At 68.9% G+C, this 57,671-nt stretch carries 46 protein-coding genes, 2 tRNA genes and 2 pseudogenes; 17 read left to right on the forward strand and 33 right to left on the reverse strand.

Annotation, left to right across the window (positions count from 1 at the left end):
* Nucleotides 1-161: 161 nt before the first annotated feature.
* Nucleotides 162-686: a TrmH family RNA methyltransferase gene (locus BI335_RS15745; protein ID WP_094355924.1), complete on the forward strand. Its 525-nt coding sequence runs from the start codon at nt 162-164 to the stop codon at nt 684-686.
* Between the two features lie 118 nt (nt 687-804).
* Here BI335_RS15745 and BI335_RS15750 read toward each other — a convergent pair whose 3' ends face one another.
* The 5 genes from BI335_RS15750 to BI335_RS15770 are packed head-to-tail and all read right to left on the reverse strand — an operon-like array spanning nt 805 to nt 5,675.
* Complete coding sequence (locus BI335_RS15750; protein WP_094428826.1) at nt 805-2,316, reverse strand: peptide MFS transporter; 1,512 nt, start codon at nt 2,314-2,316, stop codon at nt 805-807.
* A gap of 53 nt (nt 2,317-2,369) precedes the next feature.
* Nucleotides 2,370-3,440, reverse strand: a complete 1,071-nt coding sequence (locus BI335_RS15755; protein ID WP_094432048.1) for a CPBP family intramembrane glutamic endopeptidase — start codon at nt 3,438-3,440, stop codon at nt 2,370-2,372.
* Nucleotides 3,441-3,464: 24 nt separating this feature from the next.
* The gene (gene ndk / locus BI335_RS15760) at nt 3,465-3,893 is read right to left on the reverse strand and encodes a nucleoside-diphosphate kinase (RefSeq protein WP_094406993.1); all 429 of its coding nucleotides are present in this window, start codon (nt 3,891-3,893) and stop codon (nt 3,465-3,467) included.
* A 10-nt stretch (nt 3,894-3,903) separates the two neighbouring features.
* Nucleotides 3,904-4,254 carry a DUF4233 domain-containing protein gene (locus BI335_RS15765; RefSeq protein ID WP_208109318.1) on the reverse strand — a complete coding sequence of 117 codons (351 nt, stop codon included), beginning with the start codon at nt 4,252-4,254 and terminating at the stop codon, nt 3,904-3,906.
* Nucleotides 4,254-5,675 (reverse strand): bifunctional folylpolyglutamate synthase/dihydrofolate synthase, encoded by a 1,422-nt coding sequence (locus BI335_RS15770; RefSeq protein WP_229119637.1) that lies wholly within the window; start codon nt 5,673-5,675, stop codon nt 4,254-4,256. The genes BI335_RS15765 and BI335_RS15770 overlap by 1 nt, the downstream gene beginning before the upstream one ends.
* 62 nt (nt 5,676-5,737) lie before the next feature.
* On the opposite strand from BI335_RS15770, the gene BI335_RS15775 reads away from it, so the two are divergent.
* Genes BI335_RS15775 through BI335_RS15785 form a run of 3 tightly spaced genes read left to right on the forward strand, consistent with a single transcriptional unit; the run spans nt 5,738 to nt 7,909 of the window.
* Nucleotides 5,738-6,352 carry a MauE/DoxX family redox-associated membrane protein gene (locus tag BI335_RS15775; RefSeq protein WP_094355919.1) on the forward strand — a complete coding sequence of 205 codons (615 nt, stop codon included), beginning with the start codon at nt 5,738-5,740 and terminating at the stop codon, nt 6,350-6,352.
* Entirely contained in the window at nt 6,349-7,116 is a 768-nt protein-coding gene (locus BI335_RS15780) for a DsbA family protein (RefSeq protein WP_094355918.1), read from the forward strand. Before BI335_RS15775 ends, BI335_RS15780 begins: the two co-directional genes overlap by 4 nt.
* A 13-nt stretch (nt 7,117-7,129) precedes the next feature.
* Nucleotides 7,130-7,909 carry a DedA family protein gene (locus tag BI335_RS15785; protein ID WP_094432052.1) on the forward strand — a complete coding sequence of 260 codons (780 nt, stop codon included), beginning with the start codon at nt 7,130-7,132 and terminating at the stop codon, nt 7,907-7,909.
* A 91-nt stretch (nt 7,910-8,000) separates the two neighbouring features.
* Here the strand turns inward: BI335_RS15785 and BI335_RS15790 are convergent, their stop codons facing one another.
* Complete coding sequence (locus tag BI335_RS15790; protein WP_229119638.1) at nt 8,001-9,047, reverse strand: LacI family DNA-binding transcriptional regulator; 1,047 nt, start codon at nt 9,045-9,047, stop codon at nt 8,001-8,003.
* A gap of 104 nt (nt 9,048-9,151) precedes the next feature.
* On the reverse strand, nt 9,152-10,129 hold the full coding sequence (locus BI335_RS15795) for a hydroxyacid dehydrogenase (protein WP_172421923.1): 978 nt from the start codon (nt 10,127-10,129) through the stop codon (nt 9,152-9,154).
* A gap of 241 nt (nt 10,130-10,370) precedes the next feature.
* Between BI335_RS15795 and BI335_RS15800 the strand changes: the two genes are divergently transcribed.
* From BI335_RS15800 to BI335_RS15815, 4 genes are read left to right on the forward strand one after another with little or no spacing between them, the layout of a single operon-like run.
* On the forward strand, nt 10,371-11,399 hold the full coding sequence (locus BI335_RS15800) for an ABC transporter permease (RefSeq protein WP_229119639.1): 1,029 nt from the start codon (nt 10,371-10,373) through the stop codon (nt 11,397-11,399).
* The gene (locus BI335_RS15805) at nt 11,389-12,318 is read left to right on the forward strand and encodes a carbohydrate ABC transporter permease (RefSeq protein WP_229119640.1); all 930 of its coding nucleotides are present in this window, start codon (nt 11,389-11,391) and stop codon (nt 12,316-12,318) included. The genes BI335_RS15800 and BI335_RS15805 overlap by 11 nt, the downstream gene beginning before the upstream one ends.
* Before the next feature lie 28 nt (nt 12,319-12,346).
* Entirely contained in the window at nt 12,347-13,978 is a 1,632-nt protein-coding gene (locus BI335_RS15810) for an extracellular solute-binding protein (RefSeq protein ID WP_094406985.1), read from the forward strand.
* Between the two features lie 3 nt (nt 13,979-13,981).
* Nucleotides 13,982-15,922, forward strand: coding sequence for a DUF2264 domain-containing protein (locus BI335_RS15815; RefSeq protein WP_094432058.1), 1,941 nt, complete (start codon nt 13,982-13,984; stop codon nt 15,920-15,922).
* A 12-nt stretch (nt 15,923-15,934) separates the two neighbouring features.
* Here the strand turns inward: BI335_RS15815 and BI335_RS15820 are convergent, their stop codons facing one another.
* Entirely contained in the window at nt 15,935-17,332 is a 1,398-nt protein-coding gene (locus BI335_RS15820; protein ID WP_229119641.1) for an alpha-L-fucosidase, read from the reverse strand.
* Nucleotides 17,333-17,677: 345 nt separating this feature from the next.
* Between BI335_RS15820 and valS the strand changes: the two genes are divergently transcribed.
* Nucleotides 17,678-20,266 (forward strand): valine--tRNA ligase, encoded by a 2,589-nt coding sequence (gene valS / locus BI335_RS15825; protein ID WP_094432062.1) that lies wholly within the window; start codon nt 17,678-17,680, stop codon nt 20,264-20,266.
* 23 nt (nt 20,267-20,289) lie between these two features.
* Nucleotides 20,290-21,309: a zinc-dependent alcohol dehydrogenase family protein gene (locus BI335_RS15830; RefSeq protein WP_094432064.1), complete on the forward strand. Its 1,020-nt coding sequence runs from the start codon at nt 20,290-20,292 to the stop codon at nt 21,307-21,309.
* A gap of 48 nt (nt 21,310-21,357) precedes the next feature.
* On the opposite strand, the gene BI335_RS15835 is transcribed toward BI335_RS15830, so the two are convergent.
* The 8 genes from BI335_RS15835 to BI335_RS15870 form a co-directional block, all read right to left on the reverse strand.
* Complete coding sequence (locus BI335_RS15835; protein WP_094432066.1) at nt 21,358-22,677, reverse strand: MFS transporter; 1,320 nt, start codon at nt 22,675-22,677, stop codon at nt 21,358-21,360.
* Nucleotides 22,678-23,120: 443 nt separating this feature from the next.
* On the reverse strand, nt 23,121-24,413 hold the full coding sequence (gene clpX, locus BI335_RS15840) for an ATP-dependent Clp protease ATP-binding subunit ClpX (RefSeq protein WP_094432068.1): 1,293 nt from the start codon (nt 24,411-24,413) through the stop codon (nt 23,121-23,123).
* Between the two features lie 209 nt (nt 24,414-24,622).
* A complete protein-coding gene (locus BI335_RS15845; protein WP_172421931.1) occupies nt 24,623-25,300 on the reverse strand; it encodes an ATP-dependent Clp protease proteolytic subunit in 678 nt (225 codons plus the stop codon).
* A gap of 67 nt (nt 25,301-25,367) precedes the next feature.
* The gene (locus tag BI335_RS15850; RefSeq protein WP_094355907.1) at nt 25,368-25,940 is read right to left on the reverse strand and encodes an ATP-dependent Clp protease proteolytic subunit; all 573 of its coding nucleotides are present in this window, start codon (nt 25,938-25,940) and stop codon (nt 25,368-25,370) included.
* 154 nt (nt 25,941-26,094) lie between these two features.
* Nucleotides 26,095-26,892 (reverse strand): IclR family transcriptional regulator, encoded by a 798-nt coding sequence (locus BI335_RS15855; RefSeq protein ID WP_094432072.1) that lies wholly within the window; start codon nt 26,890-26,892, stop codon nt 26,095-26,097.
* Between the two features lie 54 nt (nt 26,893-26,946).
* Entirely contained in the window at nt 26,947-27,708 is a 762-nt protein-coding gene (locus tag BI335_RS15860; protein WP_094432074.1) for an SDR family NAD(P)-dependent oxidoreductase, read from the reverse strand.
* A gap of 184 nt (nt 27,709-27,892) precedes the next feature.
* A complete protein-coding gene (locus BI335_RS15865; RefSeq protein WP_229119642.1) occupies nt 27,893-29,104 on the reverse strand; it encodes an MFS transporter in 1,212 nt (403 codons plus the stop codon).
* 170 nt (nt 29,105-29,274) lie between these two features.
* Complete coding sequence (locus BI335_RS15870) at nt 29,275-30,144, reverse strand: LysR family transcriptional regulator (RefSeq protein ID WP_166646833.1); 870 nt, start codon at nt 30,142-30,144, stop codon at nt 29,275-29,277.
* Nucleotides 30,145-30,237: 93 nt separating this feature from the next.
* Here BI335_RS15870 and BI335_RS15875 point away from each other — a divergent pair, with 93 nt between their 5' ends.
* On the forward strand, nt 30,238-31,197 hold the full coding sequence (locus BI335_RS15875) for a DMT family transporter (RefSeq protein ID WP_208109323.1): 960 nt from the start codon (nt 30,238-30,240) through the stop codon (nt 31,195-31,197).
* 34 nt (nt 31,198-31,231) lie between these two features.
* Entirely contained in the window at nt 31,232-32,233 is a 1,002-nt protein-coding gene (gene fgd / locus BI335_RS15880; protein ID WP_094355904.1) for a glucose-6-phosphate dehydrogenase (coenzyme-F420), read from the forward strand.
* A gap of 85 nt (nt 32,234-32,318) precedes the next feature.
* Here the strand turns inward: fgd and BI335_RS15885 are convergent, their stop codons facing one another.
* From BI335_RS15885 to BI335_RS15905, 5 genes are all read right to left on the reverse strand, one after another.
* Nucleotides 32,319-32,852, reverse strand: a complete 534-nt coding sequence (locus BI335_RS15885) for a hypothetical protein (RefSeq protein WP_094432079.1) — start codon at nt 32,850-32,852, stop codon at nt 32,319-32,321.
* 218 nt (nt 32,853-33,070) lie between these two features.
* Entirely contained in the window at nt 33,071-34,525 is a 1,455-nt protein-coding gene (gene tig, locus BI335_RS15890) for a trigger factor (protein WP_094432081.1), read from the reverse strand.
* 154 nt (nt 34,526-34,679) lie between these two features.
* Nucleotides 34,680-34,752: transfer RNA gene (locus BI335_RS15895), tRNA-Pro, on the reverse strand.
* A gap of 66 nt (nt 34,753-34,818) precedes the next feature.
* Nucleotides 34,819-35,559 carry a class F sortase gene (locus BI335_RS15900; RefSeq protein ID WP_094403913.1) on the reverse strand — a complete coding sequence of 247 codons (741 nt, stop codon included), beginning with the start codon at nt 35,557-35,559 and terminating at the stop codon, nt 34,819-34,821.
* Between the two features lie 97 nt (nt 35,560-35,656).
* A tRNA-Gly gene (locus tag BI335_RS15905) sits at nt 35,657-35,730 on the reverse strand.
* 89 nt (nt 35,731-35,819) lie between these two features.
* Here BI335_RS15905 and BI335_RS15910 point away from each other — a divergent pair.
* From BI335_RS15910 to BI335_RS22135, 3 genes and pseudogenes are all read left to right on the forward strand, one after another.
* Nucleotides 35,820-36,197, forward strand: a complete 378-nt coding sequence (locus tag BI335_RS15910; protein ID WP_229118141.1) for a YidH family protein — start codon at nt 35,820-35,822, stop codon at nt 36,195-36,197.
* 10 nt (nt 36,198-36,207) lie between these two features.
* A complete protein-coding gene (locus tag BI335_RS15915) occupies nt 36,208-36,540 on the forward strand; it encodes a DUF202 domain-containing protein (RefSeq protein WP_094432083.1) in 333 nt (110 codons plus the stop codon).
* A 3-nt stretch (nt 36,541-36,543) separates the two neighbouring features.
* Nucleotides 36,544-37,380, forward strand: a pseudogene (locus BI335_RS22135) (phospholipase D-like domain-containing protein); the annotation flags it as partial.
* A gap of 644 nt (nt 37,381-38,024) precedes the next feature.
* Here the strand turns inward: BI335_RS22135 and BI335_RS15925 are convergent.
* The 11 genes from BI335_RS15925 to BI335_RS15975 form a co-directional block, all read right to left on the reverse strand.
* Nucleotides 38,025-39,329: a M24 family metallopeptidase gene (locus BI335_RS15925; protein WP_094432085.1), complete on the reverse strand. Its 1,305-nt coding sequence runs from the start codon at nt 39,327-39,329 to the stop codon at nt 38,025-38,027.
* A complete protein-coding gene (locus BI335_RS15930) occupies nt 39,326-40,261 on the reverse strand; it encodes an NAD(P)-dependent oxidoreductase (RefSeq protein WP_094432088.1) in 936 nt (311 codons plus the stop codon). The genes BI335_RS15925 and BI335_RS15930 overlap by 4 nt, the downstream gene beginning before the upstream one ends.
* 29 nt (nt 40,262-40,290) lie before the next feature.
* Nucleotides 40,291-41,025 (reverse strand): ABC transporter ATP-binding protein, encoded by a 735-nt coding sequence (locus tag BI335_RS15935; protein ID WP_094432090.1) that lies wholly within the window; start codon nt 41,023-41,025, stop codon nt 40,291-40,293.
* Nucleotides 41,022-42,938, reverse strand: a complete 1,917-nt coding sequence (locus tag BI335_RS15940; protein WP_094432093.1) for a branched-chain amino acid ABC transporter ATP-binding protein/permease — start codon at nt 42,936-42,938, stop codon at nt 41,022-41,024. Before BI335_RS15940 ends, BI335_RS15935 begins: the two co-directional genes overlap by 4 nt.
* The gene (locus BI335_RS15945; RefSeq protein ID WP_094355894.1) at nt 42,935-43,816 is read right to left on the reverse strand and encodes a branched-chain amino acid ABC transporter permease; all 882 of its coding nucleotides are present in this window, start codon (nt 43,814-43,816) and stop codon (nt 42,935-42,937) included. Before BI335_RS15945 ends, BI335_RS15940 begins: the two co-directional genes overlap by 4 nt.
* The gene (locus tag BI335_RS15950; protein WP_229119643.1) at nt 43,813-45,045 is read right to left on the reverse strand and encodes an amino acid ABC transporter substrate-binding protein; all 1,233 of its coding nucleotides are present in this window, start codon (nt 45,043-45,045) and stop codon (nt 43,813-43,815) included. The genes BI335_RS15945 and BI335_RS15950 overlap by 4 nt, the downstream gene beginning before the upstream one ends.
* Nucleotides 45,046-45,193: 148 nt before the next feature.
* Nucleotides 45,194-46,213, reverse strand: coding sequence for a LacI family DNA-binding transcriptional regulator (locus BI335_RS15955; RefSeq protein WP_094432099.1), 1,020 nt, complete (start codon nt 46,211-46,213; stop codon nt 45,194-45,196).
* Between the two features lie 48 nt (nt 46,214-46,261).
* Nucleotides 46,262-47,113 carry an alpha/beta fold hydrolase gene (locus BI335_RS15960; protein ID WP_094432102.1) on the reverse strand — a complete coding sequence of 284 codons (852 nt, stop codon included), beginning with the start codon at nt 47,111-47,113 and terminating at the stop codon, nt 46,262-46,264.
* Nucleotides 47,114-47,115: 2 nt separating this feature from the next.
* Nucleotides 47,116-50,373, reverse strand: a complete 3,258-nt coding sequence (lysX, locus tag BI335_RS15965) for a bifunctional lysylphosphatidylglycerol synthetase/lysine--tRNA ligase LysX (protein ID WP_094432104.1) — start codon at nt 50,371-50,373, stop codon at nt 47,116-47,118.
* 40 nt (nt 50,374-50,413) lie between these two features.
* On the reverse strand, nt 50,414-51,907 hold the full coding sequence (locus tag BI335_RS15970) for a hypothetical protein (protein ID WP_094432106.1): 1,494 nt from the start codon (nt 51,905-51,907) through the stop codon (nt 50,414-50,416).
* Entirely contained in the window at nt 51,880-52,686 is an 807-nt protein-coding gene (locus BI335_RS15975) for an Fpg/Nei family DNA glycosylase (protein ID WP_094432108.1), read from the reverse strand. The genes BI335_RS15970 and BI335_RS15975 overlap by 28 nt, the downstream gene beginning before the upstream one ends.
* A 70-nt stretch (nt 52,687-52,756) precedes the next feature.
* Between BI335_RS15975 and BI335_RS15980 the strand changes: the two genes are divergently transcribed.
* A complete protein-coding gene (locus tag BI335_RS15980; RefSeq protein ID WP_094432110.1) occupies nt 52,757-53,791 on the forward strand; it encodes an NAD(P)H-dependent flavin oxidoreductase in 1,035 nt (344 codons plus the stop codon).
* A gap of 265 nt (nt 53,792-54,056) precedes the next feature.
* Here the strand turns inward: BI335_RS15980 and BI335_RS15985 are convergent.
* Nucleotides 54,057-54,678: pseudogene (locus tag BI335_RS15985) on the reverse strand (mycothiol-dependent nitroreductase Rv2466c family protein).
* Nucleotides 54,679-54,839: 161 nt separating this feature from the next.
* Between BI335_RS15985 and pepN the strand changes: the two are divergent.
* Complete coding sequence (pepN, locus tag BI335_RS15990) at nt 54,840-57,425, forward strand: aminopeptidase N (RefSeq protein ID WP_094432113.1); 2,586 nt, start codon at nt 54,840-54,842, stop codon at nt 57,423-57,425.
* The last annotated feature ends 246 nt before the right edge of the window (nt 57,426-57,671 follow it).

Here is a 57,671-nt window from a genome sequence, read left to right on the forward strand (position 1 = left end):
CAGGACTCGTGGCACGCCGAACGCGGCTGGATCGACGGTTGCAGCTTTGCACTGCCTGCGCACGGAATGCAGGCAGCACGGACGCGCGACTGAGCGCCCGAAGGAGTTATTCTGGTGGACATGTCTCACACTCCGCACCGGAAGGATCTTCCGGCACTCACATGACCGGGCGGCGGCTGCACTATCGCAGCTCCGCAGAGATCAGGGGCAGCCGTCGACGGCGCCCGCACTCCTGTTGGGACCATCTGATCGCCGCACCCCTGTGGCCGAAGTACGGGGTGAATCTGGGCACCCTGCTCCGCACCTGTGACGCGGTCGGCGCCTGCCTCGCGGTCCCCCGACGCCCCTGGATCGCCGAGGCCCTGGCCCAGGGCAACACCCTCACCCACGGGGGATGCGTGCACTGGGTCGGCGCCGACGAGGTCGGCTGGCTGGACCAGCAACGCGCCGCGGGCAGCCGGGTGATCGGCGTCGAGCTGACCGACGAGTCGATCATGCTCGGCGATCTGCCAGCGGCCCGGCGCCGGACCGTGATGGTGCTCGGCCACGAACGCACCGGCATCCCACCGGCGGCCCTGGAGCTGCTCGACGACGCGGTGGAGATCCCGATGGTCGGTACGGGGTTGAGCCTGAACGTCACCGTCGCCGGATCGCTGGTGCTCTATCGGCTCGCCGGACTGACCTGACCCGACCACCCGAACCTACCGAGCGATCGAACAGCTGATGTGCACTCTCCATCACCAGGATCGACGACTGGATGCGGTCCGCGGACCGTCGTCGAAATCGAGGGTGCACATCAGTTGTTCAGTGCACGTCGATCATCTTCTTGGAGATCCACTTCGAGAGCACCGCCACCACGATGCCGACGGCGATCGAGGCGCCGCCGATGAGCAGGAAGTACGGCCGCTCGTTGGTCGGGTCGTAGTAGCCGCCCAGCGCACCGGCCCCGGCCGAACCGACGGCGATGGACAGGAAGAACAGCGCGATCATCTGGGTGTGGAAGGCCTTCGGCGCCAGCTTGGTCGCCAATGACTGGCCCACCGGGGAGAGGCACAGCTCGGCCACGGTGAACAGGAACAGGATCAGCACGATCGCGTACAGCGGCGTGCTGTTCGCGCCCCCGCCCGACCAGGGCAGGAAGGCCAGGAACGCGATCCCCATCATCACGGTGCCCATCGCGAACTTCAGCGGGCTGGACGGCTGCCGGGTCCCGAGCCGGGTCCAGATCGCGGCGAACACCCCGGCGAAGATGATCACGAACAGCGGGTTGATCGAGTTCACCAGCGAGGGCGGCAGCGTGAAGCCGAACACCTCGCGGTTCAGCCGCTGGTCGGCGTAGATCGCGACCACCCCGAACTGCTGCTGGAACAGCGACCAGAACACCGCGCTGGCGATGAACATCGGGATGAACGCCACCACCCGGCTGCGTTCGGTCTCGGTGATCCTGCTGCTGGTCAGGATCACCCCGAACAGCGCCACGGCGGCCAGCAGCGTGGCGGCGACGACGATCCCGGACAACCGCTCGGCGCGCAGCACCCCGGTGCCGGCGAGCACCGCGAGCAGCGCGGCACCGGCGAGTACGCCGATCAGCAGATAACCGCGGTGCTTCTTCGGCAGCGGGTTCGGGGCCGGCTTGCCGACATCGCTGATCGTGTGGCGGCGCATCAGCGCGTACTGGATCAGCCCGATCGCCATCCCGACCGCGGCCAGCCCGAAGCCCCAGTGGAAGCCGCGCCAGCCCCACAGCGCGCTGGTCAGCAGCGGACCGACCAGGGCGCCGAGGTTCACGCCCATGTAGTAGATCGAGAACGCCGCGTCGCGGGTCGGGTCGTTGTGGGCGTACATGTCGCCCAGCACCGAACTGGTGGTGGTCTTGAGCGTGCCCGAGCCGAGCGCGATCAGCACCAGGCCCACCCCGAGCCCGAGCAGGCCGGGCAGCACCGCGAGCGAGATGTGGCCGCACATGATCACGATGGAGGCGATCAGCACGGCCCGCTCTGCGCCGATCAGCCGGTCCGCGACCCAGGCGCCGATGATGGCGGAGAGATAGACGGTGCCGCCGTAGGCGCCGACGATCGAGGTGGCGGCCGCCTCGGGCAGACCGAGCCCGCCCTGCTGCACCGAGTAGTAGATGTAGAAGGCCAGGATGGCCTGCATGCCGTAGAAGCTGAAGCGCTCCCACATCTCCACCCCGGCCAGGTTGGCCAGCCCCCAGGGATGCCCGAAGAACCCCCGTTTCGATGCGGGAACCACGCTGTCGAGCGATTCCTCGTCGGTCGGTTGGTCGGTGCCCCGCGAGGGATGTAGGTCAGACATATCGATCTCTGTCTACTCCCCATCCCGTATCTCGGACAAGTCGGCGCCCGGCGTCAGCTCGTCGGCGGCGGGTACGCCGGCGGGTTCGGACCGGACGCCGGGGGCGGGCCGGACGCCGGGGGCGGGAGCATCGAGGGCAGCCCGGCGATCTGTTCCCGGCCCGGTGCCGTCGCGATCGGTAGGCCCCGGCGGGCCCGCCAGCTGTTCAGGATCAGCAGCACGATGATCCCGGCCAGCACCGGCAGCAGCATCTCCGGCCCGCCGGCGACATTGCCCATCTGCATCGGCCGATCGATCTCACCGGTCAATACCGCGGCATAGAAGGAGATCAGGTTGTTCACCGAGTGCATGGCGATCGCGGCCTCCAGCCCACCGGTCCGCCAGACCAGCAGGCAGGCGACCATCCCGAAGCCGAAGTAGAACGCGTTCGCCCAGATGTCGCTGGAACCGTGCAGAGAGGCGAACAGCCCCGAGGAGACGACCGCCCCGGCCACCAGGCCGACCCGGCGATTGCGGAAGAAGGAGGCGACCGACCGGTTCACCAGCCCGCGGAAGCCGTATTCCTCACCGGCACACTGCAGCGGTGTGGTCAACGTGATCACCACCAGATAGATCACCCATTGCCGCGACGGCCCACCTGTCTGTGCGCCCCCGGCGACCGCGTCACCGCCGAGCGCCAGCCCCTGCACCACGATGGTGCCGAGCCACAGCGGGATCACCGGGACCAGGCTGAGCAGCAGCCAGCGCCAACGGAACCGGCCCTGGACCGAATGCAGCCAGCGCGGCCGCTGGCGGAAGAACCAGACCTGGCAGGCGATCGCGATCGGGATCAGCGCCGCCAACGACAGGTTCGTCCCGAGCAGCACCCACGGGGTCATCAGGATCCGGCCGGCGGACAGCTCCGCCAGGTCCACCCGGCCCTGTGCCAGGTCGAGGATCAGCGGGATGCTGCCCAGCAGGGTGGCGACGAACCAGAGCCCGGCGCCGACCAGCAGCGCGACGATCGGCCGCCAGAAGGCGAACGCCGGGGTGCGATAGAACTGGTGGTACTCCGACTCCTCGACCGGCAGCGTGACCGGTTGCGGCGGCGGCTGGAACACCGGGTACGCCGGCTGAGCGGTCATCGCGCGCCTGCTCCCTCCCCGGACTCAGGCGGTCGGCTGCGGGTCCAGCCCCGGGAACCAGATGGCCATCTCGCGGGCGGCCGATTCGGCCGAATCGGAGCCGTGCACCAGGTTCTCCCGGTTGGACAGGGCCAGGTCACCGCGGATCGAACCGGCCTCGGCCTTCCGACCGTCGGTCCTGCCGTTCAGCAGCCGGACCACCTCGATCGCGCTGTCCCCCTCGAGCACCAGCGCGACCAGCGGCCCGGAGGTGATGAAGGCGCGCAGCGGCGGATAGAAATCCTTCTCGACGTGTTCGGCGTAGTGCTCGTCGGCCAGGTCGCCGTCGGCGGTGCGCTGCTCCAGCGCGACCAGGCTCAGCCCCTTGCGCTCGTAACGGGACAGGATCTCTCCGACCAGACCGCGGCGTACGCCATCGGGCTTGATCAGGACCAGGGTGCGCTCGTTGCTCATGGCGCACAGACTAGGGGGTTTGCGCCCGCTGTCCCGCATCGAGCCGGCGCCCCAGGACGAAGCAGACGACCCACAGCACCGCGAACATCGCACCCATCGCGAGCATGCCGACCGTCAACACGCCGAGTCCGAGGGCGGCGAGCTGGGCCAGCCAGCCCAGCGGGTAGCCGATGGCGGGTCGGCGCAGCAGCGCGGCGGCCAGGATGGCGAGCAGGGCGGCTCCCCCGCCGGCGATTCCGGCGGTCGCGCCCGGTACCTCGCTGACCATGATCATCACCGGGATCGCCAGGCCGATGGTGATCACCTCGAAGATCAGGATCGTCATCATCACCCGGCCCATCGGGTTCCCCTTGGCCAGCATCAGTCGGTGTCCCCCTCGTCCGGATCGGTGTCCGCGCCGAGTTCGTCCAGGGTGCCGCCGTGGTCGTCGGCGTCCCAGTCGACCTCCTCCCGCTCGGTCGCACCGGCGTCGCTGACCAGCAGTGCGCGGGCCTCGCCGGCGGCGATCACCGAACCGGTGACGAGCACGCCCGGGTTGCCCGAGTCCCCGCTCATCCGTTCCGGCACATCGGCCAGCGTGGTCGCCCACTCCAGCGCGTCGTCCAGCCGGGGCCGGACGTGCACCCGGTCGGCACCGAAGATGCCGGTGGCGATCTCGGCCAGTTCCTCGGCCGGCAACCCGCGCTCGGTCGAGGAGACCTGGCTGCAGACCACCGCCGCCATCAACGGCTCCCAGATCCGCAGGATCTGCTCGGCCTCCTTGTCCCGCATCATCGCCACCACGCCGACCAGCGGCTGGAAGGCGTACGCCTCGGCCATCGTCTCCGCGCTGGCCCGGGCGGCGTGTGGGTTGTGCGCACCGTCGAGCACGATCGGCGGGGACTGGCGCACGGTCTCCAGCCGGCCCGGCGCGGTGACCGCCTCGAAGCCCTCCCGGACCACCTCCGGGTCCATCGCGGTGAAGCCGAAGAACGCCTCGGCGGCGGCCAGCGCCACCCCGGCGTTGCGGGCCATGTGCACCCCGTGCAGCGGCAGGAAGATGTCATCGACCGGGCCACCGGCCCCGTTCAACCGGATCAGTTGGCCGTCGACGGCGAGCCGGCGGTCCAGCAACCCGAAGTCGATGCCCTCGCGGTGCGGCAGCGCCCCCACCTCGGCACAGCGGGCCAGCAGCACGTCGGCGGCCTCCCGGGACTGGCCGGCCAGGATCGCCTGCGCGCCGGGCTTGATGATGCCGGCCTTCTCGGCGGCGATCTCGGCGATCGTCTCACCGAGCAGGTGGGTGTGGTCCAGGTCGATGGGCATGATCACCCCCACCTGCGCGTCGGCGATGTTGGTGGCGTCCCAGGTGCCGCCCATCCCGGTCTCGATGATCGCCACATCGACCGGGGCGTCGGCGAAGGCGGCGTACGCCATCGCGGTGATCACCTCGAAGAAGGTCATCTTCACCCCGTCCAGGGCCTGCTCGTCGACGAGCGCCACATAGGGCTTGATGTCGGCCCACACCTCGGCGAAGCGTTCGGCGCTGATCGGCCGGCCGTCGAGGGCGATCCGCTCGGTGATGTCGACCAGGTGCGGGGAGGAGAATCGGCCGGTCCGCAGGCCGGCGGCCCGCAGCAGCGACTCGATCATGATCGCGGTCGAACCCTTGCCGTTGGTGCCGGCGACCTGGATCACCGGGTACGCCCGTTGCGGATCCCCCAGCAGTTCGGTGAGGGCCCGGATCCGCGCCAGGCTGGGCGCGACCCGGTGCTCGGGCCAGCGGGAGGTGAGTTCGCTCACCAGACGCTGATGATCGCTGGGAAGATCGGTAGGCATATTCAAAGACATCCTATGCTGAGGGCATGCACGACGCTGACGGCTCGGCGACCACCCGAGCGACCGCCCACCAGCCGAGCCCCGGGCGTACCGTCACCGGTTGGATCGGGCTGGCTGCCAGGCTGATCCTGGCGGTCGTCTGGATCTGGGCCAGTGTGGCGAAACTACCAAATCTGGAGGCGTCGGTGCTGGCCGTGCGCGGCTACCAGATCCTGCCCTACTCGGTGGCCGTGGTCGTCGGCTATCTGCTGCCGATGATCGAGCTGGTGGTCGGCCTGCTGCTGCTGCTCGGTCTGTTCACCCGCTGGGCCGGTCTGGTCAGCACGCTGCTGATGCTGGCGTTCGTGATCGGGATCTCCCAGGCCTGGGCCCGCGGCCTGTCGATCGACTGCGGCTGTTTCGGCGGCGGCGGGCAGATCGCGCTCGAAGAGGCGCAGAAGAAGTATCCTGTCGACCTGGCTCGGGACGCCGGGCTGATGCTGCTGAGCATCTGGCTCGTCTGGCGTCCGCGGACACCGTTCAGTCTCGATCAGAAACTGTTCGGCGAGGCGGCGTACGCCGATGACCCCGACGACCACCACGATGTCAGCGACGACGAACCCGCAGACGAGCGCACCCAGGAAGAGGAAAAGTCTCGATGAGCAAAGCCAAGGCCGCCAAGCCCGACAGCCGCCGTGCCCAGTTGCGCGCGGCCCAGATCGCGGAGGCGAAGCGCGCCAAGAACAAGCGGATCGCGATCATCGCGGTGAGCGCCATCGTCGCGCTGATCGTGGTGGTCACGTTGGTGCTGGTGGTCCAGCGCTACAACGCCGCCAAAACCGAGACCTATCCCCCGAACGCGACGGCCCAGCGCAACGGCATCGTCGCCAACCCGGGCAAGGGCCAGCAGGGCGCCCCGGTCGTCGAGCTGTACGCCGACTACCAGTGCCCGGCCTGCAAGAGCTTCGAGGACGCCTTCGGCACCCAGCTGAACCAGCTGGCGCAGAGCGGTGACATCCAGCTGCAGTACCACCTGATGACCTTCCTGGACACCAATCTCCGCAACGACGCGTCCTACCGGGCCGCGAACGCCGCCGCCTGCGCCGACCTGACCGGGCGCTACGCGCAGTACCACGACACGATCTACAAGAATCAGCCGGCCCAGGAGGGCACCGGCTACTCCGATGCCCAGCTGACCGGGGCCTTCGCCGAGCAGGCCGGGATCACCGGACCGGCACTGGACACCTTCAAGCAGTGCTACAGCGAGAAGAAGTACTCGGCCTTCGTGAAGAGCGTCGACAACGCCGCCGGTGAGGCCGGGGTGACCGCCACCCCGACGATCAAGGTGAACGGCAAGGTGCTGGACACCAAGAAGCTGACCAACGACCCGAACTCGCTGCGTACCGAGATCATGAAGCTCAAGTAAGGACTCGCCCCTCGTGGACGACACCTCGCCGAAGCCCGACCGCACCGACAACCCCGACAGACCCGACGGGTCGACCGCGCCGCAGGCCGAGCAGGCGTCCGCACCGCAGAACTGGCGGGAGATGCTGCCCTGGGAGGGGAAACCGTCCCGCGGGGACAAGGTGCTGTTGGGTTCGATGCTCGGCATCACCGCCTTCTATCTGGCGATGCTGCCGGTCAAGCCGTTCCTGATCGCCTCGCATCCGATCCTGTTGGAGTTCGTCACCGGTTCGAAGGCCGCGGTCGGGGCGGGTGCGGCGTTCGCCCGGATCGGTGAGGCGCCGTTGTGGCTGGTGATCGTCGCCGGGGTGGTCGGTGCGGCCAAGTTCGACTGGCTGTTCTGGTTCATGGGCGGACGCTGGGGCCATCGGGTGGTCCGGATGTTCGCCCCCAACGACCGGGCCCGGGCGATGCTGGACCGGGCCGAGCAGCTCCCCCGCTGGGTGGGTCCGCTCGCGGTCTTCCTCGGCGTGCTGCCCGGCATCCCGGCGGGGATGGCGTACGCCTTCGCCGGTTGGCAGAAGCTCCGGCTGGGCTGGTTCCTGCTGCTCAACGTGCTCAGCACGCTGCTCATCGTCGGCCTGGTCGCCGGGCTCGGTTTCTGGGCCGGCCAGCGGGCGGTCGATGTGGTGCTGATGGTCGACAAGTACGCCCTGTGGGTCTCGCTGGCGCTGATCGTCGGCGCCGCCTTCTGGAGCTCCTACAAGCAGGCCCGCAAGCAGCAGGCCCGCCAGGCCAGCACCGAGACCGACTGACGCTCATCGAGTAGCACCGCATGCGCAGCGGAGCGGAGCAATGCGGTGCGTGTCGAGATGAGCCAAGCATGTCGTGACACCGCTGCGCGAGCTATTCGCGGAGCGTGGCACCGCTGCGCGGCGGGGCGACCGAGTCGCGGTGCACCAGATAGGTGCCCAGGGTGAGGCCGTCCTCGGGCGTCCTGGCGAAGGCGTCCTGTTCGGCGAGGCCGATGCGCAGAGCCTCGCGGCCCATCTGCTCCAGCGGTACGTGCACGGTGGTCAGCTTCGGCGCCAGGTCGGTCGCGAGCGGGGTGTCGTCGTAGGCGACCACCGACACGTCGGCGGGGATGCGCAGCCCGGCGCTGTGCAGGCTGTCATAGACCCCCGCGGCGATGGTGTCGTTGACCGCGAAGATCGCGGTGACGCCGGTGTCCTCGGCAACCAGGGCCTGCGTCGCGGCATGTCCGGCGACCCGGCCGAATCCCTCGGTGCGGATGATCGACTCGTCGACCTCGATGCCACGGGATTCCAATGCTCGCAGGTATCCCGCCAGTCGCACCGCGATCGTCGGCAGCTCCCGGCGCCCGCCGACGAAGGCGATCCGGCGGTGCCCCTGGGCGATCAGATGCTCGGTGACGGCGAAGGCACCGCCCTCGTTGTCATAGGCCACCGATCGGGCCGGGGACGGGATCGTCAACGGCGGATGGGCACACAGCACCAGCCGGCTGCCCATCGCCTCCAGGGCTTCGGCGCGCTGCACCAGCTGGCGCTGGTAGGGCAGATCGACCTGGGTGCCGCTGACCAGGATGACCGCGTCCACCCGGCGCTCGCGCATCCGATCGATCAGGGTCAGCTCGGCATCGGGGTGCGCATTCGTGGTGGCGATGATGGCCAGCCGGCCGGAGTCCTGGGCCGCCTGTTCCAGGCCGCGCACCATGTAGCCGAAGAACGGGTCCACCAGTTCGGGGACGACGATGCCGATGGTGCGGGTGTCCGAGCCGGCCAGGGCACGCGCGTTCGCATTGGCCGCATAGCCGAGTTTCGCCACCGCCTGCAGCACCCGCTCCCGGGTGGCGATCGCGACCGGATAGTTGCCGTTGAGCACTCGGGAGACGGTCGCCGTCGACACCCCGGCGAGCTCCGCGACATCGCTCACCGTTGCCGACCGTTTCCGACCCGGGCGCGACTCGGCGCCGCGCGCAGCCCTGCCGCGGCGCGAACGATCAGCGGTGGTCGTCATGATCCCCCTGCGGTCCTGCATCAGGCGATGATCCCGAAATCGGTCTGGCGCACCTCATGCGAGAACGTACCATCGGCGACGAATCGGGCGAGTTCGGCCACGGCGAGTTCCCCGAGCCGGGAGATCTCATTGCCCAACGCACCGGCGATGTGCGGTGTCAGGGTGACATTCGGCAGGTGGTAGAGCGGCGAATCGGCCGGCATCGGTTCGGGATGCACGACATCCAGATAGGCGTCCAGCCGGCCGGAGACCAGTTCGGCGGTGAGCGCCGGGGTGTCCACCAGCGCACCGCGCGCGGTGTTCACCAGGATCGTGCCGTCCCGCATCAGCGCCAGCTCGCGGGCACCGATCATTCCGGCGGTCAGCTCGGTGAGCGGTGCATGCAGCGAGACGACCTCACTGCGCCGGCAGAGCTCGGACAGGTCGACCATCGTGGCCCCGAGCGCCCGGCCCTCGTCATCGGTCAGATAGGGATCGCTGAGCAGCACCTCGACATCAAGCACCCGCAGCAGGCGCAGGAACTCCCGTCCCACCCGGGAGGCGCCGACCACCCCGATCGTGACCCGGTGACTGCCGATCGGCGGCATCACGCTGGGATCGCGGACGTCGTGGGTGACCCGCAACTGGTCGATGAATCGGCTGGTGCGCTTGAGCCCGAAGATGGTGCAGGCCAGGGCGAACTCGGCGACCGGCACGGCATTGGCGCTGGCCGAACTGCTCACCCGCAGCCCGTGGTCGAAGACCTTTGGATCGAGGAAGGTACGCACGGTTCCGGCGGCGTGCACGAGGGCCCGCAGGCGCGGGGCGGCGGTGAGGGTGTCCATATTGATCGGCGGGGCGCCCCACCCGGTGAGCAGCACCTCGGTCTCGGCAAGCACCCCGCGCGCATGGTCGGAGCGCAACTCGATCAGCGGCTCGGGGGTGACCACCTCGGCGATCGCCGCGAGCTCGGCGAGCGCGTGCGGTGAGAACGCGGAGGCGTGGGTCTCCTTGTTCATGGCGAACGCCACGCGTGGACGCCGGTCCATATGGGGCCTCCGTATCGACGGTGAGTAAGCGATTACTATCACAGCATCAGGTGAGTCCGCCACCGAATAGCCTCAATTTCCCTTTGTTGAAGCGATCTATTGGACAGGTCGGGTGCAACCCATTGACAGCGCTTTCCCGGCGTACTAGCTTTCGACAGCAATCGCTTACTAGCGATGGCACACCGTCGAGGATGACGCCGGGAGGATTGCGGTGACGACAGCACCTGTCACGAGCAAGACGCGGGCCACCGAGCCCGAGCAGCCACAGGCTGCGCCCGAGTCCCGTCGAGCCCGCCGATCCCGCAACCGGGCCGGGAGGCAGCCGAAACAGTCCTTCGCGGTGCGGCTCCGCCGCGACAGGACGATGCTGCTGCTGGTGCTGCCCGGCTTCCTCTACTTCGTCGTCTTCCACTGGTTGCCGATCCCCGGCAACATCATCGCCTTCGAGGACTACCAGCCCTATCTCGGTTTCGTGGACAGCGTCTGGGTGGGTCTGGACAACTTCACCGCGGCGTTCGCCGACCCGATGTTCTGGGCGGCGCTGCGGAACACGCTGGTGATCACCCTGATGCAGCTGGTGCTGTTCTTCCCGGTGCCGATCGCGCTGGCCCTGATCCTGAACAGCATCATGTCACCGGCGATCCGCCGGTTCGTGCAGAGCGTGGTCTACCTGCCGCACTTCCTCGGCTGGGTGATCGTCATCTCGATCTCCACGCAGATCCTGGGCGCCACCGGTGTGGTGCCCAATCTGCTCGATTCGATGGGACTCCCCCGGTTCAGCCCGATGAACAGCCCGGAGTTCTTCCCGGTGCTGGTCACCCTGCAGCTGATCTGGAAGGACGCCGGCTGGGGCACGATCATGTTCCTCGCCGCGCTCGCCAACATCGACGACGAGCTCTATGAGGCCGCCGCCGTCGACGGTGCGGGGCCCTGGCATCGCACCTGGGCGATCACGATCCCCGGCATCATGCCGATCGTCGTCCTGCTGCTCATCCTCAACCTGGGCACGGCCCTGTCGGTGGGCTTCGAGCAGATCGTGCTGCAGCGCGACAACGTCGGCGCCGAGGCAGGTGAGGTGCTCGACACCTATGTCTACTTCAACGGCATCGTCGACGGTCAGTGGGGCACGGCCGCGGCCGTCGGCCTGGTCAAGGGTGTCGTCGGACTGTTCCTGGTCCTCGGGGCGAACAAGCTGGCGCACAGGTTCGGACAGGATGGGGTGTACTCCCGTGACCGCTGACGTATCGACCACCGGGTCCAGCACGGGCCGGGCCCGCACCCGCTGGGTCGCGCAACGCCCTGTCTGGATGGAGAAACCGAGCATCATCGGCCAGGGCCTGAAGGGCCTGGTCCTGCTGGCGGTCTGCTTCGCGGTCATCTATCCGTTCGTCCTGGTGATCGGCACCAGCCTCTCCACCCAGGAGGAGATCGCGGCGAAGAACGGCTTCGTGCTGTTCCCGAGCCGGCCGACCCTGGCGGCGTACGAGCTGATCTTCGCCGGCGGGATCGTCACCGACGCCCTGGTCCGCAGCCTGGCCATCACCCTGGTCGGCACGGCGGTCTCGGTGACCCTGACCGTGATGATGGCCTACGGCCTGTCCCGACGCGGGCTGCTCGGCGGCGGCTTCTTCCTGATGACGGCGCTGCTCACCATGCTGTTCACCCCCGGCATCATCCCCACTTTCCTTGTGGTGAAGGAACTCGGGCTGTTGAACAGCTATGCCGCACTGATCCTGCCCACCGCGGTCTCCGCCTTCAACCTGGTGATCATGCGCTCGTTCATCATGAACCTCCCGACCGAGCTCACCGAGGCGGCCCGGTTGGACGGCGCCGGCGACCTGCGCATCCTGTGGAATCTGGTACTGCCGCTGTCCAAGGGCGTGATCGCGGTGATCGGCCTGTTCTATGCGGTGGGTTACTGGAACGCCTTCTTCAACGCGATGCTCTATGTGAACAGCGACAAGTGGCCGCTGGCGATGGTGCTGCGCCAGTACGTGCTGCTGGGCTCCTCGCTCGAGAACACCACCGAGATCGGCGCACCCAGCCAGGCGATCCAGATGGCGGTGGTCGTGATCAGCGTCGTCCCGATCCTGTGTGTCTATCCGTTCCTGCAGAAGTACTTCACCAAGGGCGTGCTCACCGGCGCCATCAAGGGCTGAGACCTCCCGGTCACCAGAGAGGAAAACCATGTCATTCACCAACGTCGCCGCCGATCGGCGCACCTTCCTCAAACTCACCGGAATGGGGCTGCTCGCGGTCTCCGGTGCCGGCTCGCTGGCCGGCTGCGGGCAGAAGGAGGCGCTGCAGGCCTCCAACGCGTCTGCGGTCAAACTGCCCACCTACGTGCCGGTCGAGGCGCTGAAACCCGACCTGCCCGGCACCGCCCAGGGCGTACCCGCCGCGTACTTCAACTATCCGAGCCCGCCGACCCGGACCGTGACCACTCCCCCACTCAAGGGCGAGACCTTCTCCGCCATCACCAACATCTTCGGTGCCCCGCCGAATCCGCGGGAGAAGAACCCGACCTGGCAGGCGATCGAGGAACGGTTGGGCGGCAAGCTCGACATCACCGCGGTCTCCTCCGATGACTTCAAGACCAAGGTGAACACCACGATCGCGGGCAATGACATCCCCGACCTGATCCTGGACGACGGCGCCTCCATCCCTGACATCATTGGGTTTCTGGAGGCCAAGTGCCAGGATCTCACCCCCTTCCTGTCCGGGGACGCGATCAAGGAGTACCCGAATCTCGCCGCGATTCCCGAGATCTTCTGGAAGCAGACCGTACGCGCCGGGAAGATCTACACCCTGCCGATCCCCCGCAGCCCCGTGGGTGGTCTCGGTATCTATCGCAGCGACCGATTCGCCGAGGTCGGTATCACCGACACCTCGCAGATCAAGAACGCCGATGAATACCTCGAGGTGATGAAGCAACTCACCAACGCCCAGGCCGGCCGCTGGGCCTTCGGCACCAAGGCGTTCGGCATGTCGACCTTCCTCCAGCTCTTCGGCGCGCCGAACCAGTGGCGGGAATCCGGCGGGAAACTGACCTACTACCTGGAGACCGAGGAATATCTGGAAGCGGTGAGCTTCGTCCGGAAGGCCGCCGCAGCCGGTTACATCGTGCCGGGCAGCGAATCCTGGACGAACTCGCAGCGGAGCAACGCTTTCATCAGCGGCCAGGTGGCGCAGATCTACGACGGCATGCCGGCCTACGTGAACGCCGGTGGCTACGGGACCACCATCAAGGATGCGAAGCCGTTCCTGCCGTTCGCCGCCGGTGGCGGCAAGCCGATCGCGTGGCTGGACAACATCCTGTTCGCCAGCACCATGGTGAAGCGGAACGACGAGCAGAAGATCCGCAGCCTGCTCGGGGTGGCCAACTTCCTCGCCGCCCCGTTCGGCAGCGAGGAGTTCATGCTGCTCAACTACGGCCTCGAGGGCACCGATCACACCCGCGACGACCGGGGCAATCCGGTCGCCAAGGCCTCGGCACTGGCGAACACCTCGGTGCCGTGGAAATTCCTGGTCGCACCCGACCCCGCGCTGTACGTCCCGCAGCAGGAGGCACTGACCAGGAACGCCCATGCGGCGTACTCGACGCTGGTCCCACTCGGTGTGGAGAACCCGACCTCGACCCTGTTCAGCCCGACCAATGCCCGCAAGGGCGGCACCCTGCGTACCGCGGTCTCCGACACGGTCACCGATCACATCACCGGCCGCAAGACCCTCGATGATGTGAAATCCGCGATCCAGACCTGGCGGACCGGTGGCGGTGACCAGATCCGGGCGGAATACGAGCAGGCGCTGGCCGGCTGAGCGATGGGGGCTGGAAACCGAGCAGAGCTGCGGACCCGCGCAGACTGGACCGCCACCGCCGACCGCTGGCTGAGCGCGATCCGGGAGCGCGGTGGAGATGACCCGGCGGGGGTGGTGCTGCCGGGCCGGGTGACCCGTGACGGGGTACGCCGGGAGTCGATGGAGACGATCTGCCGCAGCTTCCTGCTGGCCTCCGCGCGGATCGCCGGCGCGCCGGCCGGTGATCCGCAGGCGGAGGCCCTGATCGGGTTCTATGCCCGGGCCATCGTCGATGGGACCAGCACCGACCATCGGTCGCGGTGGCCGCGCGGGGTGACCTGCCGGCCGCCGCTGACCGGAGTGACGAACTCGATCGTCGAGGCCGCGAATCTCTCCTTCGGGCTCTATATCGCCGGGGACCGGTTCTGGTCGCGCTTCACCACCGAGCAGCAGGCCCAGTTGCTCGATTGGCTGCGGCACCACGCCCGGTTGGACGTCTGGGGCAACAACTGGCAACTGTTCCCGGCGATGGCCGAGGCGTTCATCCGGTACCGCGGTGGGGACGCGTCCGGGTTGCGCAACGAGCGCCGGGTCGCCCGCGTCGAGGGCTGGTATCTCGGCGACGGTTGGTACACCGACGGCCCCGACCACGCCATCGACTACTACAACGCCTGGGCCATCCACCCCTACCTGTGGGCCTGGTACCGGATGACCGGGCGGAGCGACACCCCGGAGGCGCAGCGGCAGCTGGCGCGGCTGGCCGCCTTCGTCGAGAGCTTCGAGTCCTTCGTCGCCGGCGACGGCGCCCTGGTGCACTTCGGCCGCTCGCTCACCTATCGCACCGCCGCGCTGGCCCCGCTGTGGTGCGCGGAGATCTCGGGGGTGAACCCGCTGGGATCCGCGCGCACCCGCGAACTCGCCTCCGCGGCGCTCGGCAACTTCGTCGGTCACGGTGTCGGCGCCGACGGGCAGCTCAGGCTGGGCTGGTATCGGGAGTTCCTGCCTGCCATGCAGGACTACAGCGGTTTCGGCTCGCCCTATCTGGCCGGTATCGGTTTCCTGGGGCTGGCCCTGGATGCCGAGCATCCGGTGTGGGCCGAGGCGGGTGAACCCCTGTGCCCGGAACCGTTCACCCGGGTGCTGGACGGCACCGGGTTGACGCTCAGCTCCGCCGGTGGGGACGCCCCGGTCGTGCTGATCAACCACGGCACCGATCACACCGACCTGCCGGTGCAACCGCACGGCATCCGCGACACCGACGACCCGCACTACGCCTCGTTCGCCTACTCCACCCACACCGCTCCCGAGGTCGGTGCGGGCTGGCTGGCCGCCGCCGATGGGCACGTCTGCCTGTTCGACGAGCAGGGCCGGCCCAGCCGCCGGGTGAGTCTGCGCGGCAGCACCACCCGGGGGCCGCTGAGCGCGTCGGTGCACTACCCGCAGATCGACGGTTCCCTGCTGCCCCAGGCGTGGATCGTGACCGCCTCGGTGGTGCACCTGGGCACCGAGGTCCGGGCCCATCTGGTGACGGCGCCCACCGCGCACGACCGGGTACGCGAGGGTGCGTTCGCGCTGGCCGGCGACCGCCCGCCGCAGCGGGTGGTCGGTGCGGAGGCGGCGTACGCCCAGGTCGACAATGGTCGCTGTCGGGTGGTGCTCACCGGGCTGCACGGCTGGGACGCTGCCGAGGTGGTGGATCACCGCGACACGAACGCGCTCGGCGTGCACTCGGCCATTCCGGTGCTCACCGCCCGCCGGGACCAGCCGGAGACGGTGCACGTCGCGGTGCACCAGTTGCTGGCCCACGACGCGGACCCGCAGGCCGGACTGGCCGCGCTGCGGGTGCAGGTCGAGGGCACCCGGTTGCTGGTGGAGTGGCCGGCCGACGGGGTCCGGGTCGAGGCGGAGCTGCGGACCGTCGTCGACTGGGACCGGCAACCGGGCCAGGTCGGCGGCGTACGCTGACCCGGCCGCGGTTCACATCCGGGCGGCCTCGCGGCGCCTGGCCGGGGCATCCGGCGCGCCCAGCTCCAGCTCGATCACGAAGGCCCGCTCGGTGACCAGGTCGGCGGGGATCCGCCCATCGACGTAGCTGGCGTCGTCCAGGTCGAGACCGAGGTCGGTACGCCGCAGCTCGAGTTCCCGGCCGGAATCGAGGATCCGGGCCGCCGTCGGAACCCGCTCGGCGTCGCCGGGGAACCGGAGCCGCGCGATCCCGGTGACCGGCCGATTCAGCACCGTGAGGAAGATCCGGTCGTCGGTGCCGGTGAGCCAGCCCATCCCGGTCGGATCGAGGTCCACATGGCCCGCGTCGTGGATCGCGGCGGCATGGGCCGCGACCCAGGCGCCGAGCTCGGTGGCGATCTGCCCCTCGTGGGCGGTCATCCGGCCCGCGCCGTCGGGACCGAAGTTGATCACCAGGTTGCCGTCCATCGAGCGGCAACGCATCAGCAGCTCGATCAGGTCGTCGGTGGTCTTCAGGTAGTCATCGCCGGTGTCCCGGGTCCAGCCCCAGCCGTTGGGGCCGATGGTCATCACACAGTCCCAGTCGTTGCCGGCCAGCATCGCGTGGTCGGCGGGCAGTTTGCGCTCCCAGCCCTGCTCGTAGTCGCCGAGCAGCGCACCGTTGGAGTCGAAGTGCCGGGCGCCGTGCTCGTCGTTGCGGAACCGGGACCCGATGATCAGGCCGGGTCGACGCTCCCGCAGCTCCCGTTCCAACTGATAGGTGAACTCGTGGGAGGCGATCCACGCCTTCCCCCAGGTGCCGTCGAACCAGAGCCCGCGGGCCGCCGGATAGCGATCCAGCAGTTCCAGCAGCTGGCCGCGGGTGTAGCTGAGGAACTCCTGCCAGGCCGCGCGGCCCGCGTCGTCGGTAGGCACCTGGTCGGAGTAGCCGGGGTGGTGCCAGTCCAGCACCGAGAAGTAGAGGAAGACGTCGATACCCTCCGCGGTGTACGCGTCCACCACTTCGGCGACCAGGTCACGGCCCGCGGCCGGTGAGTTCGCGATCGAATAGTCCGAGTGGGCGGTCGGCCAGAGCGCGAACCCGTCGTGGTGCTTGGTGGTGAAGATGACGTACCGGGCGCCGAGCTGCTTGGCCTGTCTGGCCCACTGCCGGGCGTCCAGCTCGGTCGGGTCGAACTGCTCGTTCAGCCGGTCGTAGATCGCGGTCCAGCCGTCGGGGGCACTCGGCCCGCGCCAGGCCCGGATCCATTCCGAGGCCGGCGCACCATCGCGGGCGCTGACGCCCTGGTATTCGTTGCCCAGAATGGAATAGAGCCCGAAGTGGATGAACTGGCCCAGCCCGTAACGGCGGAACCGCTGCATCGCCTCGTCCTCGCGCTTGCTGACCTGGCTGCCGTGACGAAGGGGCACCGGCGCACGGTCCGAACGCTGTCGATTCTGCCAGGGGGACGTCGTCGTCATGGGGGCTCCGCGATCCTCGGGTAAGCGTTTTCCGCAGTCTAGCGCATCCGTTCATCGAGTAGCACCGCATGCGCAGCGAAGCGGAGCAATGCGGTGCGTGTCGAGATGAACCGCCGTGACCGGGTTCCTCTCGACACGGTCGCTGCGCGACCTACTCGAGGAGCGCGGTGGTGACGGTCGCTGCGCGACCTACTCGAGGAGCGTGGAGGTGACGGTCGCTGCGCGACCAACTCGCGGGGCCTGTGGCAGGGAACCGATGTGCACGGCTTCCCCGGCCTCAATAAGATTCACCGCATGACTGCTGAGCCCCAGACGACCCGCGTCCCCGACAAGCCCGCACTGGAGGGCCTGGAGGAGAAGTGGGCCGCGGTATGGGCCGAGCAGGGCACCTACGCATTCGTCCGGCCGCAGTCGCGGGAGCAGGTCTTCTCGATCGACACTCCCCCGCCGACGGTGTCCGGGTCGTTGCACGTCGGGCATGTGTTCTCCTACACCCACACCGATCTGGTCGCGCGCTACCAGCGGATGCGCGGCAAGGAGGTCTACTACCCGATCGGCTGGGACGACAACGGTCTGCCGACCGAGCGCCGGGTGCAGAACTACTACGGGGTGCGCTGCGATCCGTCGATCCCCTACGACGCCGACTTCACTCCGCCGGCCAAGCCGGACCCGAAGAAGCAGCAGCCGATCAGCCGGCGCAACTTCGTCGACCTGTGCCTGGAACTGACCGCGGTCGATGAGAAGGTCTTCGAGGACCTGTGGCGCCGGGTCGGCCTGTCGGTGGACTGGGACACCCTCTACGAGACCATCTCCGATGACTCCCGATCCATTGCCCAGAAGGCTTTCCTGCACAACCACGAGCGCGGGGAGGCGTACCTCTCCGAGGCCCCGACGCTGTGGGACGTGACCTTCCAGACCGCGGTCGCGCAGGCCGAGCTGGAGGCCCGCGACTACCCCGGGGCGTACCACAAGCTCGGCTTCGGGCTCACCCAGGCGGCCGGTCTCGACCCCGAGCTGTTCGCCGAGGACAAGGTGTGGATCGAGACCACCCGGCCCGAGCTGGTCGCCGCCTGCGTGGCGCTGATCGCGCACCCCGACGACGAGCGCTACCAGCCGCTGTTCGGCAAGTCCGTCACCTCCCCGGTCTTCGGTGTCGAACTTCCGGTGCTGGCCCACCCGGCCGCCGAGATGGACAAGGGCGCCGGCATCGCGATGTGCTGCACCTTCGGCGATCTGACCGACGTCACCTGGTGGCGCGAGCTGCGGCTGCCGACCCGGACCATCATCGGCCGCGACGGCCGGATCCTGCGGGAGCGGCCCGACTGGATCGACGACGAGCAGGCGTACGCCCAGATCGCCGGCAAGACCACCTTCTCCGCCGGCGAGACGATGGTGGAACTGCTCCGCGCCTCCGGCGAGATGGCCGGCGAGCCACAGCCGACCCAGCGCAAGGCGAACTTCTTCGAGAAGGGCGACAAGCCGCTGGAGATCGTCTCCACCCGGCAGTGGTACATCCGCAACGGCGGCCGCGACGACGACCTCAAGCAGGCGCTTCTCCAACGGGGCAAGGAAATCCGCTGGGTGCCCGAGCACATGCGGCACCGCTACGACAACTGGGTGAGCGGGCTGAACGGCGACTGGCTGATCTCGCGGCAGCGGTTCTTCGGCGTCCCGTTCCCGGTCTGGTACGCCCTGGACGAGGCCGGCGAACCCGACTACCAGAACCCGATCACCGCCGCCGAGGACACCCTGCCCGTCGACCCGAGCAGCGACTGCCCGCCCGGCTACACCGAGGAGCAGCGCGGCAAGCCCGGCGGCTTCATCGGCGACCCCGACGTGATGGACACCTGGGCGACCAGTTCGCTCTCCCCCGAGCTGGTCACCGGCTGGACCCGCGACGAGGAGCTGTTCAAGCTGACCTTCCCGATGGACATGGCTCCGCAGGCGCACGACATCATCCGCACCTGGCTGTTCTCCCGGGTGGTCCGGGCGCACTTCGAGTTCGACACCGTGCCCTGGCACACCGCGACCATCTCCGGCTTCGTGGTCGACCCGGACCGCAAGAAGATGTCCAAGTCCAAGGGCAATGTCGTGGTGCCCGATGACATCCTGAAGAAGTACGGCTCCGATGCCGTCCGCTGGCGGGCCGCGATGGCCCGGCCCGGGCTGGACTCCCCCTTCGACGAGTCGCAGATGAAGGTCGGCCGCCGACTGGCGATGAAGGTGCTGAACGCCTCCAAGTTCGTGCTGTCGATGGGTGAGGCCGACGGCGGGGAGCCGACCGCTGCGGTCGATCTGGCCCAGCTGGCCCGGTTGCGCGAGGTCGTCGAGCAGGCCACCGACGCATTCGAGCGGTTCGACTACACCAGCGCCCTGGAGGCCACCGAGACCTTCTTCTGGTCGTTCTGCGACGACTACCTGGAGCTGGTCAAGGAGCGGGCCTACGGCGCCGACGACTCCGATCCCGACGGCACCGCCTCGGCCCGCGCCACGCTGCGGCGCGCCCTCGGCGTACAGCTGCGGCTGCTGGCGCCGTTCCTGCCCTTCGTCACCGAGGAGGTGTGGAGCTGGTGGAAGTCGGGCTCGATCCATCGCGCTGCCTGGCCGAGCGTCGACGAGCTGCCGGCCGGAAACGCTGCCCTGGTTGACGATCTGGCCGCCGCGCTGATCGAGATCCGCGGTACCAAGTCGAACGCCAAGGTGTCGATGAAGACCCCGATCCTGAACGCCACGCTGACCGCGCCGGCCGAAGCGCTGGACCGCTTGCGCAGTGCCGAGGCGGACCTGCGCGCGGTGGGTCGGATCACCGGCCCGCTGGAGTGGACCGAGGGTGAGACGGTCGGTGTCGCCGCCGAGCTGGGGGAACCCCCGGCGAAGCGCTGAGCGGGCTTTCTAGACTGGGGAGCATGCGCGCCACACTGTTGAACGCTCCGGGTGACATCACCGTCGCCGAGGTCGACGATCCCAGGATCGAGGCGCCCAGCGACGCGGTGGTACGCCTCAGCCTGAGTTGTGTCTGCGGTTCGGATCTGCACAACTATCGCGGCCGGCGACCGTTCCAGGCGCCGCAGCGGATCGGGCACGAGTACTGCGGGGTGGTCGCCGAGGTCGGCCCGGAGGTGACCTCGGTACGCCCGGGCGACTTCGTGGTCGGCCCGTTCTTCTCCTGCGACAACACCTGCGCGAACTGTCGGGCCGGGTTCCAGTCGGCCTGCCTGAACCGGCAGTCGTACAACGGCTGCCAGGCCGAGGCGGTCCGGGTGCCGAACGCCGACGGCACCCTGGTCAAGCTGCCGGAGCAGCCGGACGAGGCGTTGCTGCCCTCGATCCTGGCCTGCTCCGATGTGCTCGGTACCGGTTGGCATGCGGCGAAGATGGCCGGCGTCGCGCCCGGGCAGACGGTGGCGGTGATCGGCGACGGGGCGGTCGGCCTCTGCGGCGTACTCGCGGCGAAACAGCAGGGCGCGGAACGGATCGTCGTCTCCAGCCGGCACGAGGACCGGGCCGCGCTGGCGCGGGAGTTCGGCGCCATCGACGTGCTCGCCGAGCGCGGTGAGGAGTTCGCCGCGAAGGTGCTGGAGATGACCGACGGGATCGGCGCGGATGCGGTGCTGGAATGCGTCGGTACCGAGGAATCGTTCGCACAGGCCTGCGCCTCGGCCCGGCCAGGCAGCATCGTCGGCTATGTCGGCGTACCGGTCGGGGTGAAGCTCGACCTGGCACCGTTCTTCAGCCGCAACATCGGCCTGCGCGGCGGGATGGCGCCGGTGCGGGAGTACCTCGACGATCTGGTCTCCCTGGTGCTGTCGGGCGCGATCGACCCGGGCAGGGTGTTCGACCTGACCCTGCCGCTGGACGAGGTCGCCGAGGCGTACAAGGCGATGGATTCCCGCCGCGCGATCAAGGTCGCCCTGACCCTCGACTGACGGCACCGGCGGTTGAGCGAGCGCAGCGAGTCGAAGCCCCGGTGACGCTCAGTCCCGGGGCAGCCGCGGGAAGTGGGTGCGGACCCGCCGCAGGGAGATCAGGATGCCGAGCCCGGACAGGACGCCGCCTAGCATCACGTACAGCGAGATCGGGGTGCTGCTGCCGAACTGGCGCAGCAGCGCGGTGGCGATGAACGAAGACAGGCCGCCGCCGAGCACCGCACCGAGGTTGTAGGACAGCGCGACGCCGGTGTAGCGGTGCGAGGGGTCGAAGAGGCTGACGTAGTACGCCGCCATCGGGCCGAAGATGAACGCCAGCCCGCTCATTCCGACGATCATCGCCACGTAGACCGCGGCAGGCTCGCGGGTGTTCAGCAGCAGGAAGTACGGGAATGCCCAGAGCACCTGGAAGATGGCGCCGGCGAGCATCACCTTGTTCAACCCCACCCGGTCGGCGATCCGGGAGGCGACGAAGCAGAAGATCAGCTGGCCCAGGGACGCGAACAGGCCGGCCATCAGGAAGACGTTGCGGTCCATCTTCAGCACCTGGGTGCCGTAGGCGTTGGTGAAGGTGATGATGACGAAGACGAACAGGTTGAACCCGAGGTTGACCAGGATGCCGGCGAACAGCATCGGGCCGGCCTTGGCGAGGACCGCGCCCAGCGGCACCTTGGGGGTGTCCGGGACTTCCTCCTTGAGCTCGCGGAAGACCGGGCTCTCCTCCAGCCCGAGCCGGATGTAGACGCCGAGGATCACCAGCACCGCCGAGGCCAGGAACGGGATCCGCCAGCCCCAGTCGGTGAACGCCGGCCCGGTCGCGGCGGCGGTGATCTGGAAGGCGACGATGCCGAGCAGCGAACCCATCGGCGAGCCCGCGGTGGCGGCGGCGCCGAAGAACGCCTTGCTGCCGACCGGGGCGTGCTCGGTCACCATCAAGAAGGCGCCGGATTGTTCGCCGCCCATGAAGAAGCCCTGCAGGGTACGCAGGATGACCAGCAGCACCGGGGCGAGCGGGCCGACGGTCTGGTAGGTCGGCAGCAGACCCATGCCGACGGTGCAGATGCCGGTGGCGACCAGGCAGATCACCAGCATCAGCCGGCGGGACACCCGGTCGCCGAAGTGGCCGAAGACCAGCCCGCCGAGCGGCCGCGGTACGAACCCGACGCCGAAGGTGAGGAAGGAGAGCAGTACGCCGGTGAGCGGGTCGGATTGCGGGAAGAACAGTTTCGGGAAGACCAGCCCGGAGGCGAGCCCGAAGATCAGGAAATCGTAGAGCTCGATCCCGGTACCGAAGCTGCTGGCGACCGCGACCCGGCGTACCTGCCTGGGATCGGAATGCAGTTTCTGATCCAGTGCCTGTTCGCTCATCGCTCTCCCCCTCGGCCGCCGTCGTTGGCTCGCCCATACTGGCCCTGTTCTCAGGGGGTGTCCAGAGACTCGCCCTACGTCGGCTGAGCGAGCGAGGTACGAGCGAGTCGAAGCCACGCACGTTCATCGAGTAGGAGCCCCGGCGGAACGTTCATCGAGTAGGAGAACCGGCGCAGCGAAGCGGAGCCGGGACTCCGTGTCGAGATGAACCCGACATCGCACCCGTCCGGTCCACTGCGAACCCTTCCCATGCGCGTGCGACGGGTTCGCAGTGGACCGAATGGGTTCGATGTGCGTCACCATCGATGTCACGGCGAGCCAAGCGGCCCGGTCCTCGCATCGGAGTTCGGTCCTCGCATGGTGTGCGATGCGAGAGCCGAAGTAGCGTGCGAGAACCAAGGGGCGTGCGGTCCGATCACCACACTCGCGCGGGGCGTACCGGCTCAGGCGCTCTTCTCGCGGCGCTCGCGCTTGCCGAACTCGGCGCGCGGGACGAGGGTCGGTACGACCGAGTCGGTGACGACCTCACCGGTGATGACCACCTGGGCGATGTCCTCGGCCGAGGGCACGTCGTACATCACGTTGAGCAGCACTTCTTCGAGGATGGCGCGCAGACCGCGGGCGCCGGTGCCGCGGGCCAGGGCCAGGTCGGCGACCGCCTCGACGGCCTCGTCGGTGAACTCCAGGTCGACGCCGTCCAGTTCGAAGAGCTTGCGGAACTGCTTGATCAGCGCATTGCGCGGCTCGACCAGGATCCGGATCAGCGCGTCACGGTCCAGCGGGGTGACCGAGGAGATCATCGGCAGCCGGCCGATGAACTCGGGGATCAGGCCGTATTTGACCAGGTCCTCGGGGCGTACCTGACCGAACGGATCGTCCGAGTCGGGGCGGCGGGCCTCTTCGTCGTTGTTGAAGCCGATCGGGCGCTTGCCGACCCGGGCGTCGATGATGTGGTCCAGCCCGGCGAAGGCGCCGCCGACGATGAACAGCACGTTGGTGGTGTCGATCTGGATGAAGTCCTGATGGGGGTGCTTGCGGCCACCCTGCGGGGGCACGCTGGCGGTGGTGCCCTCGAGGATCTTCAGCAGCGCCTGCTGCACGCCCTCACCGGACACGTCGCGGGTGATCGAGGGGTTCTCCGACTTGCGGGCGACCTTGTCGATCTCGTCGATGTAGATGATGCCGGTCTCGGCCTTCTTCACATCGAAATCCGCGGCCTGGATCAGTTTGAGCAGGATGTTCTCGACATCCTCACCGACGTAGCCGGCCTCGGTGAGTGCGGTGGCGTCGGCCATCGCGAACGGCACGTTGAGCATCTTGGCCAGGGTCTGCGCCAGATAGGTCTTGCCGCAGCCGGTCGGGCCGATGAGCAGGATGTTGGATTTGCCCAGCTCGACGCCGTCGTCCTCGGCGGCGCGGCGGGCGGGGGTGGCGGCCTGCGCCTGCACCCGCTTGTAGTGGTTGTAGACCGCGACGGCGAGCGCCTTCTTGGCATCGCCCTGGCCGATCACGTACGCATCCAGGAATTCGCGGATCTGGTGCGGCTTGGGCAGCTCGTCCAGCAGGCCGACGTCGGAGCCCTCGGAGAACTCCTCCTCGATGATCTCGTTGCAGAGATCGATGCACTCGTCGCAGATGTAGACCCCGGGGCCCGCGATGAGCTTCTTGACCTGCTTCTGGCTCTTGCCGCAGAAGTTGCACTTCAGCAGGTCACCGCTCTCGCCGATGCGTGCCATCTCTCAAACCTTTCCGCGGACGTTGCCTCACCCTAACTCGGGCCCGGTCCGCCGATCGCGACCATTTCGCCCCGCGGTCGGTGACCTGAGGGATACGACGCTACCTGTCCGAGGCGACAAACCCGAGGGGTGACTCCCGGGTGTTCGCTATCGGCGTGAATGCGAAGCGGCTCGCGCGCCGAACTGGGCGCGCGAGCCGCCTGGAACAATCAGGCGTCCTTGAGGGACTGCAGCACGTCGTCGATCAGGCCGTACTCCTTGGCCTGCTCGGCGGTGAGGTACTTGTCCCGGTCGACGTCGCTGCTGATCTGTTCCGGGGACTGGCCCGTCGCGTCGGCCAGCATCTGCTCCATCAGGCTGCGGATCCGCAGGATCTCGTTGGCCTGGATCTCCAGGTCCGAGGACTGCCCGTAGGTGCCCTGGCCCATCGACGGCTGGTGGATCAGGATCGTCGAGTTCGGCAGCGCGAGCCGCTTGCCCTTGGTCCCGGCGGCCAGCAGGACGGCGGCCGCGGAGGCGGCCATGCCCAGGCAGATCGTCTGGATGTCCGGCTTGATGTAGCGCATCGTGTCGTAGATCGCGGTCATCGCGGTGAACGAGCCACCGGGGCTGTTGATGTACATGCTGATGGGCCGGTCGGGGTCCATCGACTGCAGGCACAGCAGTTCGGCCATGATCGCGTTGGCCAGGTCGTCGCTCACCGGGTCGCCGAGGAAGATGATCCGGTCCTCGAAGAGCTTGGCGAACGGGTCCACCCGCCGGAAGCCGTAGGAGGTGCGCTCCTCCCACTGCGGGATGTAGTGGTTGGCGTCCGGTCCGCTCGGGGCGAGTCCTCCGGGGCGTACGCCTCCGTTCATCCGGGCGCCGCCGCGGGCCTGCACCTTCATGGACTGTTCCTGGTTGAACCGGGCGAGGTTCTCGTAGTTCATGGTGTCCCTCCTCACTGGTTCGATGTCACTGATTCGGCGCGTCTTCGCCGCGCGGGATCTGGGACGCGTTCTCGTAGACGTGGTCGATGAAGCCGTATTCCTTCGCCTGCTCGGCGGTGAACCAGCGGTCCCGGTCGGAGTCGGCGTTGATCTGCTCGACGGTCTGCCCGGTGTGCTGGGCGATCAGCTCGGCCATCACCTTCTTGATGTGCAGCGACTGCTCCGCCTGGATCCGGATGTCGGAGGCCGTACCGCCGAGGCCGCCGGAGGGCTGGTGCATCATGATCCGGCTGTGCGGCAGCGCGTACCGCTTGCCCGGCGTACCCGCCGACAGCAGGAACTGCCCCATCGAGGCCGCCAGGCCCATCGCCACGGTGGCGACATCGTTGGAGATCCACTGCATGGTGTCGAAGATCGCCATGCCCGAGTCCACCGAACCGCCGGGGCTGTTGATGTAGAGGTAGATGTCCTTGTCGGGATCCTCGGCGTTCAGCAGCAGCATCTGCGCGGTGATCGCGTTGGCGTTCTCGTCGCGGACCTCGGACCCCAGGAAGATGATCCGGTTGGCCAGCAGCGACTGGTACACGTTGTCGGTCATGCTCGGACCGCCACCGTTGGCGGCGGCTCGGATGAGCGCTGGATTCTCTGGGATGTTGTTCACGAAACCGAAACTACCGGGCGGCGTCGGCAAACCTGAGCGATCTCGGCGCATGTTCGCTGTGGGCGCACCCACGCCGGCCGGGCGTACCGCGTCAGGAGGCCCGGGGCGCGGGCTCCCCGGCGCCGCTGCTCACCGCGCGGGTGACCGAGGCCGGGGCGCCGAGTTCGCGGGAGATCTCCCGGGTGGTCTCGAGCAGCTTCGGCAGGTGCTTCGAGAGCTCGGCGATGGTGGCATGGTGGGTGAACGCGGTGATCGACAGGGCGCCGACCACCTCGCCCTGCGAGCCGAAGACCGGTGCGGCGATGCAGTTGGAGAACTCCTCGTACTCCCCGTCGTCGCTGGACCAGCCGCGCTCGGCGACCTCGGCGAGCACCGTACGCAACTGCTTGGGCGCGGTGATGGTGTGGTCGGTGTACTTCTCGAAGCTGGCGCGGGCGATGATCTCCTCCCGCTGCTCCGGTTCGAGGTAGGCCAGGATCGACTTGCTGACCCCGGCGGTATGGATCACCACTTCCCCGCCGATCCGGGTGTTCAGCGTGATCGAGGACGGCGGTTCGATCTTGTCCACATAGATCAGCCGGTCCTTCTGCGGGACGGCCAGCTGGACGGTGAACCCGACCTCGTCGCTGAGCCGCTGCAGATAGGGATGCACCAGCGCGCGCAGGTCGAACTGCTCCACCGCCCGGGACGCCAGCCCGGCCAGCCGGAAGCCGACGCCGTAGTGCCCGTTGCCGACATTGCGCAGGAAGCCGGAGCCCTCGAGGGTCTGGATCAACCGCAGCGCGGTGGTGCGGTGGGTGCCCAGCACGTCGGCCAGTTCCTGCGCCGTGCTGGGCCGCTCGCTGCACCGTTCGAGGATGGTGATCGCCCGCTGCACCGTCTGCGACATCAGTGCTCCTCCCCTGGCTCGGCTGACCGTGATTCTCTCATGCCCCGCTCCCGCTCAGCCGAAGTACTGCCCGCCGTTGATGTCGACGATGGTGCCGGTGACGAACCCGGCGCCGTCCTCGGTCAGCCAGCCGACCGCCTGGGCCACGTCGGCGGGTACGCCGGCCCGGCCGGCGGGGATGGTGGCGATGGTCTGCCGCTTGGAGTCCTCGCTGGTGAAGGTGGAATGGAACGGGGTGTCCTCGATGAACCCGGGGGCGACCGCGTTGACGGTGATCTGCTCCGGCGCGAGCTCCTTGGCCAGCCCGCGGGTGAAGCCGAACAGCGCGGCCTTCGAGGTGGCGTACGCCGTCGCCCCGGGGTGGCCGCCGTTGCGGCCGGCCAGCGAGGCCATGTTCACGATCCGCCCGCCCGGGCGGCGCAGCAGCGGCAGCATCGCGTGGGTGACCAGGAAGGTGGAGTCGAGGTTGGTGGCGAGGACGGTACGCCACAGAGCCAGCTCCATCTCCGCGATCGTCGCGCGCTGGATCAGCCCGCCGACATTGTTGACCAGGACGTCCAGGGTGCCGAACTCGCGCCGGATGGTGGCGGCCAGTTCGTCGACCTGGTCGGGCTCGGTCACGTCGACCTGGAGTGCCAGTGCCGGCTGTCCGGATCCCTCCTGCAGGCCGGCGAGTGCGGCGTCATCGGGCCGGTGGGTCCGGTAGGTGATCGCGATCCGGGCGCCCCGGTGCGCGAGTTCCTGGGCGATCGCCAGGCCGATGCCGACACCGCCGCCGGTGATCAGGGCGGTACGGCCGTCGAGGGTGCGGTTCATCTGTTGCTCCTTGTTTTCTTTGTCTGCAAGCGATTCGCGGATGCCGGCCGCGCTCAGCGGTCGACCACCTGGACCCGGCCCTCGGGCCGCCGGCCGGCGTAGGCGATGGTGGCGACGGCGGTGAGGACGAGCAGGCCGGCCAGGAAGAACAGGCTCACCCTGGTACCGCCGGTGGCCTGGTTGATCAGGCCGACGGCATACGGGGCGACGAACCCGCCGACGTTGCCGACCGCGTTGACCAGGCCGATGCCGGCCGCTGCGGCCGCCCCGACGAAGACCGAGGCGGGCATCGCCAGCAGCGGCGCAGTGGCCGAGTAGACCCCATCGCGGCGATGGTCAGGAAGAACAGCGCGAGGACCGGTGAGCTGCCGGCGGCGAGGCCGGCGGCGACCAGTCCGACGGCGGCGAGCACCATCGATGCGGCGGCGTGCGCGGCGCGCAGCCCGGTGCGGTCGGAGTTGCGTGCCCACAGATAGAGGAAGATCGCCGCGGCACCGTAGGGGATCACCGAGATCAGTCCGACCTGGATGGTGGAGAACTGACCGAGGGACTTGATCACCGTCGGCAGCCACAGGCCGAAACCGTAGATGCCGCAGACCATGCCGAAGTTGAGCATCGCGTACGCCCAGACGCGGGAGTCCTTGAGCCCGTCGAGGAAGCGGCCGTGCCCGGTCTGCGCGACCAAGGAGTTCTCGTGGGCGATCGTCGAGGTGAGCCAGCCGCGTTCGGTCTCGCTCAGCCAGCTGGCCTCCTCGGGCCGGTCGGTGAGCAGTCTGGGTACCAGCACGCCCAGCACGATCGCCGGGACGCCCTCGATGATGAACAGCCACTGCCAGTCCTGGACGCCCAGGAACTCGGGCATCGCCAGGATGGCTCCGGACAGCGGCGCGCCGATGGCGTTCGAGATCGGCTGGGCCAGGATGAAGGTGCCGAGCACGGTGACCCGCACCTTCTGCGGGAACCAGAGCGTCAGATAGAAGATCATCGCCGGGAAGAAGCCGGCCTCCGCGACGCCCAGCAGGAAGCGCAGCACCGCGAACGAGGTGGGTCCGGTGGTGAAGATCATCGCGGTGGAGACGATCCCCCAGGAGATCATGATCCGCGCGATCCACTTCCGGGCGCCGAAGTGCACCATGCCGGCATTGCTGGGCACCTCGAACAGTGCGTACCCGATGAAGAACACACCCGCCCCGAAACCGAAGGCCGCCTCGGTGAGCCCGACATCGGGACCCATCGTCAGCTTCGCGAACCCCACATTGTTCCGGTCCAGGAAGGCGATGAAGTACAGCACCGCGATGATCGGCAGCAACCGCCGCCGGACCTTGCTCAGCGTCGCCCGCTCGACGCTTTTCATATCGGGGCCGGCCGTGGGGCCGGGAACTGCTGAGGTCGACATCGAAGCTCCTTTGCTGTGATGTTCGCGTTGTGCAACATATGCACTTACTGTGCAAATGTAGTTCGCGCGAAAACAGGAGTCAACCAGCTGTCGTGCCAGGCATGGCGAGGTACGCCCGCCGGTGCGGCGGGGCGTGGGGATTTCGGACGCGGGGATCCCGGGGCGTCACCTCAGGATCCGGTCAGGGCCTCCCGGACCGCGGCCAGCGCGGCCGACTGTTCGGCCCGCTCCGGGCGGACCAGGACCAGATCCCGGGTCGGTGCATTGCGCAGCGGCACCGCGGCCAGGCCGGTCGGCAGGTCGGCGGCGAGCAGGCCGGGCACCAGGGCCAGCCCCAGTCCGCTGGAGACATAGGCGACCCGCGCCGCATGGTCGGGCGCCCGGCGTACCCGCCGCGGCCGCAGCCCCGCATCGGCCGCGACCCGACGCAGCAGGCCCTGGTCACCGACGGCCTCCACCCAGGTCTGATCGGCGAGCTCGGCCAGCGCGACCGGTACGCCCGCCGCGGCGGCCGGGTGGCCGGCCGGGGCGAGCAGCCGCAACTCATCGGTGAGCACCGGTTCGGCGACCAACCCGGGCCGGGGCCGGTCGTCGGGGCCGGCGAGCACCACCGCCGCATCCAGCTCACCGGCGGCCAGCGCCCCGATCAGCCCGCTGGCCGAACCCTGCCGCAGTGCCACGGCCAACCTGGGTCGGGTCCGCTCCAGCACCGCCAGCGCCGGAACCACCAACGAGGCGGTCGCCGAGGGCACACTCCCCAGCCGTAACCGCACCTCCGCCTCCGCGGCCTCCGCGACGTCGACCCGCGCCTGCGCCACCGACCGCACCACCTCCCGGGCGTGCGGCAGCAGCGCCTCGCCGTGCCGGGTCAATCGGATGCCACGGGCGACCCGCTCCAACAGCGGTACGCCGAGATCGGCCTCCAGCGCCTGCAACTGCCGCGACAGCGCCGACTGGGAGTAACCGAGCTCCGCGGCGGCCCGGGAGATCGAGCCGGTCCGGGCGACCGCGGCGAAGGTGCGCAGCTGGGTGAGTTCCACCCGGCCAGCGTAGATCGAGCCATGCGTGCGATGCATGATGAGGCTGCGTTTCTTGCGCTTGTCGCAGGCCTCGGCCGGTACCAGACTCAACGGGTGCCGCACTCTTCGACCTCCCGCACCCCGGACCGCACCTGGCTCGTCGCACTCGCTGCCGCGATGTGGGGCTTCTCCGGGTTGTTGCGCTCGCCGCTCTCCAAGGAGTACGCCTCCACCTCGATCGTGCTGGGCGAGCACGTGCTGCTGGTGCTGCTCACCTCTCCCCTGCTGATCGGGGCACTGCGGGCCTGGTGGCGGGCGAGCCTGCGGACCAGGATCGCCACCCTGGTGATCGGTGCGGGGTCCTCGGCGCTGGCGACGGTGATGTTCACCCTGGCCTTCCGCTACGGCGACCCGATCACCCCGCAGGTGCTGCAGAAACTGCAGCCGCTGATCGCGATCACCTTCGCCGCCCTGCTGCTCGGCGAGCGGCTGCGGCCGAAGTTCTGGCTCTTCCTGGCACCGGCGGTCGCGGGCGCCTGGCTGCTGGCGTTCCCGAACCCGCTCTCGGTCGGAGTGAAGTCGCTGATCCCCGCCCTGCTCGGCCTCGGTTCGGCCGCGCTCTGGGCACTGGGCACCGTGCTCGGCCGGCTGGCCAGCACCGAGCTGAAGTTCTTCCAGGTCACCGCGCTGCGCTTCTTCTTCGGCATGCTGACCCTGCTGATCGTGGCACTGGGTACCGGGGCCCCGCTGGTGCTGCCGGTGAGCACCTGGCCGCGGCTGCTGTCGCTCGCCCTGGTACCGGGGTTGCTGGCGCTGGTGCTCTACTACTACGGGCTGCGCTCCACCCCGGCCGCCCGCGCCACCCTGGCCGAGCTGGCGTTCCCGCTGACCGCCGCCGCGGTCGGGGTGTTCATCCAGCACGCCAGCCTGTCGGCGACCCAGTGGGTCGGGTTCGTCGTGGTGCTGGCCACCGTGGTCGCACTGGCCTGGCATGAGCACCGCAGCCGGGTACCGGCGGTGGCGGCGGCCTCGTCGCCGCGGCAACCCGACCGCGTCCCAGCGGACACCCGCTGAGGCGTACGCCCGGACGCGCTCTAGAGTGCGAACCATGATCCAGATCGGTTACAAGGCCTCCGCCGAACAGTTCGGCCCCCGACGACTCGCCGACTATGCGGTGCAGGCCGAGGAACTCGGCTTCGATTCGGTCACCATCTCCGATCATTTCCAACCCTGGCGGCACAAGGGCGGGCACGCCCCCAACTCGCTGGCCTGGCTCTCCCACGTCGGCGCACGCACCGAACGGGTGCTGCTCGGCACCTCGGTGCTCACCCCGACCTTCCGCTACAACCCGGCAGTGCTGGCGCAGTTCTTCGCCACCATGGGCTGCCTCTATCCGGGCCGGGTGATGCTCGGCGTGGGCACCGGTGAGGCCCTCAACGAGATCGCCGTCGGCCTGCCCGAATGGCCGGATTTCAAGGAGCGGTTCGCCCGGCTGCGCGAGTCGGTACGCCTGATGCGCGCGCTGTGGACCCAGGACCGGGTCACCTTCGAGGGCGATTACTACCGCACCGTGGACGCGATGATCTACGACCGCCCCGACCAGCCGATCCCGGTCTACGTGGCCGCCGGCGGGCCGACCATGGCCAAGTACGCGGGCCGTCAGGGCGACGGGTTCATCTGCACCTCCGGCAAGGGCGCCGAGCTCTACCGCGACCAGCTGGTACCGGCGGTCAAGGAGGGCGCCGAACTGAACAAGCGCGAGTTCGACTCGATCGACCGGATGATCGAGATCAAGCTCTCCTACGACCCGGATCCCGAACGGGCACTGGAGAACACCCGGTTCTGGGCGCCGCTGTCGCTGACCAAGGAGCAGAAGCACGACATCACCGACCCCGAGGAGATGGAGGAGGCGGCCGACGCGCTGCCGATCGAGCAGGTCGCCAAGCGCTGGATCGTGGCCTCCACCCCGGAACAGGCCATCGAGGGGCTGAAGTTCTACACCGATCTCGGCTTCAACCACCTGGTCTTCCACGCCCCCGGTGACGACCAGTCCCGCTTCCTGACCACCTTCTCCGAACAGGTGATGGCCGGCGCCCGCGAACTCGGCTGAGCGAGTACGCGGATCTGCCACTGCGCTGGTCAGCGGCAGCGCCGCCCTGGCGATGAGGTGCGCGAGGTGGCACCGGGCTGACGCGTCACTGCGTCGCCCGGAAACGCCTCCCGGGATCAAGCATCCAGAACAGGGGCATCAGGACAGTGGCCAGCGCGAGCAGAAGTCCCCCGATCCAGTCAGACCCAACGGTGCCGCGCCGGTTCCGCACGAGCCAGATCAGGAGCGGCAATCCGAGATACCCGACGAATGTCGTGAGCGTCATGGTGCCGCCCTGCAGGCCCACCGCGAGCGCGAGCCAGAACGTCGAGTAGACCCGGGCGTTCACACCGAGCTGAACCAATGTGATGATCCAGAAGCTGATGAACAAGATCACCCACCCATAGCCGAGCAGCCACTCATGCGCGAGAGACCACTCGTTGGCAATCGTCAGCCAACCCATGTCGACACCGACGCTCTCCAGAGCCAACCTGACGACATCCAATGGGCGCATCCCGACGAATAGGCCGACTAGCGCAACGACTCCGGCGGCGGCGCAGGCATACGGATAGGCCATGCTGAGGATCGGACGGGATCGTGCGAACTCGATCCCCTGCTTCGCGACGGTAGCCAACTCCATGATCGCCTCCTTGCCTCGGTCGATCTGAAGTCTGCAGGTCGCCACTGACAGTCCACCCCAAACCCGAAAAATGACCATGGAATATTCGCACTTATATCCGAATACTTCGGATGAGGGGCCGAATATTCCATGATCATTCATTGAGACCCGGGAGAAGACGACGCGGCCCGCCCCCGAGGGGACGGGCCGCTTTCGCGTACCAGGTCTGAACCGGCCGATCAGGCCTTGTCGTCGGCCTTCGCCTCGTCGGCCTTGTCGCCCGACTCATCGGCGCGGGCCTCGGTCTCACCGGCCTCCGCCTCAGCAGCCTCCGCCTCGGCGTCCTCGGCCTCCGGGTCGGCGTAGGTGCCGTCACCGCGCAGGTTGGCCAGGTTCAGGTCCTCGCCGTCGGGGCCGGTGACCTTCGCGGCCTCGACCATCAGCGCGAGCGCCTTGCCGCGGCGGATCTCGGTCATCCACTCGGCCATGTGGTTGTGCTCCATCATGTGCTGCGCCTCCTGCTCGGGGGAGGTGCCGCTCTGCTGGGCCTTGCGGATGATGTGCTGGGTCAGGTCGTTCTGGTCCACCCCGACCTCACGGTCGTCGGCGATCTTGTCCAGCACCAGCTGGGCCTTCAGCGCATCGCGGGAGCGGGTGTCGACCTCGGCCCAGAACTCCTCGGCGGTCTGCTCGGTCTCGCCGTCCTCGAGGTACTGGTCCAGGGTCAGCCCGGCCTGGGCCAGCTGGCCGTTGATCTGCTCGTGGCGGGCCTGCACCTCGGCCTCGATCAGCTTCTCCGGCAGGTCCATCTCGACCTTCTCGATGACCGCCTCGAGGACCTTGTCCCGGGCGTTGGCGGCCTGCTCGAGCCGGCTCATCCGAACCAGGTTCTCCGACAGGTCGGCCTTCATCTCCTCGACGGAGTCGAACTCCGAGACCAGCTGGGCGAACTCGTCGTCGATCTCCGGCAGCTCCTGCTGCTGGACCTTCTGCACGGTCACCTTGATGTCGGCCTGCTCGCCGCGCAGCGGGCCGCCGACCAGCTCGGAGGTGAAGGTGACCTCCTCGCCGGCGGACTTGCCGGTGACGGCCTCGTCCAGGCCGTCCAGCATGCCGCCGGAGCCGAGGGTGTAGGTGATGCCCTCGGCGGTCGCCTCGGCCAGCTCCTCACCGTTCTTGGAGCCGACCAGATCGAGGGTGACCACGTCGCCCTCGGCGGCCGGGCGGTCCACGTCCACCTGGGTGGCGAAGCGCTCACGCAGGGTCTGCAGCTGGGTCTCGAGCTGCTCGTCGCCGACCTCGGGCTTCTCCACCTCGACGGTGATCGACTCGAAGTCGGGCACCTCGAACTCGGGCCGGACGTCGACCTCGGCGGTGAATTCGACCAGCTCGTTGTCCTCGAGCTTGGTCACCTCGACCTCGGGCTCGCCGAGCGGGTTGAGGTTGTTCTCGGTGACGGCCTTGCCGTAGAGCTCGGGCAGCGAGGAGTTGATCGCCTCCTGCAGCACCACACCCCGGCCGAAGCGCTGGTCGATGACCATCGGCGGGACCTTGCCGGCCCGGAAGCCGGGAATGTTGACCTGGCCCGCGATGTCGCGGTACGCCTTGTCCAGGGCGGGCTTCAGCTCGGCGAAGGGCACCTCGACGGTGATCTTGACCCGGGACGGGCTCAGCTGCTCAACGGTGCTTGGCAAGGTCTACTCCTGATCAAATGATTCCTGGATTCCGGTACGCCGGGCGTACCGCTCACTGCCCCCGCAGGGGCACACCCGCGCAATGCTATCGCCCACCCGGCAGCGCGAGGCAAATGCCGATCCGGCCGGTTGCCCGGCACCGGCGGTGGATGGGTCGGGGCGACAGGACTCGAACCTGCGATCTCCTGCTCCCAAAGCAGGCGCGCTAGCCACTACGCTACGCCCCGGCGCGAACGCGCCCCCGCAGTGTAACCCGCGGAGGCGACGCTTCGCCCAATCGAACCGGGTCGGCCTCAGGCCGCCTTCGGCATCTTCGGGGCGTAGAAGATGATCCGGCTGTCCCAGTTCTCGCGTTCCTTGTTGAAGTCCCAGCAGATCATGATCGCCAGCTGCGCCGGGCCGGTCGGGTTGAAGAAGACGCCGGAGGCCGGGTCGTAGGTCTTCTCCCAGACCTTGAGGTTGTTGGTGTAGCGGTAGCAGACCTGCTTGCCCTCACCGTCGGAGATCTTGATGACATCGCCCTCCTTGAGGGCCTTGTTGCCACCGTCATAGAGCTGGTTCCCCAGCGCGTTTCCGGTCTGGTAGGTGTGGATCGTCAGGATCACGTTGCCCTGGGCCGAGCCGACCTCGGGGCTGCCGTTGTACCAGGCGGTGGTGTTCGACGCGCTCTTCGGCGGGGCGCCGGGGTTGCCGGCCTCGTCCTTGCCGACGGTGATCATCGGCGAATCGACGCCGATCCGCTCGACAGTCAGCTTCTTGGGGTCCTTGATGTCCTCATCGGTGTTGGTGCACGACTCGGTGGCCGGCGTCTTGCTCCCGGTGGGCGATGCGGGCGGGGCCGCGGTGCTGGTGGTCGCGACGGGGGTCGGCTCGGAGCTCTCGAAGCTCGGCTCCTGCGGGGCCGGATTCGGCGTGGCCGCCACCTCGGTGGTGGTCTGCTTGGGGCCGAAGGCGAAGATCGCCCCCACCACCACGATGGCCACGACGACCAGGCCCAGGACGACCTGGACGACTCGGTTCTTCAGAAACTGCATTTCTCCCACTCCCCCGACGCTCCGGCACTTGCAGGGTAGTCGCTGAACCGGCCAGGCCCCAATCAGCGCCACCGCGCAGGATGCGGAAATCTCCGTCTGGAGCGGATGACGGGAATCGAACCCGCGTAGCCAGTTTGGAAGACTGGGGCTCTACCATTGAGCTACATCCGCGCGCACGCAACCGTGCGGCGTACAGCATAGCCCAACCGGGCGGTCCTCGGATCGCACGCCGGCCGCCCGCGATGCGGCAGACTGACCCCGTGACCGACGATCGACGCTCCTCCCTCGCCCGGCGACTGCTGCCCGGGGGCAGCGAGCCGGATCCCCGGTTCACGCTGGCCAATGAGCGCACCTTCCTCGCCTGGATCCGCACCTCGCTGGCGCTGCTCGGCGGCGGTGTCGCCCTGGAGGCGTTCACCTTCGACATCTTCCATCCCGAGCTGCGACGGGCCGCGTCGCTGATCCTGGTGATCACCGCGCTGGTGATGGCGGGCACCGCGGTCGGGCGCTGGCTCCGGGTGGAGCGAGCGATGCGGGAGAACCGGCCGTTGCCGATGCCGAGCATGGTGCCGATCCTCGGACTCGGCGTGCTGCTCTCCGCCGCGGCCCTGGCCTTCATCGTCGCCACGGCCCGATGAGGCGGCGCTGATGTCCACCAGGGTCCCCAGCCACGACGACCCCGGGCTGCAACCCGAGCGCACCACACTGGCCTGGAGCCGCACCGCGATGGCGCTGTTCCTGGTCGGGTTGCTGCTGTTGCGCTACGTCGGCCACTACGGGCCCTGGGTGCTCACCGCGGTGGGGCTGATCAGCGTGGTCGCCCTGATCACCTCACTCACCCATCGGGTCCGGCACCGCCGCGGTGTGCACAGCATCAGCGACGACACCCTGCAGCCACCGATCTGGTCGGTGCTGCTGCTCGGCGGCAGCGTCGGGTTGTTCGCGCTGGTCGCCCTGATCGTCATCCTGGTGAAGGGCTGAGGCATGGATTGGAACAGCATCAACTGGGCCCAGGTCTGGTCGATCGTGGTGGTGATCATCGACTACGGGATCAAGATCGTCGCGGTCGGCACCGTGCCGGAGAACCGCTCCCCCTCCTCGTCCTCGGCCTGGCTGCTGATCATCCTGCTGGTACCGATCGTCGGGTTGCCGCTGTACCTGCTGATCGGCAGTCCCTATCTGCGCGGGAAACGGCGCGAGATCCAGGCGTACGCCACCAGGGCGCTCGCGGGCCGGCTCGAACCGGACCCGGACTACCCGCCCGGCTTCACCGCGCCGCCGGGGGTGGCCTCGATCGCCCGCGGCAACCGGGAACTCACCTCGTTCCCGATGATCACCGGCCACTGCCGCCGGGTGCTGCCCACCGACGTCTCCTTCGACGAGATGGCCGCGGCCGTCGAGGCCGCCCAGCACACCGTGCACGCGGAGTTCTACATCATGTCCTGGGATTCGGTGACCGACCGCTTCTGCACCGCGCTCACCGATGCGGCCGCCCGTGGGGTGACGGTCCGGGTGCTGTTCGACCAGCTCGGCAGCCAGGGCTACCCGGAGTACAAGAAGCTTCAGACCGGGCTGACCGCCGCCGGCGTCCAGTGGCACGCGATGATGCCGCTGCACCCGCTGCGTGGCCAATGGCGCCGGCCCGATCTGCGCAATCACCGCAAGCTGCTGATCGTCGACGACGAGGTGGCGTTCATGGGGTCGATGAACATGATCGACCCGACCTATCTGAAGGCGAAGAATCGCCGCCGGAACCTGCACTGGCTGGATCTGAACGTCGAGGTCTCCGGGCCGATCGTTGCCCAGCTCGCCCAGGTGTTCGCGCTCGACTGGTTCCAGGAGACCGAGGAGCTCGTCCGCGACCGCGACGACGAGGCCGCCTCCGCGCACGAGCACAGCACGATGGCCCCGATGCAGCTGGTGCCCTCGGGTCCGGGCTTCCGCACCGAACCGAACCTGCGGATGTTCGTCGGCCTGGTCAATCTTGCCCAGCGTGAGCTGGATCTGGTCAGCCCGTATTTCGTGCCCGACGAGGCGCTGATGCTGGCCATCACCACCGCGGCCCAGCGCGGCGTCCGGGTGCGGTTTGTACGCCTCGGAGCGCGGGGACCAGTTCATGGTGCACCACGCCCAGCAGTCCTACTACGACGCGCTGCTGGAGGCGGGTGTGCACATCCACCTCTATCGGGCGCCGACGATCCTGCACACCAAGCTGATGGTGGTGGACAACCAGCTCGCGGTGATCGGGTCGTCCAACATGGACATGCGCTCGTTCTTCCTCGACTTCGAGGTGTCGCTGTTCGCGGTCGATCCGGAGATGATCCACGACCTGGAGAGCGTGCTGCAGGACTACCGGGACAACTCCTTCGAGCTGATGCTTTCCCAGTGGCGCAAGCGATCGGTGTGGGTGCGCTACACCGACAACGTGATGCGGTTGACCTCGGCGGTGATGTGACCGCCGAGCCTCAGTACTGGTTGGCCACGAACAGGTCCTGGGCCGGGAAACGGGTGAGCACCTCGGTGCCGTATTCGGTGACCACCACCTCCTCCTCGATCCGGGCCGCGGAGATGCCGTCGGAGGCCGGACAGTAGGTCTCCATCGCGAACACCATGCCCGGACGCAGCTCGACCGGGTCGGCGAAGGAGTTCAACCGGGAGATGATCGGCCGCTCGTGCAGCCCCAACCCCAGCCCGTGCGCGAACTGCAACCCGAACGCCGCCAGCTCGTTCTCGAAGCCGAAATCGGTGGCCTTCGGCAGCACCGCGGCGACCTGGTCCGAGCCCACTCCGGGCCGGATGGCATCGAGGGCCCGATCCATCCATTCCCTTGCCTGCTTGTACGCATCGCGCTGCGGCTCGGTCGCCCAGCCCACCCCGAAGGTGCGGTAGTAGCAGGTGCGGTAGCCGTTGAAGGAATGGATGATGTCGAAGAACGCCTGGTCCCCGGGGCGGATGATCCGATCGGTGAAATTGTGCGGATGCGGGTTGCAGCGCTCGCCGGAGATCGCGTTGATCGCCTCCACCTGATCGCTGCCGTATTCGTAGAGCCGCTTGTTGGCGAGCGCGACGATCTCGTTCTCCCGGACACCGGGTTTCAACGCCTCGACGATGTCCTGATAGACCCCGTCGACCATCGCCGCCGCCTGGTTGAGCAGCATGATCTCATCGGCGCTCTTGATCACCCGGGCATCCAGCATGTGCTGCTGGGCATCCACCACCCGCAACCCCTGGCGCTGCATCTCGAACAGGAACGGCGGTTCCACCAGATCCACCCCGACCGGCGCATCCGCCAGCCCGCGCTCGTTCAACAGCGAGCGGATCTCCTCGATCGCGGTCCGCATCAACCCGGTCGGCTCCGGGGCGACCGCCCCCTTGAAACCGAGGAAACCGGGCCGGTGGTTCTCGGTGGGCAGCCAGTCGGAATAGAGCTGGTGATGCTTCACCGCCGACCCGAAATCCCACAGGATCGGCTCCGCGTCCCGCATCAGCAACGCGTAGCGGATCATCTTGTCGCCCAGCGCGCCACCGATCCAGGTCTGGGTGGTGTAGCGGATGTTGTAGAAGTCGAAGAGCAGGAAGGCTCCGCATTCGCTGCTCTCCAACGCTTCCCTGGCCCGACCCAGGCGGTAGTTGCGCAACCGGTCGAAGTCGACCCGGTGCTCGTAATCGACGCCGAGCTGACCGGGGGCGCCGAGCGGGCGGACCCCGGCCGGCCGCTGCGACGGCCGCTCGAAATCAGTCGCCGGCCGGTGCTGCTGCGCCGCGCTCACCGATCGGCCTCCAGCCCGTCGCTGACCTCGACGTCTTCGGCCCGCAACGGCAGTCCGGCACCGCGGGCCACGGTCAGCAGCAAGGTGGCGAAGTCCTGTTCGACGTTGTCGTTGCCCACCTCCTGGGCGACGATGTTGCGGGTCAGTCCGGCGACCGGCATCGGTACGCCGAGTTGGTACCCGGCCTCCAGCCCGAGGTCGAAATCCTTCTGCAGCAGCACATTGGTGAAGGTCGGGGTGAAATCCAGGTTCACGAATGCGGGGGTCTTGTAGCGGGTGAAGGTTGACCCCAGCACCGAGTCGTTGAGGAAGTCGAGGAAGGCCGCGCGGCTCACCCCGCCCTTCTCGGCGAGCACGGTGATCTCGGCCAGCGACTGGGTGACCACGCCGAGGAACACGTTGTGGGCGATCTTCACCAGTCGGGCGGCCTCCCCCTCCCCCACGTAGGTGACACCTCGGCCGAAGACCTGCAGCACCGGTTCCACCTGGTCGAAGACCTGGCGGGGACCGGAGACGGCCACCGTCAGCTTGCCGGCGGCGATCACCGAGGGATTGCCGCTGACCGGAGTGGCCAGCAGCTCGGTGCCGCGCTCGGCGGCGGCCTTGCGCAGGATCTCACTGGCCTCGGCCGAAACCGTCGAGGAGTCGGCGATCACACCAGGGGCGTGCTCGGGGTGGGTGAGCAGGCCGTCGGGGCCGGTGGTCACGGCCGCCAGGTCGGCGGGTGCGGAGACCATGCTGAACACGATGTCCCGATCGGCGAGGCCGACCGGTTTCGGGGCGAACTTCGCCCCCTGGGCCACCAGCGGGTCGGCCTTGGCCGCGGTGCGGTTGTAGACGGTCACGTCGTAACCGGCGGCGAGCAACCGCAGCACCAGCTGCGCGCCCATCCGTCCGGTGCCGATCCAGCCGATGGTTGGCCTGTCGGTCATCGATCTTCCTTTCCTGGGGGTCTTTTCGTTCACGCGTCGGCGTCCGCGGTCTGCACCGCGCCACCGAAGTAGAGGTCGGCGATCTCGGGATTGTCGAGGATCTCGCCCGCGGGCCCGGAGAGCAGCACCCGCCCGGACTCCATCACGATCCCGGTGCTGGCCATCCGCATCCCGAAGCGGACGTTCTGCTCGACCATCAGGATCGCGGTGCCACGTTCCCGCATCACCGCGACCGATTCGTCGATGACGGTCAGCGACTTGGGATCGAGACCCAGGGAGGGCTCGTCGAGCAGCACCAGTTTCGGATCCAGCATCAACGAACGGGCGAACTCGACCATCCGTCGCTGGCCGCCGGAGAGCATCCCGCAGCGGGTGTTCAACCGGTCCTTGACCAGCGGGAACTGATCCAGCACCTGGTCCAGCCGGTCCCGGACCAGCCCGCGCTGGCGGCGGATCACATAGGCGCCCATCAGGATGTTCTCCCTGACGCTCAGATTCGGGAACAGACCGTTGGCCTGCGGCACCTGGGCGACGCCGTGGCGCAGGATCTCATCGGGCGGCAGCCCGGTGAGATCCTGCCCGTCCAGCAGGACCTTGCCCCGGCTGGGTTTCAGCAGGCCGCTGATGGTGCGCAGCACCGTCGACTTGCCGGCACCGTTGGGGCCGACGATGCAACCCAGTTCCCCGGCCTGCACCTCCAGATCCACCCCCTGCAGCACGTTCCCGCCGCCGTACCCGGCGACCACACCCTCGAGCCTGATCATGACTTTTTCCCTTCCCCGATGAGATCTCCGGAGGTTTCGCGTTCCAGCAGGTAGTCATCGCCCAGATAGGCGTCGATGACCGCCGGGTCGGCCTGGATCTGGTCCGGATCGCCCTCGGCGATCACGCTGCCCTTGGCCAGCACCCGGATCGGGTCGCACAGGCCGAGCACGAACGGCATGTTGTGTTCGACGATCAGGAACGTCTTGCCCTCGGCGTTCAGCGCCCGGATCAGGTCACCCATCCGCTCGATCAGCGTCGGGTTGATGCCACCGGCCGGTTCGTCGAGCAGGATCAGCTTCGGATCGAGGACGAGGATCTGGGCGAGTTCGATCAGCTTCAGCTGGCCGTAGGACAGCGACCCGGCGGGGGCGTCGCGGTAGCGGGCCAGCCCGACGAAGTCGAGCAGTTCCATCGCCCGCTCGGCCTCGGAGCCGCTCACCGCATCCCGGCCCAGCTGACCGAAGGAGAAGGCGCGCAGCGGGGTGACGATGTTCTCCAGCACCGTCATCTCCCGGAACAACCGGGTGATCTGGAAGGTACGCCCGATGCCCCGGTGGGCGCGTCCCCAGGGCGGTTGGTTGTCCACCCGGTCACCGTCCAGCAGGATCTGCCCCGAGTCCGGGGTGAGGGTGCCCGAGATCAGATTGAACACCGTCGTCTTGCCCGACCCGTTCGGCCCGATCAGTGCGGTGATCGACCCCTCCGGCACGGTGAAACTGCAGTCGTCGACCGCCTTCAGCCCACCGAAGTTCTTGTTCACCCCCTGCACCTCGAGCAGGGCCCGGGTGTGCTCGGGCGGATGCACCACCTGACGCGGTTCGGTGCTGATCGGCGGTGCGGTGACCGGGGCCAGGCGCTGCCCGGAGAGCCCGACGGTGCCGCGGGTGCGGATCCGCTCCAACAGATCGGCGACCGAGGGCAGGATTCCCTTGGGCAGCAGGATCACCAGCAGGATGAGCATCCCGCCGAAGATCACCAACCGGGCGTTGCCGCCACCGAGGGTCGAGTTGGCGAAGCTGTTCAGCGGCTCGATGATGAACGCCCCGAGCACCGGGCCGAAGAGCGTACCCCGGCCACCGAGGATCACCGCCAGCACGATCTGCACGCTCATCAGGATCGCGAACATGTTGATCGGATCGACGAAGGTGAAGTAGTAGCCGTAGACACCGCCGGCCATCCCGACGAACAGGGCGCTGGCACCGAAGGCGATCAGCTTGTAGACCGGTGCGTTGACCCCGACGGTGCCGGCCTTGCCCTCGTCGTCGCGGATCGCGATCAGGCCCATGCCGAACTTGGTCCGGCGGATCCACCAGGACATCAGCAGCGACAGCCCGAGCAGCGCGACCAGAGCCAGATGGAAGGGCCAGTTACCCCAGGCCTCGGGCCACTGCGGCAGCGCCATCGTGATGCCCGCGGTGCCGCCGGTGAAGTCGGAGGCCTGGATGGCCACGAACTGAACCAGGAAGAGGAACGCGAGGGTGATGATGACAAAGGCCGGCCCACGGGTGCGGTAGGTGACCAGGCCCAGCAGGGCCGCCAGCAGGGCGGTGATGACACCGGCCATCGGCACCCAGACGAAGGGGCTGACCCCGGGCACCGCCTCGCTCATCATCGCCACCACATAGGCACCGATGCCGACGAAGGCGCCCTGGCTGAGCGACAGGTAACCGGCGTACCCGGTGATGATGTTCAACCCGGTCGCACCGATGGCGAGCACCAGCGCCAGGATCACCGTGTTCTCGGCGGAGAGGCTGGGTGAGATCGGGAAGAGCACGATCACCGCCGCTGCTGCGATCAGCAGCACCCGGGTGGCGAGCTTGACCGTGCGGGGGTCGAGCCAGCTCGGGCCACCCCGGGGTGCTTCGGTCGCACTTTCCTGCGGCACAACGGTTTCACTCTGCTGGGTGCTCATGCGACTGCGTCCTCTCGAAGGGGCTGGCCGAGGATGCCCTGCGGGCGGACCAGCAGGACGATGAAGATCACCAGGAACGGCACCGCGACCGGCCAGGAGGCACCGATGTAGGCGGTGGCGAACATCTCCCCGACACCGATCAGCAGGGCGCCCAGGACCGCACCGGGCAGACTGCCCAGGCCGCCGAGTACGACGATCGCCAGCAACCGGGCGATCCACTGGTAGTGGGTGGCGGGCACGAACGGGTAGGTGGTGGCGAGGATCGCGCCGCCGGCGCCGACGGTGGCGATACCGATCGCGAAGGTGGTCGCCGCCAGGGCCTTGACGCTCACCCCGACCAGCAGGGCACCGCTCTCGTTCAGCGAGGCGGCGCGGATGGCGCGTCCGGTCCAGGTCCGCTCGAGCAGCAGATGCAGCCCGAACAGCACCAGGGCGGCGATCCCGGCCGCGATCAGGGTGACCACCGGCAGGGCGAAGGGCCCGATCTGCACCGAGGCATCGGCGTACGCCGGGCGGACCGAGGCGGACCGGTTGCCCCAGATGAAGCCCATCACCCCCTCCAGCAGCAGGGCCAGGCCGAAGGTGGCCAGCACGGTCATCGTGATGTGGCTGCCGCGGACGTGCCGGACCACCAGCACGTAGGCGAGCCAACCGAGCCCGAACATGACCACCATCACCACCGGGATCACCAGCAGCGGGTCGAATCCGAAGCTCGCCCACAGCGTGAAGGTGAGATAGGCCGCGACGATGGCGAAGGCGCCGTGGGCGAGGTTGATCACCCGCATCACGCCGAAGATCAGGGTCAGCCCGGAGGCCATCAGGGCGTACACGCCACCGACCAGCAGGCCGAGGATGAGGGTCTGGATCAGGGCGATCATCGGGCACCTCCGATGGGCTGGCCGCGCCAGCGATAGATGGTCTGACTGGTGGCGACCTCACGGGGCAGCACCACCTTGGGTTCACCGGACTGCCACTGCCCGACCAGGAACTCGCCCTTGGGGCTGCCGTTGGCATTCCAGCTCAGCGGGCCGAGCACGGTGGCCACCTCGTTGGCGCGCAGCCAGTCGGCCAGTGCGCGCTGGTCGTCGACATTGCCGACGGCCTGCACGGCGGCCGCGAGCACCTGCCCGGCGGCGTACCCGTCGGCGGCGTCCTCTGGTGGCGCGCCACCGAACATCTGCGCGTAGCGTTCCCGGAATTCCTTGTTTCCGGGGGTTTCCAGCCCGACATCGTAACTGGCGGAGAACAGCACGCCCTGGGTGTTGGCCTCCCCCACCCCGTCCAGATACTGCTGGCCGAAGGTGGGTGAGGAGCTCTGGTAGAGCAGCCCGGGCTGGTAGTTGGCCCGGTTCATCGCCCGCACCATGTTGATGCCGTCCTCGTACTGGGAGCCGTGCACGACGATGTCGGCCCGGGCGTCCTTGAGCGTGTTGACGATCGAGTCGAAGTTCTTCGTGGTGGTGGGATAGACATCGGCGTAGACGGTGCGGATGCCGGCGGCCTCCAGGGTCTGCCGGACGTTCTCGACCACCGGGGCGGCGAACGGATCGTCCAGTGCCGGGTACGCCGCGGTCTTCGGCCGCTCGCTCTCGGGCAGCCCGGCCACCCAGTCGGCGAAGGTCTGCGCCTGCCGGTCCGCGGTCGCCTGCTGGGAGAAGAACATGTACTGGTAACCGCGGTCGAACATCTTCGGCGAGGCGCACGAGGGGCAGACGTAGAGCATCTTGTTCTTCTCGGCGATCGCCGACCCGGGGATGTTCAGCAGCGAGGACTGGGTGCCCAGCAGCAGATTCACCTTCTCCGAGGAGATCAGCGAGGTGTAGTTGGTGACCACCTGGTTCTGGTTGGTCGCGTCGTCGCGGACGATCATCTCGACCGGCCGACCGAGCAGCCCGCCGCGCTCGTTCTGCAACGCCTGCCAGACCTCGTAACCCTGCTGGGTGTCCCGGCCACCCTGACTGAACTCACCGCTCAGCGGCAGCGAGGCGCCGATCCGGATCGGGCCGGTCCCGTCATCGGCCGGCCGATCGGGTGAGCACCCGACCACGGCCAGCAGGGCGGCCGCGGCGGCGGTCGCCCCCACCCTGCGGAGAACGTCTCTGTTCACCATTCTGTTTCCTCAACCTCGAGTGACAGCTGCGATCCGGCTCGGAGTGCCGAGCGGCCATCGACTGCAACAATGTATCAAATCTTGCTTCGCAATCGATTGCGGTCGAGCATAGGTCGAGACCCGGGAGGGGTCAACACCTGCCAGGTCAGGCTGGGACGGGACCGGTCGACTCACGCACCTGCAGGCTCACCGGCAGGGTTCTGGTGATCGGCTTCTGAACGCCGGAATTGATGGCCTGCAGCAGCATTCGCGCGGATTCGCAGCCGATCTGCCGCAGCGGTACGTGGATCGTGGTGAGCGCCGGAGAGAGGTCGCCGGCGAACGGCATGTCGTTGAATCCGAGCACCGAGAGGTCCTCCGGGCACCGCAGCCCGGCCCGCCGGATTGTATGCAACGCCCCGAGGGCCAGCAGGTCGTTGCCGGCGAGCACGGCGGTCGGGCGGTGGCTGGTGGCGAGCACCTCCGCCATCACCCGCTCCCCCTCGGCGATGGACAGGTCCGCGGCCTCGTGCACCCCCCACTCCAGGCCGGCGACCCCGCGCGCGGCGGCGACGAACGCCTCCCGCCGCTGCCGGGTGGTGGAGAAACTGGTCGGGCCGGAGAGGTGCACGATGCGCCGGTGACCGAGCTCGAGCGCGTGATCCAGGGCCATCCGGATGCCGGCCTGCGAATCGGCGATCACCGCCGGGAACGGCGCCCTGCCCGCCTCCCGGTTGACCATCACCGCGAGCACCCCGTCGGCCTGCGCCCGGGCGAGCACCGGCTGCTCATCGAGCCGGCCGGTGGCGAGCAGGAAGCCATCCACCCGACGCTGCCGCAGCGAGTGGTAGAGGCTGCTCTCCACCGCCAGATCGCCGTCGCTGTTGGTGAGCAGCGCCGTGTATCCCTGTGGCTGCAGGATTTCCTCGATCCCCCGCACGATCGGCGGGAAGATCGGGCTGGTCAGGTCGGGGATGATCATCCCGACCGTCATCGACCGGCTCATCCGCAGCCCGCGGGCCAACGCATCCGGGACATAACCGAGCGACTCCGCCGCCTGCTTGACCCGGCGTACGGTGTCGATGTTGAGCTGCGACTCGGTCTGCGGATTGAGGGCACGGGACGCGGTGCCACGATGCACGCCGGCGAGTTCGGCGACCTCGCTGAGCGTCACTCGAGTGGCCATCGTCCCTCCCTTCCACGCACCACTGCGGGCAGCGAACTGGGAGGAACCCTAGCCGTCGACGGAATCGGTCGGCAGCAGGGCCCGCACCCCGTCGGCGATCACCTCGGGCCGGTCGATCATCATCAGGTGATCCGAACCCTCCACCAGCAGCTGGCGGCCGCCGAGCAATCGGGTCAGCCGCCGTTGCCGCGCCGGCCAGTCCCGCTCGACGGTCTGGTCGGCGGCGGTGAGCACCAGCACCGGCAGGTCCGGCATCGGGTGGTCGCGGCGCAGCGCCAGCAGATCCCAGGCCTGCCGGGGATAGGCGGCCGATTCGGCCAGCCCCATCGCCACCGACTCCGGATCGTCGTAGAGCTCACCGACCCGGCGCTCCCACTGGTGCCGCAGGGTGAGCCGCCGGCTCTGCAATGACGCCCCGGCCCGATGCGCGAGCGAACCCAGATGCAGCACCGGGGCCCGGCGCGCGATCTGCTGCAGGGAGCGGATCAGGCGTACGCCGACCGCGCGCGGGGGCCTGGCCGGGAACTCGACCGAGCCGTCGACCAGCACCAGTCCGGCGACCAGCTCGGGCCGCAGCCGGGCCAGCGCCTCGGCATGGAAGGCGGCCATCGAGTGCGCGACCAGCACCGCCGGGGCACCGACGGTGCGGACCAGTTCGGTCAGGCTGCGCACCTCCTCCGCCAGGGTCGGCAGCGTACCCGGCCATCGCGTACCACCCATCCCCGGACGGTCGAACCGCACCAGATGCCGCCCGGGCAGCAGCGCCACCACCTGGTCCCAGTGCTCGGCGGCCAGCCCGGCCCCGTTCAGCAGCAGCACCGTCGGTCCCCTGCCCGACTGCTCGCGCCAGTGGATCGCGCGGCCGCCGAAATCGTTCACATTGGCGATCGTGACGGCCACCCTCAGCCCCTTCCCGCCCGCCGGGGGCGGACCAGCGGGAAGGTGATCGCGTCGCGGATCGAGGTGTTGGTGATCATCATCACCAACCGGTCGATGCCCATCCCGAGACCGCCGGCCGGTGGCATGCCGTGTTCCAGCGCGACCAGGAAGTCCTCGTCCAGTTCCATCGCCTCCGGGTCGCCCCCGGCGGCCTGCAGTGACTGCTCGGTGAGCCGCTGCCGCTGCAGCACCGGGTCCACCAGCTCCGAATAGGCGGTACCGATCTCGGCGCCGAAGGCGACCAGGTCCCAGCGTTCGGCGAGCCGGTCGTCGGTGCGGTGCTGGCGGGTCAGCGGGGACACCTCGGCCGGGAAATCGGTATAGAAGGTGGGGGCCACCGTGCGGTCCTCGACCAGGTGCTCATAGAGCTCGAGCAGCACGTTGCCGCGGGTCCAGCGGGCGTCGATCGGGATGTCCAGGCGGCGGGCCAGCGCGACCAGCGCCTCCCGGTCGGTGTCGGCGGTGACCGGTTCCCCGCAGGCGGCCGAGATCGCGTCGTTGACCGTGACCACCGGCCAGTCACCGGCCAGGTCCACCTCCTGCACGGTGCCGGTGTGATCGCGGCCGAGCAGGGTGGTGCCACCGGTGCCCGCGGTCACCGCGCCGGTGATCAGGTCCTTGGTGAGATGCCGCATGGTGGTGTAGTCGGCGTACGCCTGATAGGCCTCGAGCATCGTGAACTCGGGGTTGTGGGTGGCGTCGGCGCCCTCGTTGCGGAAGTTGCGGCCGAGCTCGAAGACCCGGTCGACGCCGCCGACCAGCAGCCGCTTGAGATAGAGCTCCGGGGCGATCCGCAGATAGAGGTCGAGGTCGTAGGCGTTGATGTGGGTGCGGAACGGGCGGGCGTTCGCACCACCGTGGATCGCCTGCAGGATCGGTGTCTCCACCTCGAGGAAACCGCGGTCCAGCAGGATCCGGCGGACCTCGCTGATCGCCTCGGACCGGGTACGCAGCCGCGCGGCGGCGCTCCGGTTGATGGTCAGGTCGAGGTAGCGCTGCCGGACCCGGGCCTCGGGGTCGCTGAGCCCACCGCGCTTGTCCGGCAGCGGCCGCAGCGATTTGGCGGTCAGCCGCCAGCCGTCGGCGAGCAGCGAGCGGGTGCCGGTGCGCGACTCCCCGACCACCCCGTGGAAGCCGACATGGTCACCGAGGTCGACGTCGCGGCCGAAGCGCTGCAGGTCGGCGACCCGGTCGGCCGACAACAGCACCTGCAGGTCCCCCGACCAGTCCCGCAGCTCGCAGAAGATCACCCCACCGTGGTCACGGATCCGCAGCACCCGGCCGGCGACCGAGCATTCCCCGGTGGCATCGGCACAGGTGGCGGTCGGTTGGAAGTCGGGCGGGTAGGGATCGGCCCCGCCGGCCAGCAGCCGCTCCCGCTTGCCGGCGCGGATCCGGACCTGTTCGGGTCGGGTGTCCGGCGGGGTGGTCGGGGTGGGCAGCACGGCCTCCACCTCGGCCAGCGTCGGGGCCGGTGCCAGGGTCGGCTTGCCGACCAGCCAGGCCGGCAGGTCGACGAATCCCTCGGCCACCCCGGAGGCCGCGCCGACCAGCGCCACATCGCCACTGTCCGGGTCGTAACCCAGATAGCGCGGCAGCCAGTCGGGTCGATATTTCACATTGGAGCGGTAGAGCGACTCGAGCTGCCACCAGCGGGAGGCGAACAGCAGCAATCGCCGCCAGAGCCGGATCAACGGCCCGGCGCCGATCTGCGCACCGCGTTCGAAGGCGGAGCGGAAGACCGCGAAGTTGAGCGAGACCCGGCGTACGCCCGAGGCCATCAGCTCGGCGACCATCAGCTCGGTGACCCCGTTGTCCGCCTCCGGGTTGCGGCGCATCACATCCAGCGAATAGCCGTCCGGCCCCCACGGCACGAAGGACAACAGCCCGGCCACCTCGGTACCGGCGCGCTGCTCGTCATCGGCGAACAGGGCCTCCACCATCAGGCAGCCACCGTCCAGCGGGTCGCCGAGGCGGCCCAGCGCCATCGAGAAGCCGCGCTCCTCCTCGGTGTCGCGCCAGCGGTCGGCGAGCTCGATCAGCCGTTCCATCTCGACCGGGTCGATCGCATCGTGGCGCCGGATCCGGACCGTGTAGCCGAGCCGCCGCATCCGCTCGACCGCTTGCCGCACCGGACGCAGCTCGTGGCTGTCCAGGTTGAAGTTGCGCGGTTCGAGGACGGCCTCGTCGCCCAGCTTCACGATGCGCAGGTCGGCGTGGCGGGCGTACGCCTCCGCACCGGTCTCCGAGGCCCCGATGACCGCCGGGGTCCAGCCGTAGTCGTGCGCCATCTGCTGCCAGGCGCGGATCGCGCTCGGCCACTCCTGTCGAGGTCCGACCGGGTCGCCGGAGGCGAGGCAGCAGCCCAGCACGACCCGGTAGGCGATCGCGGCCCGGCTGTCGTCGGCGAAGCACCAGGACTTGTCCCGGCGGGTGGCGAAGTAGGCCAGCGAATCGTCCGGGGACTCCGCGACCAGGGCGCGCACCAGCGGTTCGTCACCCGGGTTGTGGGCGACCGCGTTCATCTGGGAGCGCAGCAGCGCCCAGAACGCGGCGAGCAGGCTGACCGCCTGCAGGAAGCCGAGCAGCGCCGCCACCCAGCGCGGCATCGCCAGGGTGGGGCCGGCACTGTCGTGCAGCAGCCGGTGCCAGAGCCATTCCAACCGGGGTACCGGGCCGCGCCGCGCGGGGTCGGCCGGGACCACCATCACCAGCAGGGCGCCGATCCCGGCGGTCACCGTGAAGCCGATCACCAGCACCAGCAGCGCCTTCAGCCAGTTGCCGCGCGGGGACCGGGCCCCGAACTGCTTGCGGGCGGCGATCAGCCAGACCAGCATCAGGGTGCTGGTGACCAGGGAGACGATCGCGATGGCCAGCACCCGCCGGTCCCCGCGGACGTTCTCCACGATCAGCAGCGAGACGATCAGCAGCAGGTTGACCACGGCCTGCAGGCCGAGCAGCAGCACGGTCACCCACCAGGCGAGCCGTTTGCGCCGGGTCAGTCCCCACCCGAGGATCATCAGGAAGGCGCCGAAGCCGAGCGAGGAGCCGATCACGTCGAAGAACGCGATCGAATAGACCCCGACCACCCGGCGGATCCAGATCGCCGAACCGAACAGCAGATGCACCACCTGCAGCACCAGGCCCAGATAGAGCAACCGCGAGAAGACCCACGGGGTGCGTCGGAGGAGGGCGCTCACCGCGCGGCGCAGAACCTGCATCTGCCCACCCTGCCACCGATCGGGTCGTCGCGCCCGGCGTTCACGCCGGCTCCACCTCCCGCAGCGCGAGCCAGGAGAGCGCATCGGTGGCGGCGAGGGGATCCGCGGCGTCGGCGGCGCGCGCCAGCAGCCGGCGGAGCAGCTCGGTGTCCGGCCGCTGGGCGAGTGAGCGGACCGCGAGCAGGCGGGCGAGTTCCTGGTCGGGGTACGCCGGGTGCGGTTCGGCGGGCCGGGTGCCGGTCAGCAGGTCCGCGAGCCGTTCGGCCCGGGCGCGCCGCGGGTCACCGGGGAGCGCCGGCAGCACCGTGCCGACTTCGAGCAGCAGCAGCGGATCGGTGGCCGGGTCGGCCGCGGCCGCGGCGATCGCGGTCAGCGGGCCGGTCGGGTCGGGTTCCTGGCCGGTCAGTCGCTGCCGGATCCACAGGTGCAGGGTGGCCAGGCCGTGCCCGGGCCCGACCGGCAGCCCGGCGAGCTCGTCGGCGGCGCGCTGCAGCAGATCCTCGCCGAGGTCGAGACCATCGGCGTGCATCCGGATCCAGACCAGCACCCGGCGCGGTGACGGGTCGTCGGGGGTGCGTTCGGCGTACTCGGTGAGCAGCTGGGCGGCCTCGTCGGCGCCGAGCAGCTGCCGGTGGGCGGCGTGCTGCAGCACCAGCGCCTGGGTCGCGTCGGCGAGCCGACCCTGGCCGCGGATCGCGTCCACGACGCCACGCAGCAGGGGCTCCTCGTCGGCGAATGCGACATCGAGCCGGATCAGCCCCTCCGGCCCGGCGATGCTCAGAGTGCGCAGCGACCGACCCGGATCGCTCCACTCCAGCGCGGCGTCGGGATGTTCCAGCAGCGGGTCCGGGTCGGCATGGACGTCGAGGTCGAGCCGCGGCGGGAACCACTGCGGCAGCCGCGCGGCCAGCGCGGTCTGGTCGGCGTACCACTCGCCGTGCAGGGTGAGGGTGTACGCCTTCCCCGGACCGAGCCGCAGCGGCGGCGTACGCAGCTCACCGTCAACGAGTTCGAGGTCACCGCGGCCCAGGCGCAACCCGAGGGTCTGCGGGCCGGCCGGGCCGGATGGGCCCGATGGGCCGCCGGTACCGAGGCGGTGCCAGCCGAGCAGGCCGAGCGCGCCGGCGGCGTACACGGTGAGCAGCGCGTCCTTGCCGGCGGCCGCGTCGAGGACGAGCCCGTCGATGGCGATCTCGTGATCGCTGGCATTGCGCAGCAGCACCCGCAGCTGCCAAGTGTGGTCCAGATTGTGCCGCACCCGCAGCTGCAGTCCGGCGCAGTCGCCGCGGGCCTCGACCTCATCGGATTCCAGCCAGAGCTGCCGCGGCTCCCAGCGGTGCAGCTCGCCGTCGCGGCGGATGCCGGCCACCGCGAGCCGGTCGATGATCTGCTCCCCGCCGCCGGCCCGCAGCCCGGTCAGGGTGCCGTCCTCGTCGAACTCGAGCTGGCAGCCGAACCGCTCCCCCGCCGCCTGCCAGCCCCAGCCGAGCACGGCCTCGGTCTCGCTCATCGGCGCCGCTGACAGGTCGCGCACCAGAACAGATTGCGGCCCTCCAGCAGCTGGGTCCGCACCTCGCGGCCGCAGACCAGGCAATCCATGCCGTTGCGGCGATAGACATAGACCTCACCGCCGTGGTCGTCGCGGCGCGGTGGGCGGCCCATCGCCTCGGGGGTGTGCTCGTCGCTGACGGTGTCGATCCGGTTGTCGCGCACGCCGATCGGCATCAGTTCGACCAGATCGGACCAGATCGCCCGCCAGGACTGGCGCCGCAGCTGGTTGCCCGGGGTCATCGGGGACAGCCGATTGCGGAACAGCACCTCGGCCCGGTAGACGTTGCCGACCCCGGACAACACCTTCTGGTCCATCAGCAGAGCGGCGATCGGCTTGCTGGAGCGCTGGATCTTCCGCCAGGCGAGCTCCGGGTCGGCGTCGGTGCGCAGCGGGTCGGGCCCGAGCTTCGCGACCTGGGCGGACACCTCGGCCGGCGTCCGCAGCGCGCACAGCTGCGGGCCGCGCAGATCGGCGGCGGTCTCGTCGTTCGCCAGCCGCAGCCGCACCTGACCGGTCGGCGGGGCGAACGGGGTCAGGGTGAACTTGCCGATCAGGCCCAGGTGCACGTGGATCACCCGGTCGCCGGCGAAGTCGAGGAAGAGGTGCTTGCCGTGCGCGCTCGCCGACTCCAGCTCGGTGCCGTCGACCAGGGCCGCGGCCTCGCTCATCCGGCCCTGCGGGGAGCTGACGCGCGGGCTGGTGCCGGCGAAGGCCGTCGACAGGTCGTCGGCGAGCCGGTGCAGGGTGTGTCCCTCGGGCAACGATTCTTCCTTCTGATCGGTTGGGCTGATCGTTCGGAGCAGCTGGCAGCAATCAGCCTATTGTGCTGCCATGACAGAAATCCCGATCATCGCCGACTCCGCACTGCCCGCGCACCGGTTGCCGATCGTGCTGGCGCCGATGGCCGGCGGGCCGAGTACGCCGGAGCTGGTCGCCGCGGTCGGCGAGGCCGGTGGCTTCGGCTATCTGCCGGCGGGTTACCTGACCGCGGACGCACTGGCGGAACGGATCGCCCGGACCCGTGAGCTGACCGAGCGGCCGTTCGGGGTGAACCTGTTCGTGCCCGAGCCGCAGCAGCGACAGGACCTGTCGGCGTACGCCGAATCCCTGCGGCCCGACGCGGAGCGGCTGGGTGCCGCGGTCGGCGAGCTGGACTGGTCGGATACCGACCACTGGGCGGCGAAACTGGAGCTGCTCGCCGGGAACCCGGTGGCGGTGGTGTCATTCACCTTCGGGCTGCCGTCGGCCGAGGAAGCGGAGCGGTTGCACGCCGCCGGGTCGGCGCTGGTGGGCACGGTCACCACCGTGCCCGAGGCCCGGGCGGCCGCCGACCGCGGGATGGACGCACTGTGCGTGCAGGGCCCGGATGCCGGCGGGCATCGCGGTACTCACCGGGTCACCGACGAACCGTCGACGCTGCCGCTGGCCGACCTGCTCGCCGAGGTCCGCGCGGCGGTGGAGCTGCCGCTGATCGCCGCCGGGGGCATCGGTACCGCGGCGCAGATCCGGGAACTGCTGGCCGCCGGGGCGACCGCGGTGCAGCTGGGCAGCCTGTTCCTGCGCTGCCCCGAGGCCGGTACGAACGAGACCCATCGCAAGGCGCTCACCAGACGCCGCGACACGGTGGTCACCCGCGCCTTCTCCGGCCGGCCGGCCCGTGGGCTGCGGAACCGATTCATCGACGAACACGATGCCGACGCCCCGGCCGCCTACCCGCAGGTCAACCAGCTCACCGGCCCGCTGCGCAAGGCAGCAGCAGCCGCCGGTGACGCCGACAGCCTGCATCTGTGGGCCGGTACGAACTATCGCCGCGCCGTCGACCTCCCCGCCGCCGACCTGGTCACCGCCCTCGCCGCCGAACTCTGAGGCGGACCGAGTCATCTCGACACGCTGCCCCGGCTCCGCTCCGCTCCGCCCGGCCAGCTACTCGATGACCGTCACCACACGCTCATCGAGTAGCTCGCGCAGCGAACGTAACCACACGCTCATCGAGTAGCTCGCGCAGCGAGCGTGTCGAGATGAGCGGCGCAGTGGATCATCGACCCCACCCACACCTGCGGAGTCATCTCGACACGCTGCCCCGGCTCCGCTGCGCTGCGCCCGGCCAGCCACTCGATGACCGTTGTGAGACTCAGTCGAAGATCGGGTCGCGGGTGCGGGTCCGCTTGGCCTCGAAGAAACCGTCGTACTCGGTCAGCAGCGAGAAGCCGTCGAACAGGCGACCGGCCTGCTCATTTGGGGGCCGGGGAGATCACCGGGCCGAACAGGGCCTCACCGTTGATGTGGATCACCGGCGTACCGACCTCGTCACCGACGGGGTCCATGCCCTCGTGGTGCGAGCGCTTCAGCGCCTCGTCGTTCGCATCGGTCCAACCGGCGTCGGCCAGCTCAGTGGGCAGGCCGACCTCGCTCAGCGCGGCCTCGATGGTGGCGCGCTCACTGCCGTCCTCACCGCCGGGATGGATCCGGGTGCCGATGGCGGTGTAGTACTCACCGAGCTTGTCCGAGCCGTACTTCTCCTCGACGGCCAGGGCGACGCGGACGCCGCGCCAGCCGGCGTCCATCTTGGCGCGGTACTCCTCGCGCAGGTCGCGGCCCTCGTTGAGCACCGAGAGGCTCATCACGTGGAAGACGGCCTTCACCGGGCGTACCTTCTCCACCTCGAGCAGCCAGCGGGAGGTCATCCAGGCCCAGGGGCAGAGCGGGTCGAACCAGAGATCGACGGTCGTGACAGGTGCATCGGTCTGCGTCATGGGTGCAGTCTAGGAGTGCGGGTCATCGCTGATCGGCGCTGCCCCCGATCCGGACCTCCGCCGGGGTTTTGGTCGGGCAGTCACCGACAGTAGGCTCGTGCGTCGAACTCGAACCACATGACCGTGCCCGCCCGAGCGACGCCCACCGAAAGCAGGCCCCGTTGTACCCAGCGAACATCACGCGTCAGGAAGCCCACGCCCGCGCCGGCCTGGTCCGGACCGATGCCTATGAACTGGTCATCGATCTGACCGGCCGCGACCCGAGTGGAGCCGACCTGGAGCAGCGGGACCAGAACTTCGTGACGAGCAGCACGATCCGGTTCTCCTCCGACGCCGGGATGACCTACGTCGACGCGATCGCCGACGAACTGCTCTCCGGTGAGTTCGACGGCAAGCCGCTGGACACCACCGACTTCGACGGCGAACGGCTGCCGATCGAGCTGACCAAGGGCGACCACGTGCTCACCGTCGTCGCCAGACACCGTTACAGCCGCAGCGGCCAGGGCCTGCACCGCTTCGTCGATCCGGCCGACGGTGGCATCTACCTCTACACCCAGTTCGAGCCGGCCGATGCGCGGCGGGTTTACGCGAACCTCGAGCAGCCCGATCTGAAGGCGAGCTTCACCGTCTCGGTGCTGGCGCCGGAGAGCTGGACCGTGCTCGGCAACTCCCCCGATGCCGAGCCGAAGCCGATCGGCGATGGTTTCGCCCGCTGGGATTTCCAACCCACCAAGCGGATCTCGACCTATGTGACCGGGATCGTGGCCGGCGACTACCACCGCGAGCAGGCCACCATCACCAGCAGCAAGGGCACCATTCCCGCCTCGGTCGTCTGCCGTCGCTCGCTGGCGGACAAGCTGGACCTGGACCGGATCATGGCGACCACCCAGGGTGGTTTCGAGGTCTTCGAGAAGCACTTCGGTACGCCGTACCCGTTCGAGTCCTACGACCAGGCGTTCGTGCCGGAATACAACATGGGCGCGATGGAGAACGTCGGGCTGGTCACCTTCCGCGACGACCTGATCTTCCGCTCCCGGGCGACCGCCGCGCAGTACGAGTCCCGCGACAACACGATCCTGCACGAGCTGGCGCACATGTGGTTCGGCGACCTGGTGACGATGCGCTGGTGGGATGACCTGTGGTTGAAGGAATCCTTTGCCGAGTGGGCATCGCACTTCGCCCAGTCGCAGCTGGACACCGACGAGAACCACGCCTGGGCGGCGTTCAGCAACGCCCGCAAGAACTGGGCGTACCGGGCCGATCAGCTGCCCTCCACCCACCCGATCGCCGCCGACATGGTCGACCTGGAAGCGGTCGAGCTGAACTTCGACGGCATCACCTACGCCAAGGGCGCCTCCACGCTGCGTCAGCTGGTCGCCTTCGTCGGCCGGGATGCCTTCCTGGCGGGGGCCCGCCGCTATTTCGAGAAGCACGCCTTCGGAAACACCGAGCTGACCGATCTCCTTGCCGTGCTTGAGGAATCCTCCGGCCGGAACCTCACCGAATGGTCGAAGCAGTGGCTCGAATCGGCCGGGGTGAACACCCTGGCGGCCGAGTTCAGCACCGACCGCTCCGGGGTGATCACCGAGTTCGCGATCCGCCAGACGGCCTCCGCCGAACACCCGACGCTGCGCCAGCACCGGATCGCGATCGGCCTCTATGAATCGATCGACGGAAAGCTGCGCCGGGTGCACCGGGTGGAGACCGATGTGGCCGGTGAGCTGACCCCGGTCAAGGAGCTGATCGGCAAGCACCAACCGGATCTGGTGCTGGTCAACGACGACGACCTGACCTTCGCGAAGGTACGCCTGGACCCGCGTTCGCGGCGGACCGCGGTCGAGAATCTCGACCAGGTCGACGACGAGCTGGCCCGCGCCGTGCTCTGGGGTTCGGCCTGGGACATGTGCCGTGACGCCGAACTGCCGGTGGCGGACTACCTGCAGCTGGCGCTCACCGGGGTGGCCACCGAGACCGATCAGACCGCGGTCTCCCGGGTCCTCGGTCAGGCACAGACCGCGCTCGCCCGTTATGTGCCCGCCGATCGGCAGCCGGAGCTGCGCACCCAGCTGATCACCGGACTGGCCGGCCTGCTCCGCGATGCGGCGCCGGGTTCGGACCACCAGCTGGCGTTCGCGCGGGCGCTGGCCAGCAGCGTCGACAGCGACGCCGGGGTGGAGCTGCTGAACGGCTGGCTGAACGATGAGGAGGTGCCGCCGGGGCTGACCATCGACACCGAGCTGCGCTGGCACCTGCTCACCCAGTTGGCCAGACTCGGTGCGGTCGGTGCCGAGCAGCTGGACGCCGAGCTGCAGCGCGACAACACCATCTCCGGTGCCGAGCACGCCGCCGGCGCCCGCGCCGCCCTGCCCGGGGAGGCCGACAAGGCCGCCGCCTGGCAGCTGGCCACCGCCACCGCCGGGCTGCCCAACGAGACCCACCGCAGCATCTGCCTGCAGTTCAACCAGGCCGGCCAGGCCGGGGTGCTGGCGCCCTACGCCGAGCGCTATCTGGATCTGGCGGAGCTGATCTCCGGCCGCAAGGGTGTCTGGGAATCCAACGGCACAGTGTTCGCGCAGGCCGCGCTCACCTACCTCTTCCCGTGGCCGAATGCCGATCAGGATTTCCTGCACCGACTGGATTCCTGGCTGGCCGAGGCCCAGATCGAGGACTCCGCCCGCCGGATCATCGGTGAGGGCCGCGACGATGCGCTGCGCGCCCTGCGGGCCCGGGAGTTCAACGCCGGCTGAGTCCCCGTTCATCGAGTAGGCCGCCATGCGCAGCGAAGCGGTGTTTCGACGTTCATCGAGTAGCTGCTCCGGCGCAGCGAAGCGGAGCCGGACCAGCGTGTCGAGATGAGTCCCGCAGGCGATTCGCCGACGCTCAGCTGCTGCTCCCCCGGCCCGCCCGGTCGGAATCTGCGGCTCGATGTGCGATCGGCGAGCAAACCGGTCGATTCCCGGATCGAGCCGCAAGTTCCGAACGGGCCACCAGCA

Source organism: Enemella evansiae (genome assembly GCF_002250705.1).
Taxonomy (GTDB): Bacteria; Actinomycetota; Actinomycetes; order Propionibacteriales; family Propionibacteriaceae; genus Enemella; species Enemella evansiae.

What these genes read in the sequence shown, in the direction of transcription:
- BI335_RS15935 (WP_094432090.1), bottom strand. Translation starts at nt 41,025, where the DNA reads ATGATCAGGCTCGAGGGTGTGGTCGCCGGGTACGGCGGCGGGAACGTG.
- BI335_RS15775 (WP_094355919.1), top strand. Translation starts at nt 5,738, where the DNA reads ATGCACGACGCTGACGGCTCGGCGACCACCCGAGCGACCGCCCACCAG.
- BI335_RS15855 (WP_094432072.1), bottom strand. Translation starts at nt 26,892, where the DNA reads ATGTCGCAGACGGTGCAGCGGGCGATCACCATCCTCGAACGGTGCAGC.
- BI335_RS15835 (WP_094432066.1), bottom strand. Translation starts at nt 22,677, where the DNA reads ATGAGCGAACAGGCACTGGATCAGAAACTGCATTCCGATCCCAGGCAG.
- BI335_RS15810 (WP_094406985.1), top strand. Translation starts at nt 12,347, where the DNA reads ATGTCATTCACCAACGTCGCCGCCGATCGGCGCACCTTCCTCAAACTC.
- BI335_RS15900 (WP_094403913.1), bottom strand. Translation starts at nt 35,559, where the DNA reads ATGCAGTTTCTGAAGAACCGAGTCGTCCAGGTCGTCCTGGGCCTGGTC.
- BI335_RS15795 (WP_172421923.1), bottom strand. Translation starts at nt 10,129, where the DNA reads ATGAACAAGGAGACCCACGCCTCCGCGTTCTCACCGCACGCGCTCGCC.
- BI335_RS15980 (WP_094432110.1), top strand. Translation starts at nt 52,757, where the DNA reads ATGACAGAAATCCCGATCATCGCCGACTCCGCACTGCCCGCGCACCGG.
- valS (WP_094432062.1), top strand. Translation starts at nt 17,678, where the DNA reads ATGACTGCTGAGCCCCAGACGACCCGCGTCCCCGACAAGCCCGCACTG.
- BI335_RS15940 (WP_094432093.1), bottom strand. Translation starts at nt 42,938, where the DNA reads ATGAGCACCCAGCAGAGTGAAACCGTTGTGCCGCAGGAAAGTGCGACC.
- BI335_RS15765 (WP_208109318.1), bottom strand. Translation starts at nt 4,254, where the DNA reads ATGCTGGCCAAGGGGAACCCGATGGGCCGGGTGATGATGACGATCCTG.
- BI335_RS15930 (WP_094432088.1), bottom strand. Translation starts at nt 40,261, where the DNA reads ATGACCGACAGGCCAACCATCGGCTGGATCGGCACCGGACGGATGGGC.
- BI335_RS15945 (WP_094355894.1), bottom strand. Translation starts at nt 43,816, where the DNA reads ATGATCGCCCTGATCCAGACCCTCATCCTCGGCCTGCTGGTCGGTGGC.
- BI335_RS15865 (WP_229119642.1), bottom strand. Translation starts at nt 29,104, where the DNA reads ATGTCGACCTCAGCAGTTCCCGGCCCCACGGCCGGCCCCGATATGAAA.
- lysX (WP_094432104.1), bottom strand. Translation starts at nt 50,373, where the DNA reads ATGCAGGTTCTGCGCCGCGCGGTGAGCGCCCTCCTCCGACGCACCCCG.
- BI335_RS15845 (WP_172421931.1), bottom strand. Translation starts at nt 25,300, where the DNA reads ATGAAGGTGCAGGCCCGCGGCGGCGCCCGGATGAACGGAGGCGTACGC.
- BI335_RS15860 (WP_094432074.1), bottom strand. Translation starts at nt 27,708, where the DNA reads ATGAACCGCACCCTCGACGGCCGTACCGCCCTGATCACCGGCGGCGGT.
- clpX (WP_094432068.1), bottom strand. Translation starts at nt 24,413, where the DNA reads ATGGCACGCATCGGCGAGAGCGGTGACCTGCTGAAGTGCAACTTCTGC.
- BI335_RS15780 (WP_094355918.1), top strand. Translation starts at nt 6,349, where the DNA reads ATGAGCAAAGCCAAGGCCGCCAAGCCCGACAGCCGCCGTGCCCAGTTG.
- BI335_RS15750 (WP_094428826.1), bottom strand. Translation starts at nt 2,316, where the DNA reads ATGTCTGACCTACATCCCTCGCGGGGCACCGACCAACCGACCGACGAG.
- BI335_RS15955 (WP_094432099.1), bottom strand. Translation starts at nt 46,213, where the DNA reads ATGGCCACTCGAGTGACGCTCAGCGAGGTCGCCGAACTCGCCGGCGTG.
- BI335_RS15815 (WP_094432058.1), top strand. Translation starts at nt 13,982, where the DNA reads ATGGGGGCTGGAAACCGAGCAGAGCTGCGGACCCGCGCAGACTGGACC.
- BI335_RS15915 (WP_094432083.1), top strand. Translation starts at nt 36,208, where the DNA reads ATGTCCACCAGGGTCCCCAGCCACGACGACCCCGGGCTGCAACCCGAG.
- fgd (WP_094355904.1), top strand. Translation starts at nt 31,232, where the DNA reads ATGATCCAGATCGGTTACAAGGCCTCCGCCGAACAGTTCGGCCCCCGA.
- BI335_RS15755 (WP_094432048.1), bottom strand. Translation starts at nt 3,440, where the DNA reads ATGACCGCTCAGCCGGCGTACCCGGTGTTCCAGCCGCCGCCGCAACCG.
- BI335_RS15830 (WP_094432064.1), top strand. Translation starts at nt 20,290, where the DNA reads ATGCGCGCCACACTGTTGAACGCTCCGGGTGACATCACCGTCGCCGAG.
- BI335_RS15885 (WP_094432079.1), bottom strand. Translation starts at nt 32,852, where the DNA reads ATGGAGTTGGCTACCGTCGCGAAGCAGGGGATCGAGTTCGCACGATCC.
- BI335_RS15745 (WP_094355924.1), top strand. Translation starts at nt 162, where the DNA reads ATGACCGGGCGGCGGCTGCACTATCGCAGCTCCGCAGAGATCAGGGGC.
- ndk (WP_094406993.1), bottom strand. Translation starts at nt 3,893, where the DNA reads ATGAGCAACGAGCGCACCCTGGTCCTGATCAAGCCCGATGGCGTACGC.
- BI335_RS15850 (WP_094355907.1), bottom strand. Translation starts at nt 25,940, where the DNA reads ATGACCGACAACGTGTACCAGTCGCTGCTGGCCAACCGGATCATCTTC.